The sequence below is a fragment of the Microcystis protocystis FBCC-A270 genome (assembly GCF_050500235.1).
GTDB classification, from domain to species: Bacteria; Cyanobacteriota; Cyanobacteriia; order Cyanobacteriales; family Microcystaceae; genus Microcystis; species Microcystis ichthyoblabe_A.
The window spans coordinates 973466-1028502 of sequence record NZ_CP191407.1; the positions used below are offsets into that span (position 1 = coordinate 973466).

Here is a 55037-nt window from a genome sequence, read left to right on the forward strand (position 1 = left end):
CGCCATCACCCCGGCAATTTGTCGGTCTAACTGTTCTAAATTTTCCGCCGGTTCAAGGCAGCATAACCCTTGACAAATTAACCCAAATGTGCTAGGGGGCAAACTGTCATCGACTCGATACACCGCAGTGGGCAAATAGCGACCTAACAGCGGCTCGATCGAGCTTTCCGGGGCGCGCAGACAGAAACCGTGACGATAGTGATCGAGGGCAACAAATAAACTGGGGCAAGCGGTGGGGGACTGTTCTAGGATGGTACTAAAAGATTGCAAGGCCTTTTCGGCCCGATCGAGATATTCTAGATTTTCCGTCAATCGCGACAGACGAACTAAATTAGCGATCGCAATTCCGTTGGCTGAAGGGGTGGCATTATCCGTATAACCTCGTTCCCGCACGATCAGATCGAGACTATGATCAGAAGCAGTATTAAAATATCCCCCCTCATCCTCGGACCAAAACCAGCGATCAAATTCCCCCTGTAGATCGATAGCCGCCTCTAACCAGCGAGTTTCTTGGGGTTTAGCGGTTTGCAGGTCCAGCAAAGCCTTAATAAAATAGGCAAAATCCTCCGATTGGGCTAAAACCGAGGCCTGACCCTGATAATTCAAGCGCTGAAAACGTCCATCTAACCACTGATGCTTGAGAATAAACTCGGCCGCTTGAGTAGCCATTTGCCAGTACAAAGGTTCGCTAAAGACGGCAAAGGCCCGGGCTAAACCGGAAATCATCAAACTATTCCAAGCGACGATCATTTTCGTATCCGTTACCGCCGGAATCCGTCCCGGCCAAGAGACGGTTTTCGCCTCTTGATTGTCTCTGGCCGGGGGAAAAAGAGCTAATTGGCCTTGAGAACTGCCATAACGCCGAATAAATAACTTATCGAGGATATTTTCTATCTCCTTCCCTAATTCTCCCCCTTGCCGACGTTGCAGCACATTACGACCCTCAAAATTCCCCTCGGCAGTGACGGTAAAATTAGCCTGCAGCAGCCCCAGTTCCTCAGTCGAGAGATAATCCCTTAACGACCGATCCGACCAGACATAAAAGGCCCCTTCCTCCGGTTCCCCATCCGTGGCCTTCTCAAAACTATCGGCATCTTGGGCCGCATAAAAATAACCTTCTGGGGCGGTCATTTCCCGTTTTAGCCAGTTAACCGTGCCTTTAATCCCTCTCTCAAAGGCCGCTTCTCGATCACCCGCACTCCACAAATTGGCTAAATATTCGACAATTTGCCCGTTATCGTAGAGCATTTTTTCAAAATGGGGAACTGTCCACGTCGAATCCACCGTATAACGATGGAATCCTCCCCCCACATGGTCATAGATTCCCCCTAGGGCCAGATCTTCCCCCCGTTGATAGGCTGCTTGCTGGAGGGAGTCCTCAAAATCGTCCCCAAAGCGACTGCCCTGCAAAGCCAGATGAGAATATGGAATCATCGGAAAACTGGGCCGACCGTAGTTATTGGGATTAACCCGAATCACCGCTGTATTTGTCTCGATTCCTGTGGCTAAAAGGGAAGGAGCGGCTAAATTGGTCTCTGCTCGCGGTAAAATAGCCAATTGACGCAGTGCGCCCAGCATTTCGGCCGTGAATTTGCTTAATTTCTCCTTTTCTTCGTCATAATAGCGACGTACCGATTGCAACACTTGCAGAAAACCGGGCCGGTTAAAGCGCGGTTGCACGGGAAAATAGGTGCCACCATAGAAGGGAATTAAACTATCCGGTGTTAGGAAGACATTCAAAGGCCAACCCCCTTGACCGACCATCATCTGCAATGCTTGCATATAGATACTATCGATGTCCGGTCTTTCCTCGCGATCAACTTTGATCGGCAAAAAATACTGATTGAGATAATCGGCAATGGCTCGATCGGAAAACGCTTCTCCTTCCATAACCGTACACCAATGACAGCTAGAATAACCGATCGAGAGAAAGATCGGTTTATCTTCCCTCCTGGCAATTTCTAGGGCGCTGTCACACCAATACCACCAATCGATCGGGTTTTCGGCGTGTTTTCGCAGGTAAAGACTTTCGGATGCAGCCAGATGATTAGCCATGGGAAAAGGGGATTTTTTGCTCTTGCTGCTTATTAGTTTAAGCTAATTAGAGACTAACCGGAATCAAGCTGGCTCTCCCAGGTTTGGTGGGTAAAATGTATTCTAAGATACATTCCTCCTAGCGAGGGGGTGGAACGAACCACAAAGACACAAAGGACACAAAGATCGATCATATAGTAAGTTAAACTTATCACACAGAACCTAGAAGAGCCTCAAGCTTCCTCTCATGCTGAAAACTTCGATCGCCCTAGGATTTTTTCTCACTCAATCTTTGCCCCTTAATCCGCAAGTGCAGGGGGTGGCTAATCATTTAATTGGGGTTATGGATACCAGGGAACAAGCGCAGACTAACCCCCGCATTGCTAAGGTGCAAATGACCACCTGTGCCGTGGATTTTTCCCCGAAACAGGATAGTATTTATCTTTATCAGGAACAGGCAATTATCGATCGCTTAAATCAACCCTATCGTCAAAGAATTTTAGTCATTCAACCTAGCGCTGATAATTCCACTGTGGAATCGAAAGCTTATAAGTTAAATAATGCCCCTAACTTTATTAATTTTTGTAACAAAGACTTGACAGAAAGAAAATTAAATGTATCAGATTTGGCCGAGTCGGTGTGTACTGTGTTTTTAAAACCGATAGCGGGGGGGTATCGGGGAGAAACTCCCCCCCAGGGTTGTCCCACTAATGCCAGAGGTGCGGTAAAAATAACTAATACAATTATTCTAAATTCCCAGGGCATGGATACCAGCGATCGAGGTTATGATAGCCTTGGCCGGCAGGTATGGGGAGCGCAGGATAATGTCTATCAATTTCGCTGGCAAAAACCCTAAAATCGGCTTTCTTGTTTCATTAATGCCACATCGGCAGCAAAATAGGTCAAAATCAAATCGGCCCCCGCTCGTTTCATACTGATTAAAGTTTCCAAAATCAGGCTTTTTTCGTCAATCCAGCCCTGTTTTGCCGCCGCTTTAATCATTGCGTATTCACCACTGACGTTGTAAGCGGCGACGGGAAGATGACTACTATCGCGCAGACGACGGATAATATCGAGGTAGGCCAGAGCGGGCTTAACCATAATAATATCTGCCCCTTCTGTTATGTCTAAACTGGCTTCCCGTAACGCTTCCCGACTATTAGCCCCATCCATTTGATAGGTTTTCTTATCACCAAATTTTGGGGCTGATTCTAAGGCATCTCGGAAGGGACCATAATAAGCAGAGGCATATTTAGCCGTATAAGCGAGAATTCCCACATCCAAATAGCCAGCCGCATCTAAAGCTCGACGGATCGCCCCAACCCTACCATCCATCATATCGGAAGGGGCGACGAAATTAGCCCCGGCTGCCGCTTGCGAGAGCGACATTTTCACTAAAACTTCTAGGGTTTCATCGTTGAGAATTTTACCGTCCTCCACAATACCATCATGACCATAAATCGAAAAAGGATCGAGGGCAACATCGGTAATAATAATTATTTCAGGGACTTCTTTTTTGATCGCTTTCACTGCCCTTGGCACTAAACCATCGGGATTATAACTTTCTCTACCGAAATTATCTTTTTTATCTTCGGCAATCAGGGGGAAAAGAGCGATGGCATTAATGCCTAAATTATAAGCATTAACTACTTCTTTGAGCAATAAATCGAGGGAATAACGATAACAATCGGGCATAGAAGGAATAGCCACCTTTTGATTTTCTCCCTCCATGATAAAGAGGGGATAAATCAAGTCATTAACGGTTAATTCAGTTTCACGAACAAGACGGCGAATCGCTGGAGTATAACGAAGACGACGGGGACGAATCAGCATGATAACAGCGAGTTAAAAATAAAAAGTAAACAGTAAATAGCTGGTTTTGCTCTGGTTTTTTGCTTAGGAAAAAACTGGGGATAGGACGATCAAATAATCCCGATCCCCCTGACTAATTAGTGAAAATCGGGACTATGACGAATCAAACTCATAAACTCTTGACGAGTCTTAGCAGAATCGGCAAAAATACCGCGCACGGCACTCGTAGAAGTCCAAGAACCGGGTTTTTCAACCCCGCGCATTACCATACACATATGAGTCGCTTCAATCACCACAGCTACCCCTTGAGGTTGTAGTAATCCTTGCAAAGCATCGGCAATTTGTGCGGTTAAACGTTCCTGTACTTGCAGTCGTCTGGCGTACATTTCACAGATGCGGGCAATTTTCGATAAACCGATCACTTTCCCGTTAGGAATATAGGCAACATGAGCGCGGCCGATAATCGGTAAAATATGGTGTTCACAGGAGCTAAAAATATCGATGTCTCGGATTAAAACCATCTCGTTAGCATCCTCGTGAAAAACTGCCCCATTCAGCAATTCATCCAGGGATTGCTGATAACCAGAAGTGAGAAATTTTAGGGCTTTTACTACTCGTTTGGGAGTGTCTCGTAAACCTTCGCGATCGGGATCTTCTCCTAATCCTAACAGCAGTGTTCTTACCGCTTGCATCATCTCGGCTTCTGATACCGGCGATTTAGGTTCGGTAATCACTTCGGGAAAGTGATTGTAGTCATCATTGTCAAAAATTGCTTTGGACTTAGCTAAGGTCATAGATATTTTTATGGACTCCAATAGTTAATTGATCGGCCGAGTTTTCTGATTTTACCAATGTTAATAAATACCCTTTGCTAGAGTATTTATTTTTCTGGGCATCTAGACGATAACTAATGAAAGCTATCGGGTTATTCCCTCGTCTTTGGGTTTATCTCCGGGGCGGAAATCTGGAAAAATTGATTTTCCTAGTCACCGAAAAAGTCTTGAGTATCTCCCTCGTTAATTGAGGGCAGAGTTCCACTGCACAATTAGTTTATTTTGTCAAGTAGTTCGTTTGTTTGGTATTTTAGCTTTCCTAGAATGATAATCGTTATCATTTTAACAAAAAATTTAGATTTACGAACAAAAACTTTGTCGTCAGATAAATATAGTCCTGTTAAGCTGTTTAAACTATTTTGAAGAGATAAGCATATTTTGGGATTTTATCGCTTATATTCAGCAATATTACTGATTTTTTGCTATTCTTCCTCCGAGTATAAATCCGCCGGAGAAGCAAGGCGATCGAGAAAGAGTATTCCTTCCAGATAATCCTATTCGTGTTGAAAGATAGTTAGTAAAAGTATAGTCAAATGATGAATCGGCAAAAAATGATGGCCAGTTCCGGTCTAATCCTCTTAAAACTTGTTGGGAAACTTTAGCGGGTAAAGCTTGATACTGTTCTGTCTTTTTCATCAGAGAGGCCATCTGATTATAGGTCAAATAGCCATGACCATAAATGAAGTTTTGTCGGATTAAATAATTGGCTGAGTTGTAGAGATTTTTAGACTGCCAAGATAAATTATCTATCTCAGCCCAAAATCGATGTCCTTTCTTGATAATGTGTCTTTCGGCTACTAACATTATTATCCGTTGTCTTTTAACTCAGCGTCGGGTTTTGAAGGGTTGTCATCCGTTGTGATAATTGTACCAGAAGGCAATTGATAGCCTGTTAAATTCCCTTGTTTCCACCACCTCCAAGCCGTTCGATAACTTATTCCTGTTTTTTTTGCCTAGTCCGATAGTTTTGTCTGCACATATTACCATGAATGACTATATATGACCATATTTGTATTGAAACTTTACAATACTCGGCATTTTTCATCTGATCTTGCTGGTCAACTTTGACATAAATGCCGTTAACGGCCTTACCACTTAAAGAATTATTGCCCACCAGACGAGAAGACATATTGCTCAGAGGAATAAAGACCTGATCGTCGCGATCAATCGAACCTTCGGCACCTTTTGGCTCAAATACGCCAATAATTTCGTAACTATTTTTTCTTTCAATCCAAAGCTTTTTACCGATCGCATTGGTATCATCGCCAAAGAGTTCTGTTAACAGAGTCGAGCCTAAAATCGCCACTGGTGTCGTCTGTGCCATTTCTTCCTCGGTAAAAAATCGACCTTGGCTGAGTTCTGTATTTCTCGCTTTCATCGAAAATTTGGGTCTGAAACCCCGCCGTTTTAGGTTGGCTTTGCTGTTAAATATGAGCATCGTTTACGAAATATATGCTAAAATATGAGACATGGAAAAAGCCTATTCTTACCGATTTTACCCAACACCCGAACAAGAGTCGCTATTGCGGCGCACTTTGGGCTGTGTAAGATTAGTTTACAATAAAGCTCTCCATCTCAGAACACAAGCTTGGTATGAAAGACAAGAAAGAGTAGGATATGCTGAAACGTCTTCAATGCTAACCGAGTGGAAAAAACAAGAAGAATTAAACTTTCTCAATGAAGTTAGCTGTGTACCTTTACAACAAGGGTTAAGACATTTACAAACAGCTTTCACTAATTTCTTTGCTGGTCGTACTAAGTATCCCAACTTTAAGAAAAAACATCAGGGAGGAAGTGCCGAATTTACCAAATCTGCTTTTAAATTTAAAGACAAACAAATCTATTTAGCCAAATGCACAGAACCTTTACCTATTCGATGGTCAAGACAAATCCCAGAAAGCTGTGAACCAAGCACAGTAACAGTCAGATTACATCCTTCTGGACGTTGGCATATCTCAATTAGATTTGATGACCCAACAATTAAGCCTTTACCAGTAACAGATAAAGCCATTGGAATTGACTTAGGAATTAGTAGCCTAGTAATTACCAGCGATGGCGATAAAGTGTCTAATCCCAAGCATTTTAAAAAGCATTATCGGAGACTGCGAAAGGCACAAAAAAGCCTTTCTAGAAAACAGAAAGGCTCAAAAAATCGGGAAAAAGCGAGAATCGAAGTAGCAAGGATTCACGCCCAAATTACTGATAACAGAAAAGACCATTTACATAAGCTAACCACTCAATTAGTTCGTGAAAACCAAACGATTGTGGTTGAGAACTTAGCCGTCAAGAATATGGTCAAAAACCCCAAGTTATCTCAGGCAATATCTGATGTAAGCTGGGGAGAAATCACTCGACAATTAGCCTATAAATGCCGTTGGTATGGGAGAAATTACATCGAAATAGATAGATGGTTTCCTAGTTCTAAAAGATGTAGTAATTGCGGGTATATTGCTGAGAAAATGCCGTTAAATATTCGAGAGTGGGATTGTCCAGACTGTGGGACTCACCATGACCGAGATATTAACGCAAGTAAAAATATTTTGGCCGCAGGGCTTGCGGTGTCAGTCTGTCGAGCGACCATAAGACCAGAACAGAGTAAATCTGTTAAGGCAGGTGCGGAACCCCGCAAGGGAAAGAAGCAGAAACCTAAATCGTGAGGTTTGGGGATCGCCGTCCGTTTTACGGCGGCGAGGATGTCAAGTAGTTAAGATCGATGCCCACCACATTAGTGGCATGATTGACCTCGCCCGCCACCATCGGTGCCGGACGCTGCAGATAGGCGGAGACCACCTGTACACCGGGAACTTGATTTTGAATAACTTTGGCATCTTCCCAGATTAAGGTACTACTGGAACCGCGGCCGAGACTAATACCGCCAGTTCTGGCTTCTCCTGGTAAAATTTGTAAAACATTAGTACCTAGAGATTGAATTTTTTGTTCGGTGGCTTTTTGTACTCCTTGGCCTACGGAGGTGAGAGCAATCACGGAGGCAATGCCAATAATCACCCCTAACATGGTTAACAAAGTCCGCAGTTTATTGCTCCAGAGGGCTTCGAGCGCTATCGAGACAATTTCGCTGATCGCCACGGGATGAGGATGATTAGTCTGAAGTATTTGTTTAGGTAAATAAACAGTCATTGATTTCGATGTAATCTGGCTAAATATAGAGTTATGAGCGGATAAAACAGATATTTGGGACTTATTTGTCTTTTTTTATGTATAAATCACCTTATTTACTGTTTCTAGAAGAGATTAGGCTGTATTGACTGCGGCTTTCCCGTCCGATAGCATTGCCGATAAAAACCCTCACTTAGGGAAATCAATCGCTTCGCCATACTTTCCCAATAGGATTTTAGCGAGATTTTCCTTGACCTGTGCGTCAATTTCCGAAAAGATGGGGAGTAGGGCCTCTTCTGCCCTGTGGAATAGAGAGGGGATATCCATCAAACAATAGACTGTGATATTTGTTACTATTTATTAAGCGTCAAAGTTCCCCCTGTGTCAAATCGAGACAGATAAGACAATGATGCTCTGTCTCCTGTTGTTTCCCTTTGGGTTATTCAATGACTGTTGCGACTTCCGAAAAACTTCCCATTGACTGGGTGACTCTCATCTACATGGCTTTTATCCACTTAGTGGCTCTTTTAGCCTTCTTGCCTGGCAATTTTAGCTGGGGTGCTGTGGGAGTGACATTGATTCTTTATTGGATTACCGGGGGTTTAGGAATTACCCTCGGTTTCCATCGTTTGGTTTCCCATCGGAGTTTTAAGACTCCCAAATGGTTAGAATACTTTCTGGTTTTGTGCGGGACTCTCGCTTGTCAGGGGGGTGCGATCGCATGGATAGGTTTACATCGTCTTCATCATAAATATTCTGATACTGCTCCCGATCCCCACGATTCTAATAAAGGTTTCTGGTGGAGTCACATGGGTTGGATGCTGCACGAAATTCCTGCTGATGAAGAAATTGCTCGTTTTACCCAGGATATCGCCGACGATCCTTTCTATAAATTCTGTCAAAATTATTTTGTTCCTATCCAAATTGTTCTAGGCTTAATTCTCTATGCTATGGGTGGTTGGCCGTTTGTAATTTGGGGAATTTTTGTTCGCTTGGTCTTAGTTTTCCACTCCACTTGGTTTGTCAACAGCGCCACCCACAAATTCGGTTATGTTAGCCATGAATCCCACGATAATTCTAAAAATTGTTGGTGGGTTGCTCTCTTAACTTTCGGTGAAGGTTGGCACAATAATCACCATGCCTATCAGTATTCTGCCCGTCATGGCCTACAATGGTGGGAAGTTGATCTGACTTGGATGACCATTCGTCTGCTGCAAATTCTGGGATTAGCTACTAATATTAAGTTGCCTCCCACCACAGCAGTCACGACAGAAAGTTAGTTTTATCCAGTTGTTAAATTAAATCTAGCCGAACTTATGTTTAAGTTCGGTTATTTTTTCTGCGACTTAACCCAAATCTAACGGCTTTTCCCACGGCACAACTGAGGAATATAGGTACGGCGAATCCTCCCCCAAAAAACGAAATCATTGATAGGATAAACTTGATTATTTCCTCCTCTGTCGAACATTGACTGGGGAAAGCACAACTCATCCCAAGAGCGAAGGATAACCAACCAAAAAAGAAAAAACACAGGGGAAATAAGAGGCAAAAAACCAGACCCCCCGCTAGACAGCCTAATCCATTGGCCTTTCTATTCGATTTCTTCTCTGTCACCATCTCTATCGCTAACTTTTTCTAAGCCGTAGCATAAAAAGGTCAAACTATCAACTTTTTTAACAAATGTTTAATATTTACGCTGATGTGCCGGAAAGACCCCAGAGAACGTATATTTAAAGCTAATCCCCAAATTATATTAAGTTTCTAATGAAAAAAATCTCGATTTTAGGCTCTACTGGCTCGATCGGCACTCAAACTCTCGATATTGTCACCGATCATCCCGATAAGTTTCAAGTGGTGGGATTAGCCACGGGTAATAATATTCAACTACTATCGGAGCAAATTCGGCAATTTCGCCCGCAAATCGTGGCGATTAATAACGAAAGTCAACTAGAAGACCTGAAAAGCCTAATTTCCGACCTTGACTATACCCCGATTATCCTAGCAGGAAAGGAAGGAGTAATCGAAGTGGCCCGTTATGGCGATTCCGAAAGCGTCGTCACGGGAATTGTTGGTTGTGCGGGATTGCTGCCCACGATTGCCGCTATTACTGCCGGTAAAGATATCGCTCTTGCTAATAAAGAAACCCTGATTGCTGGCGGTCCGGTGGTGCTGCCTTTAGTGGAAAAACACGGAGTTAAATTATTACCTGCTGACTCGGAACATTCAGCTATTTTTCAATGTTTACAGGGAGTTCCCACTGGGGGATTAAAAAAGATTATTCTCACCGCTTCTGGGGGTGCTTTTCGGGATTTACCGGTGGAAAAATTGCCGCAAGTAACCGTAGCTGATGCCCTCAAACATCCCAACTGGTCTATGGGCAGAAAAATCACCATCGATTCGGCTACTTTAATGAATAAAGGTCTAGAAGTTATCGAAGCTCATTATTTATTTGGTGTCGATTATAATGCGATCGATATTGTTATTCATCCTCAAAGTATTATTCACTCTTTAATTGAGTTACAGGATACCTCCGTTTTAGCCCAATTAGGCTGGCCCGATATGCGTTTACCCCTGTTATATGCTTTGTCTTGGCCCGAAAGAATTTATACTGATTGGGAACCTTTAAATTTAGTTAAAGCCGGCAGTTTAACCTTCAAAGAACCCGATCATCAAAAATATCCCTGTATGGGATTAGCCTACGCAGCTGGCCGTGCGGGTGGGGCAATGCCGGCAGTATTAAACGCGGCCAATGAACAAGCGGTAGCATTATTTTTAGAAGAAAAGATTAGCTTCTTAGATATTCCCCGGGTGATCGAAAAAGTTTGCGATCGCTTTGCAATTCATAACAGTTCTACCCCTAGCCTAGATGACATTTTAGCCGCCGATGATTGGGCGCGTCAAGAAGTATCTAACTGTCTGATTGCCAATCCGGTCTAGATAGTCTAGATTCTGTAGGGATGTTAACTCTAATGTCTCTACAGATATAGGATAGAAAAATCACTAATTTCGGCTATTTTTTCTAGTTAACTAGATTTATGATGATCATGACAAGAGTTGATAACCTTCAATAAACCTCGAAAATAAAGATTAAATTGCCTAAAATCAGGGTTTTCTTATTCTTTGTGTGATAAGTTTAACTTATATAGGATCGATCTTTGTGTCCTTTGTGTCTTTGTGGTTCGTTCTAGTCGCTCGCTGGCAGGACTGTATCTTAGAGTACATTTTACCCACCAAACTCAAGAGAGCCAAATCTGTAAATAGACCATTTAATTGACTATTATTCATCCTTAATTCTCCTGGCTACTGAATCCTAACCCTAACAACAATTTTTGATTTTTACAAGAGGTCTAATGACCCTGAAACTTGATCAAAAATAAGATAAAATAAACAAGATAGCGGTTATTACGTTTAATTTTCTATGGTTACAACTTCTCTATCCCTCCCCGAAATCGCCAGAGAAACCCGTCAAGCGAGTCGTCAACTGGCTATTCTGACTAACGAAGAAAGGAATGAAGCTTTAGAGGCTATTGCTGAGGCTTTAACTGCTAATGCTGATAAGATACTAGACGCTAATATGGTCGATGTTCAAACTGCCAAAGCGATGGAATTATCCCCCGCTTTATGTGCGCGATTAGAGTTAAGTTCCAGCAAATTAAAAGCCGCTATTGCAGGGGTGCGAGATGTGGCTAAATTAGCGGATCCTTTGGCTACGATGCAAATTAACCGGGAATTAGATCAAGGTTTAATTCTGCGGAGAATAACCTGTCCTTTAGGGGTTTTAGGGGTTATTTTTGAAGCTCGTCCCGATGCTTTAATTCAAATTACCAGTTTAGCGATAAAATCCGGCAATGGCGTTATTTTAAAAGGGGGGAAAGAGGCGCTCCGTTCTTGTCAAGCTTTAGTAACAATTATTCATCAGGCATTGAGTCAAACTAAAGTTAATTCGGCGGCGGTGCAATTGTTAACAACAAGAGAAGAAATTCAGGAACTCTTAAAACTTGATCAATACATCGATTTAATTATTCCTAGAGGTTCTAACGAATTTGTGCGTTATATCCAAAATAATACCCGCATTCCTGTCCTCGGCCATGCCGATGGTATCTGTCATCTCTACATCGACAAAGAAGCCGATTTAAGCAAAGCAATTAGGATTACCGTTGATGGCAAAACCCAATATCCTGCCGCTTGTAATACCATTGAAACTTTATTAGTTCATCAAGACATCGCTAGACAATTTTTACCCGCATTGGCCCAGGCATTAGAGGAAAAAAAGGTTAAATTATTGGGAGATGAAACAACTCGTCAGATTATTAACGTACCATCGGCCACAGAAGAAGACTGGCAAACCGAATATAGTGATTTAATCCTGTCAATTAAAATTGTTGATAGTCTAGAATCGGCAATCGAACATATTAATTATTACGGTTCTCGACACACGGAAGCCATTGTCAGCGAAAATTTTAACACGGCCAAAACCTTTAGCGATCGAGTCGATGCCGCCGGAGTTTTTCATAATTGTTCCACGCGATTTGCCGATGGTTTCCGTTACGGTTTTGGGGCCGAAGTGGGTATCAGTACCCAAAAAATGCCCCCCCGTGGTCCGGTGGGATTAGAGGGATTAGTGACCTACAAATATCAATTAGTGGGAGATGGTCATATTGTCGCCGATTATTCTGGGGAAAATGCCCAATCTTTCACTCATAAGGATTTATAGTCGAGAAAAAAGCCGATGTTTACAGGATTAATTCAAGCCTTGGGAAAAATTCGGGTCGTGAATACTGATATACTATATTTGTCTGTATCCTCTGATACAATTCTCCAAGATTTAATGATTGGTGATAGTGTGGCTGTGGATGGAGTTTGTTTGACAGTCGAGGAAATTCTCTCAGAGGGTTTTGTGGCCACCGCTTCCCCAGAAACCCTACAGCGCACTACTTTAGGACGAAGGATTAAAACAGAAACCAACGTTAACCTAGAAACCTCTTTGCGGGTGGGTAGTAAAATCGGCGGTCATTTTGTCACCGGTCATGTGGACGGAATTGGCTGTTTAGTCGAATCGATAATCGTGGCTAATTCGTGGGAAATGACCTTTGCTGCCCCTAGTTCCCTAGAAGAGCAGTGGAATAACTACATAGCTCGTTATATCGTCGGTAAGGGCAGTATAGCTGTTAATGGCATCAGTTTAACCGTGGCCGATTGTGATGCCTCCAGCAGCTGGTTTAAAGTGGCAGTCATCCCCCACACCTACGCTGAAACCAATCTTTCCCATTTAAAATTAGGCGATTGGGTGAATCTAGAAGGGGATATTTTAGGCAAATATGTGGAAAAATTGCTAGGAATGCGCTCTTATCACCCTCCTACCGAGATTAGCCTAGAATTTCTGGCTGAACATGGTTATTAGTTTTCCAGAAAAAGCCTTTTCAACATATAAATTTATTGGCAATTTATCCATTAATTTTAGTTTTAAAATTGCCAACCTTCCCGCTCCATTAAACCCTGAACATTGGTACAATCGATAGAAAAGTGTTGACAGACTGTGGGGATTTTGGGAGCATTAGGCTTCAAGGCTTCTTCGGTAATTACGCAACCGTCTTTTATCTTGGCACAGGCAATAATAAATGGGTCTGCCACTGGTTTTCCTTGTAATCTTGCTTTTTGACTCACTAAATCCTTAAAGTTACTTATAGAAAAAGTTTCAGCAATAAATAAAGTTTCCTGAGCAGTGGGTGGTAAAAATATTTGTTTATTGAAGTCTATCCAATCTAAAACAAATTGTTTATTATTGCCATATTCTACTTCTTTAAGCACTTCGCGTACTGATTTTAGTTTACCTTCTGACACAAGCAAATCGATTTTTTGCCAAACGGTAGGAAAACTTTTGGGAAAATAGTTTCCTAAAACCTTAAAACTACTTGTGTCAAAAATGTAAACCATCAAAACAGTCCTTTGTCTAATAAATATTGTTCAAGTTTTTCCACCGTAGCAACTTTTTTAATGTTTAGATAATCAGCAACACGCTCGATATCGTATTGGCCTTGATAGTATTTATTGAACACAAGTTTTAGGTAATTTTCTCCCAAATATGTCGCCTGATTAGCATAGGGATTACCTCCAGATTTTTTATTTTTGTCCTGACTTTTTCCCACCTGCTCACTGTACCACTCGCTTACTTTAAGAGTATATTCTTTCTGGGAGATTAAGTTATTATCTAATAGTTTTCGTAAAACTACTTCTCGACTAACCTTATAATCACTGGAAATTTTCGAGATAATTTTATCGTTATCGTTAACGTTAACTATTGTTTCTCTGATTATCTCATAAAAAACATGATTAGGAAGCAGAAACTCCGCAGCAAATTTATTACAAAATATCTCGATATATTTATTTTCTCCTTGCAAACTATTAATATATCTATCGTCAGATTTAGTAATTCCATTAGTCTGCAAAAGAATATGTGCTAATTCATGAAAAATGGTAAATATTTGTCTAGATTTTTCAGTGCTATTATTAAGATAGATGATCGGAAATTCAATATCTATAAAGCAAAATCCCGAAATTTCTCGCTGCTTAAAAGAACGCTTAAAAATAAAAATACCGGCTTCTTCCACGGCACTCCGCCATTTTTTTAAGGCAGTTTCCTGATCATTCCAGGTCAGTTGTTCTTCTAGAGTAACGTTTAAATAATTTCTGATCTGTTCGGCTAATATCCTTAAATCATCACTAGAGCTAACCGAAATATCCTGAAAGATTTTCTTGGTACTAGGATTAATACCATTATTAATTTCCTGTAGCGACAATTGCATCGCTTTTGCTTGTCGTAAAGCATAGATAGTATCGGCGGCCAAATTTTCGATTTCAAAGTCTGGCAAAGTTCTAAATTCTTGTTTTTCCTCCGCTTCTAGGGGAGGTTCTGGGAAAAAGAATAAAGCGAGAGGACGTTTATATATTTCTGCCAACTTTTCCAATTGACTATAAGTAGGAAAGTCCTCTCCTGACTCCCATTTTTCGATAACAGAAACATCTTTTTTAAACTTGACCGCCACAGACTCAAGAGAATATCTTGCCCTTTCTCTTGCCCATTGGATTATCTTGGGATTAACGCCTGTCAGTTTCTCGCCCATTAGTCGATCTTATCATCACGAGATAGAGATTTCTAGCTTAATTTAGATCATACAGTAGTTTTATTGTACTATATAATTACCCAAAATAGAGACAATATACTGAGTTCTGGATAGGTCAGTGAGGGATTGATAACTTTTTCCTATATAAAAAACCGGTGGAAAGCTTGACATTAGCCAAAATCCCCAGACAATGTTAAGTTAAATTAACCAATAGCCTAGGCTTGTATTTAAGGAAAACCCCTTATGGTAGCAACACCAGTTCAACAGAAATACGACATCAAAGATATTAGTTTAGCCCCCATCGGCAAACAGCGCATCGAATGGGCCGGTCGGGAAATGCCCGTTTTGCGTCAATTAGCCGAACGTTACGCCATCGAAAAACCCTTTGCTGGACTGCGTTTAGTCGCTTGCTGCCACGTTACCACCGAGACCGCTAATTTGGCCATCGCACTCAAAGCCGGTGGAGCTGATGCGTTACTGATTGCCAGTAATCCCCTTTCCACCCAAGATGATGTGGCCGCTTGTTTGGTCGCTGATTACGGCATCCCCGTTTATGCAATCAAAGGGGAAGATAACGACACCTATCACCGTCACGTTCAAATCGCCCTCGATCATAAACCCCAGATTATCATCGATGATGGTTGTGATGTAGTGGCCACCCTAGTTAAAGAAAGAAGTCACCAATTACCCGACATTATCGGTACTACCGAAGAAACTACCACCGGTATCGTCCGTTTGCAAGCCATGCTCAAAGCCGGGGTGTTATCCTTCCCCGCAATGAACGTTAACGACGCAGAAACCAAGCATTTCTTTGATAATCGCTACGGTACAGGTCAATCTACCCTTGATGGTATCATTCGCGCCACCAATATCCTTCTTGCCGGTAAAACCGTGGTTGTGGCTGGTTATGGTTGGTGTGGTAAAGGTGTGGCTATGCGGGCCAAAGGTTTAGGTGCTAATCTAATTGTCACCGAAATTAACGCCGTGCGGGCCATTGAAGCGGCGATGGACGGTTTCCGGGTTATGCCCATGGATGAAGCCGCTAAGGAAGGCGATATCTTTATCACTGTCACTGGTAACAAGCACGTTATCCGGGCTGAACATTTTGACCTGATGAAAGATGGGGCGATTGTTTCCAACTCCGGTCACTTTGATATTGAAATCGACCTGCAAGCTTTAGGCGCAAAAGCCGATAATGTTAAGGAAGTTCGCAACTTTACCCAACAATATAGACTAAAAAGCGGTAAATCCGTCGTTGTTATCGGTGAAGGTCGCCTAGTTAACCTGGCAGCCGCCGAAGGTCATCCTAGCGCCGTTATGGATATGAGTTTCGCTAACCAGGCGATCGGTGTAGAATACTTGGTTAAAAATAAAGGTAAATTAGCCCCCGGCATCTACTCAATTCCCTACGAATTAGACCAAGAAATCGCCCGCTTGAAACTGCAAGCCATGGGGATTGAAATCGATACCCTCACCGAAGCCCAATTAGAATATATCAACTCCTGGACTTCCGGAACCTAATATCAGTTATCAGTTATCAGTTATCAGTTATCAGTTATTAGTTATTAGTTATTAGTTATTGGTTGTCAGTTCACTGAAAATACTCTACTTTAAAACTGTTTTCTAAATCCTCAAAAATATGACTGAATGGATTACAAATACAATGACTTCTATGGGCTATTTAGGCATAGCCCTATTGATGTTTTTAGAGAATCTTTTTCCTCCCATTCCCTCGGAATTAATTATGCCTCTAGCGGGTTTTACCGTCCATGAGGGACAAATGCAATTTATTCCGGCAGTGGTAGCGGGGATTGTCGGAACCGTAGTCGGAGCGCTACCTTGGTATTATCTCGGTCGGGTTGTGGATGAGGAAAAAATCGAAAAACTAGCCGATAAATACGGCAAATGGATTACCGTTTCCGCTAAAGATATTCAAAAAGCTAATCAATGGTTTAACCGTCACGGTAGTAAAGCGGTTTTACTCTGTCGTTTGGTCCCCGGAGTACGAACTTTGATTTCCCTACCCGCCGGGATGAATCACATGGCGATGATTCCCTTTTTAGTTTACTCCACCATCGGCACGACTCTCTGGGTCGTTTTTTTAACGGCAGCAGGTTACTTTTTAGGGAAGAATTACCCCCTTGTGGAAGAATATCTGGCTCCCGTGTCAAAAATAGCCCTACTTGTCCTGGTTATCTGGTTTATCCTCTGGATTATCCGCAAACGTAACCGCCGGTATGAGTAGGTGTTGATGAGAGGTGGTGCGTTACGACGGATTGTCACCTTCCAGTCACAGCAGCAATTTTTGCCGTCTAACGCACCCTACGTTTTACTGCTTACCTTCTCGGCGAATATTTTCTAATAAAGGAGTATCTTTACATAAAAAGTCTTCTTCAGATATGGGCAAAACTGAGATGAGTTGATCGTATTTAAGGTTAATTTGATTTTTCACTTCTCCCATACGGAAAATTTCATCTCCAGGAGAAGCTGGACTTTTTAAAATTACCATGATGTCAATATCAGAGTCTTCTGTTGCATCCCCTCTTGCTTGAGAACCGTACAGAACTAAGTTTATTAATTTATCGCCATAGATTTTTTCTAGTGCTTGGCGAAATTCTGTGATGATTTTTTCAAGTTTTTTCATAATTTATCAATTTTAGACCTTCAAGCTATTTTCCCCAAACTTTAGCCCCATCTTCTTGCGGTTTGTCATTAGCTATTTTTTAACAAAGCCTCCCCTTTTGAAGTCAATTCCCAACGATCACGCGGCGATTCTTTTTCCACATAACGTTTGACTAAGCCTCGCTGGCAAAGATTTTTTAAGACTGTCATCATATCAGGTTCTCTAGGAACATCTCGGCGGGAAAGTGCGTTAGCTAATTCGTACCAACTCCATTTTCCTTTTCCTTTTTCAACTAATTGGAGAAGCACCAATTCAAGTTGGGTTAACTGTACGGTATCTTTCATGATTAATCCTCTATACTTGGGTGAAATAAAACGCCAAATCCTTCTTTTAAACCATAATCTTCAAGGGTTGCTGTGTGAGCATTATTCCACAATTTGTAAGCCAGATCGGGATCGGGTGGCTGTCCAGTGGGATAGCCTAGTTTTTTACTTCTTGATAGGATAATTTAAGAATTTTACCTCCCGCTTTAGATGGTTCAAATAGCCTGCCGCTAATAGCTTCTTTCTCTTGCATTATAGATTAATTCATCAGTCCTTTATTTTGATTTTTTAATTTCAGTAACAACCATTTTTTATGAGAACAATCTTCCCCAAAATCCTTTTTCAAGATTTTTGATCCTGTCGAGAGCCTTACGATACTCTTCCATATTGCCTTGCTGCGAGTAAAGTTGTGCTGCTTGATTGTAGTCAGCGATCGCACCTTGGTAGTCTCCTAAGTTTTTCTTGGCCGACCCGCGATTGTTGTAGGCAGCAGCATAGTCGGGTTTGATATTAGTGGCTTGATTGTAGTCAGCGATCGCACCTTGTTATCAAGGTTCTGGTATCTCCAACTGACGAAAAATTCTCACAGCAGTAAACTCTACAATTTCTCTATGTCGAGGGATGGCTGTGCGCCGACCATTGAGTGGATTTTCCCAGATGGAATGTTCACTTCCTTCTCGTACCAATTGACAACCCTGTTGACTGAGATAACGCAACAAATCTCGACGCTTCATGAGGCTATCAAAGTCGGTACAATTTGGACATGGGTTGATGCAGAAAATATTAGATAAATTGGTTCTTCTAAATCCGCTTCTGGGTCTGTTAACAACTCATTAGGCAAGGGTAAGGATTCCCCCCTAGATATATTAACTTCTGCCATGTCCACCAGCGCACTGGCTAAGGAACGGCGTACTGCTGCTAGATCATTTCCCCAGGAAATCACGCCAGGGAAATCCAAGACTTCTCCATGGACTCCCTGTTCCAGAAATTTATACATTGCTTTGTAGGTAAGCATCCAATTTATACTCCTTTCTTTCACCGAATTTTTTGATTAATAGATTAAGAACTGAACAAATTGGGAAAAAGCCTATGTTTTCGTTCTAGAAATCTCCAAAACTAAGCTTGACAAATTGCCTGAAGTTGTTATATCTTACAGGTTACAAGTCTTTGCGCGAGAGAAGAAAAAACGAGAATCGACCAAAGACCCCCTGTTCCCTTCTCAGATCCACACGCTACGGCTAGTAACATCTCGGCGGGAAAGTGCGTTAGCTAATTCGTACCAACTCCATTTTCCTTTTCCTTTTTCAACTAATTGGAGAAGCACCAATTCAAGTTGGGTTAACTGTACGGTATCTTTCATGATTAATCCTCTATACTTGGGTGAAATAAAACGCCAAATCCTTCTTTTAAACCATAATCTTCAAGGGTTGCTGTGTGAGCATTATTCCACAACTTGTAAGCCAGATCTGGATCGGGTGGCTGTCCAGTGGGATAGCCTAGTTTTTTATTTCTTGATAGGATAATTTAAGAATTTTACCTCCCGCTTTAGATGGTTCAAATAGCCTGCCGCTAATAGCTCCTGTCTCTTGCATTATAGATTAATTCATCAGTCCTTTATTTTGATTTTTTAATTTTAGTAACAACCATTTTTTATGAGAACAACCTTCCTCAAAATCATTTTTCAAGATTTTTCACCTGATTAAGGGCATCTTGGTAATCAACCATCTTGTTCTGTTGCGAGTAAAGTTGTGCCGCTTGATTGTAGTCAGCGATCGCACCTTGCTTGTCTCCTAAGTTAGACTTGGCATTCCCGCGATTGTAGTAGGCAATAGCATAGTCAGGTTTGATATTAATGGCTTGATTGTAGTCTGCGATCGCACCTTGGTAGTCTCCTAAGTCATCCTTGGCCGACCCGCGATTGTTGTAGGCAATAGCATAGTCAGGTTTGATATTAATGGCTTGATTGTAGTCTGCGATCGCACCTTGCTTGTCTCCTAAGTTAGACTTGGCATTCCCGCGATTGTAGTAGGCAATAGCATAGTCAGGTTTGATATTAATGGCTTGATTGTAGTCTGCGATCGCACCTTGCTTGTCTCCTAAGTTAGACTTGGCAATCCCGCGATTGTAGTAGGCAATAGCATAGTCAGGTTTGATATTAATGGCTTGATTGTAGTCAGCGATCGCACCTTGGTAGTCTCCTAAGTCATCCTTGGCCGACCCGCGATTGTTGTAGGCATCAGCATAGTCGGGTTTGATATTAATGGCTTGATTGTAGTCTGCGATCGCACCTTGCTTGTCTCCTAAGTCAGACTTGGCTATCCCGCGATTGTTGTAGGCATAAGCATAGTCAGGTTTGATTTTAATGGCTTGATTGTAGTCAGCGATCGCACCTTGGTAGTCTCCTAAGTTATACTTGGCATTCCCGCGATTGTTGTAGGCATCAGCATAGTCGGGTTTGATATTAATGGCTTGATTGTAGTCTGCGATCGCACCTTGCTTGTCTCCTAAGTCAGACTTGGCTAACCCGCGATTGTTGTAGGCATAAGCATAGTCAGGTTTGATTTTAATGGCTTGATTGTAGTCAGCGATCGCACCTTGCTTGTCTCCTGATTCACCTTTGTTATAGGCACTGTTAAACCACTCCTCGGCGGTCAATTGTACGGTTTTGGGGTGTAACTCTGGCTTAACTTGGGTAATGCCCCACTGTAGCCGATAAAAAGCCGTAGCATCATCAATCTGCTCAAACTTAACCCAATTAAGTTCTTGTAGGAATAGTAAATCACTAGGAATATTATTAACCCCTGGTAACAAAACAGGAATAACAGGAATTTTTTGATTAACAAATTTAGTAATAAGCGATCGCAGTTCCATGACCTGCCACGTTCCTAATCCCTTAGTACCAATAATAATAGCTGCCGATTTAATCAGGGGAATAGCTTTTTGAATTTCATCCTGAAATGACATCCCTGGTGGGATTTGTTCCTCATCTAGCCAAGGTTTTAACCCTCGTTCCCTCAGTTTTTTAGCGATCACCCTTACTTGCGGTTTATCCACACTATTATGAGCCAGGAAAACATCAAACTGCTGAGACATTTAAAGAACCTCCTCCCCTAATTTTCAACCCCAGCAATCTCTGCTAGAGCCAGTGCATACCGACTTAAATCCTGCCTGAGAGCCTCTAACTCCCTTCGCAATTCAGGTTCTTCTATCCATTGCTGCTCGTATTCCTTGGGACTGACATCAGCAGGGCGCTTCGCTTCCCAAACCTGTAAGCGAGGATGCCACTTGGCTAGAAAACGGCGCAACCCCCGATTCAGGACAGCGATCGCAATACCGCCCACTGAATTGCGAGAAGCCCCCACATCGGGACCCGCTTCCTTGAGAATCTCGCGGGTTGTCCCAAATAAACTATACAGCGAGTTCAAAGCCTCACGCAGCAGCCCTTCTTCCCCCTCTAATGGCTCTACAGCAATGCGCGTCACCAATTCCACATAAAGTGACCATGCAGCCCTTCTCTCAGTCGGATCTGCCTCCCATTCGGCTGAACCAATACCAAAAGGAAGACTGACAGACACTTTCTTCAATACAGCCGGATCGCCCTTCATCTGTTTCCCCTCGCCTCAGCCTCTAATGTTGCCATTCTCCTTTCCAATTATATGACGGGATTTAGCTTATTACTCCCAATATTGGGCTGGGTGGAGAGTGGCGATTGTCCTGAAAAAAACGGCTCCGACTAGATGCAGAAATCGTTAGAATAATCAAAGAATGACTTCTCCTGAACGATAGTCATTTCCGAAACACAACAGGCTCTTTTCTTCTCTCTGTCTCTAGTTAAATTTGTCCCCACTGGGCAAAAATTAGCCAAAATGAGCCAAATAACCTCTCGAAAAGTTCCTCTGGGAAGTTCGATTTTTCCTCATCAACATCGCCTTTCTGCTGAAGAAATAGCGAAAATTGAGGCTGAGGATAAAGCTTTAGCTCGGCGTTGTCGAGAGATTTTTGACCGCGTTTATCCACAATTAGCAGGGGAATATTATGACTGGTTTATTGTCATTGAGCCTGAGAGTGGGGACTATCGCTGGAGCAAATTCTTGATGAAGATTTTCTGCCTTTTTAAATATGATTGTTCCAAACTTACCGTACAAAATCAAAAAAAGAAGACAATTATTGCCGACCAATAAAAAACAATTTTGAGGCAGAATGATAAAGTAGCTCATGTTATCAGAGCGATCGCCGCTTGGGATCAAGGTTCTGGTCGGTAATGCGTTATCCTCAGAAAAGGGAAACTCAACTTTACTAGGCATGAGCAGATGCCCCTTGGTCATCCTGAATCATCTGCATCAGAATGTTTGCAGCTGCCGTTGCGTCCTAGGGCGACCAAATTGGGTACTCTGATGCGGAGAAGATGAATTGTAGTTCAGCGTCTGGGATTTGTGTGGCTAGGAGTTTAAAGAGTGTTGACATCCTCACCGCCGGGGCTGGGCGGTGAGGATGTCAAAATTTTTCATAATTGACAGGGTGGGCATAGCCTACCCTATTTTGTTGAAACTTTTAGCACTCTAGTTCACAATAAAGGTAAAGATCGTAAGAGCTACCTTGTAATGGCGGAATTGCTTTCAAGAATTACAGTTAATCCTCGGCAGTGCGGTGGTCGTGCCTGTATTCGAGGAATGAGAATCCGGGTGTCAGATGTGTTAGATCTATTCGCGGCAGGTTTAAGCGCGAGAGAAATTCTAGATGAAATGCCTGATCTTGAGGCAGATGATTTGAAAGCAGCGCTTTTATATGCCTCGCGGAAGCTTAATCACCCGGTTTTACTGGCATGACAATTTGGGTTGACGCACATTTGTCTCCTGCAATTGCAACCTGGATTAGCACTACACTTGAGATTGAAACTGTGGCTTTGCGTGATCTTGGACTGAGAGATGCTGAAGATACTGAAATCTTTCAGGTTGCAAAAGCTCAAAGAGCTATCCTAATGACCAAAGACAGCGATTTTGTAGATTTAGTTGAGCGACTTGGTTCGCCCCCACAAATTATTTGGCTGACTTGTGGCAATACCTCTAATGCCCGGTTGCGTGAAATCTTGAGTGAGACTTTACCCAGGGCTTTAGAACTTTTAGCTGCTGGTGAGACATTGGTAGAAATTAGCGGAGACTAGCTGTACAGGCTAATGAATCCAAGAGCTACCCAATACAAGAGGTCAAATGGCTATTTTCCAATATCAGATTCTTGTGGGGAAGAATTAACCTAATGCTGTGGTCTGGTATGTCGCTTAAGTACAATATGAAACGATGAAATCAACACAATATCAGAGTAAGAGCCTCGAAAAATCTGGCAAATTATCGCAGTTATCTCGGCCGTCGGCTTTTTTTGATCACTCCCACCTTATCCCCCAAACTAACGCCGTCTCAACAAATTTTTTATCTCTACCCAGATAGACAGTTGACCACCTAGACTAGCGGGATGAGTGAAAATTCCTTGACGGGGACTGAATAAAAAGGCCAACATAAATAGGGTAAAAGCGACAAGCACGATCGCCGGTCCAGAGGGTAAATTCCAGTAATAACTTAAATACATCCCACTGATACTAGAAATAATACCCACACCCACACCTAAACCCATGACTTGATGAAGACGGGTAACTAAAAGATAAGCAGTGGCTGCCGGGGTAATCAAAAGGGACAAAACGAGGATTACTCCCACCGCTTGGAGACTAGCAACGATTGTCAAACCAATCAGGAGCATTAAGCCTAAATCTAATAAATTTACTGGTAAACCCGCCGCTTGCGCCCCGATTTTGTCGAAAGTGTAGAATAATAGTTCTTTATACAGGAGCAAAACGGTTAATAAAACGATAACGGCAATAATTAGGGTATCGCGGATGTCGGCAGCAGTAACACCGAGAATATTGCCGAAGAGAAAGTGATTAAGGTCGATTTTGTTGTTTTTTTGGATGAGAGTGATCAGGGTGATGCCAAGGGCGAAAAAAGCCGAGAAAACGATACCCATGGCCGCATCTTCTTTGATTGGGGAACGATTACGGATTAAGTTAATCAGTAGGGTACTGACCATTGAGGCTAGTAAAGCACCCAGTAAAAGATTAAAATTACCAATAAAAGCGATCGCTAATCCGGGTAAGACCGAGTGACTGATGGCATCGCCCAAGAGGGCCAAACGTTGTACCATCAGGTAGGTTCCCACCACCGCACAGATGATCCCGACGATGATAGCTTCAATTAGGGATCTCTGCATGAAACTATACTGTAAGGGTTCGATTAATCCTGTTAATAGATTGTTGCCCATGAATCTGCCTTGGGGTTAAATTTTTCTGATTCTCGATCGAGGTTTTGCTCCTAGGATCTATCTTCTAAATCGGGGGAGAAGATAGGTTAGGATAATTAGGATTAATTGTAAGTTTTTTCGCTCCTAACTGCCGCCATGGATACCCCCGTTCTTTCCTCAACTTTTTTTCTGACTCTCCTGCTCATGGTAGGATTATTCTTTTTTATTCGCGGTTCCGTCAAAGAGCGTATCGAACAGCGTGTCTATCTTACCAGTACCAGTGACGACCAACTATTAGAACAACTGCGAGACTATTTTGACCGACGTTCCTATCAAGTCAAGGCGATCGAACCCGAACAGAATATTGTCAGATTACAGGGTTTTGTGCCGCCTAGCCCCTTCCTAGCGATATTTTTGACAATTTTGGCGGCCTTGGGTTTATTTTGCTTCTCACTGGTGTTATCGGTGTTATTTCCCGATACTAATCCCTATATTTTTGCTCTTGTGGGTTTATCTCCCCTCGCCGGTGTTTTCTATTGGCAAAAAGTCGGCCGTTTAGAAGAAGTGGCTTTTAAAGTAGAAAGCAAATCTCAGCAAACGGAATTAACTGTCAAAGCCCATCGGGACGAGTTAAGACAACTACAAGATAGTTTAACCTTTCTGGAAAGACAATAAGCTTTTTATGTCCTACGAGCGCCTAATTTATCTGGCCGATACCGATGCGGCCGGTGTGGTTTACTTTGCCCATCTTCTCTCGATCTGTCATGAAGCCTACGAGTTTTCCTTAGCACAATTTGGCATCAATATCAAGGATTTTTTGAAAGATTCTCCGGTTGCCCTACCGATTACTCAAGCGGAAATCCAGTTTTTTCGTCCTCTTTTTTGTGGCGATCAAATACAGATTAATTTCACTGTCCGATCCCTAAGCGAAAACGAGTTTGAATTGCATTATAAAATTTATTTGGCTGAAATCATGGTCGGAAAAGCGAAAACTCGCCATGTGTGCATCGCTCCCACCGATAGACAAAGAATCCCTTTCCCGGAATCTTTAAAAAATTGGTTAGGATATTTATCAACCCTAGAGGATACTGATATTTAAGAGATGATTTTGGCAGATTTAACGATGATTTTAAATAGGGATTGGTGGCATAATGCTTGGCAATTATTTAACCTCAGTACCGGGAGGATTATCTGGAATTCTTTTCTGGCTTTTATCCCCTTTATCCTCAGTTTTTGGCTATTTCGGATCACCCTCGATCGTTCCCTACTCTGGTGGTTAATTCTCTTAGTTTTTGTGCTTTTTTTACCCAATGCTCCCTACATTCTCACCGATAGCATTCATTTAATCTCTTATGTTCAGCAGGATTACGCCAAAAGTTTATTTTTTTTAGTTTTAATTCCCCAGTATAGTATCTTTATTTTTATTGGCTTTCAGCTATACGTTATCTCCTTACTTAATTTAAAAAGTTATTGTCAGCAAAGTCAGCTAAATTCAGCAGTTTTACCCCTAGAAATAACTCTCCATTTTTTAAGTGCGATCGGTATCTATTTAGGAAGGTTTCTCCGACTGAATAGTTGGTATCTAGTCACTCAACCGCAGCAACTATTCTGGAGTTTGCAGAATTTACTGACTCAAAAACCTTTGATATTCATCTCTGTCTGTTTTTTAATTATTTGGCTACTATACGAAATCAATAAAAGGCTTTACAATCGATTTTTTGGCTACAATTAACGCCTATCGGAGATTTCCACCCTCTCCTATAGCGGTAAGCGCTTGAGTGAGATACAGACCAAGCCTTGCCTAGCATGGTTTATAGCTCGTGACACTGTACCTCATACGACTGCACACCGCTATAGTCCCTTTCCGATTAATTAAAAGATAGTAGGAAGACAGAGATCAATTTGCCGCACCGATATTATGATGATGATCAATATTTTTTCTCTCTCATCGCCATGACGAGCGCAGATCAATCTCAACCCCTGCCTAGGGATGACTGTTTTCACTACCAAAATTGTTGGTATCCTGTGTTATTCGTGCAGGATTGGCAAAAAAATCCCTACTCTTTCTGTCTTTATGGGCAACCATTGCTAATATTTCGCGATCAACAGGGAAAATGGGGCTGTTTGCTTGATCGCTGTCCCCATCGCTTGGCTAAACTCTCCACAGGACAGATGATCGCTGGGCGTTTAGAATGTTTATACCATGGTTGGCAGTTCGAGACGGATGGAAAATGTTCCCATATTCCCCAACTGCCAGTTAATACCCCGATTCCCCGCAATGCCAAGGTTAAATCCTATGGGGTGGTGGAACGTCAGGGAGTCCTCTGGGTTTGGTTAGGAGAAGAGGAAACAGCGAAAGAAAGCGATATTCCTATCATCAAAGACCTAGAAGACCCCAATTGTGTCCATACCGATTATCTCATTGATTTTCCCTACGAACAGGGCTATTTACTCGAAAATCTCCTCGATCCCGCCCATGTTAATATTAGCCATGATCGCAGCGAATTCGGGGCAAAACGGGAAAATGCTCAACCTTTAGCCTTCCAAATCCTCGAAATCTCGGCGCGGGGAATTCGCAGTCAGTGGCGCAATAGCCGCAATCCGCAAGAAAGCTGGAAATATCTGGATTTTATAGCCCCTAATCTCGTTCATTATCGTTTTTCTCTGCCTAATCCCCATTGGTGTGCTGGATTGGCTTTATACGGGATTTCTCTGGGTCAAGGTCGTTCTCGCTTACTGGTGCGACGTTACCAAAATTTTGCCGTTAACTCCCGTCAATACCGTTGGCGCTGGTTGGAACATCTGCGTCAAAGTCGCATCCTCGAAGATGATCTACCTTTAATTCAAAGTCAGCAGCAAATGGTGGAAAAGTCAAGAGATAGTTTACAAAAATTATACTTGCCCTTAAAAAGTTCCGATGCCTTGGTGATTGAGTTACGTCAATGGTTCGATCGCTATGGGGACTCTTTCCCCTACTATCAAGGCTACACCAGCCAGCGGACAACGGCGATCGATTTATTCGATCCTTTACCCCTCGATCGCTATTCTCGTCACACTGTCCACTGTCGCACCTGTAGCGCTGCCCATGAAAACATGGTAAAAACTAAACAAATCGCAATTTTAATGGGGATATTATTAGCTTTACTGGCAATTTTATCCCCAAATCAGTCTATCTATCAAATTACTGCCCTTATTTTCGCAATTTTGGCTTTAGCAATAGCGATCGCTGCCAATTACACCCGCACAAAATTTGAACGCACCTATGAGAAAAAAGCCCATACCAAACTACAGTAATAATACTAAATCCGTTGAGTATAGGCTACATATCAGGACAGGTAAAAGGCAGCAGGCACTAATGCAAAAGGGTGAATAAATAATCAGTTTTTAATAAACAGATTTAGTATGACTCTTAAATGATGACAAATGTATCAGCAGCTGCCTGTAAGCATCCCACCGAAAAGCTAATGCGCGGGGGGTTTGGGGGGTTCTACCACCCAAAAGCTTGGATTGAGTGATAAAATCGGAAGTAATGCCAGATTTTATCAGAGAGTTTTCGCGTAAAAATCCCAACTTGCTAGATTTACAAAAATGAGATGCACCCGAAGTCAGGAGTTAGCGAGATGTGGAATTAATTTTACTTAGGTACTTAACTAAGATTGGCCAATTCAAGTCTGAATTGCATCACTGTCTGATCTACCTTTATAGAATACCTCATTCGGGGTACGATAGTCAAGACATTTTCGAGGACGATTGTTAATCAAGTTTACGGCTCTTTCCACCTCCTCTGGCTTAACGATTTTAAAATTCGTTCCCTTGGGGAAAAATTGTCTTAACAGTCCATTGGTATGCTCGTTTAATCCCCTCTCCCACGAATGATAAGGAGTAGCAAAATAAAAATCTGCTCCTAGTTTCTGACTCAACTCTTGATGTCCACAAAATTCTTTGCCGTTGTCACAAGTAAAGGTTTTTCTTTTGTCAGGGTGAATCTCTTGAAAAAGTTTTTCTGTGACTCTATTGATTTCCAGCAATTCTCATTTTGAAACGATTTTGCGTTGTTTCAGCGATCTAGAGATTCGTTAAGAATTATTAACCCCTCTAGGTGCAGGGGTTTTAATGTCATGAAACCTTAAAATGAGAATTGCTGACCTGATGAGCCTTTCTTTGTCAACTCTTGAGGTTGATGCGTTTCATTTTTGAATTGGCGTACTTTTTAAATCTTTAAGATCCTTGATAAAAGTAGGAAGATAGTTGATTTTCATTCTTTTTCTAATTCAATTAAAGCTTCCTCCAAAGTTAAGGGAGTTTCATCTTTAACGTCTATCATGGCCCGATAGAGTCCAGTATCTTCATAGGTTTCTATTATTTGTTGATAGTCTTCAAAATTAATGATAACTTGCTGTATCTGACCTTGATTATCCGTAATCAAGTCTTGAGCAAAGGGATAATCTTTAGATGTTCATAATTAATTGTTCCTCATTTTGTGGACGGTTTGCATTATTCACACTCCTTTGTTTCCAATTCTAATAGGATGGGAATTAAGTCTTTGGCAATATCAATGACGGCATCTATTGTATCAGCTTCAGTGACAAGTCCTTGTATATCGGGACTGGTGGCGACATAGTAATCTTGTCCGTTTTCTTGAAAGCGCTCAATAGTGAGGTTAATTGGGTTTTGCATGGGGAATCCATAGAGTTTATAGAATAATTTTATTATGACAACTCTTATAAACTTGAAGCTAATTGAGGCGCGACAATAGTTTCTAGGGAAAAAGCATTCAGATCCGTTAAGCTTTTGGCGTGTTCCAAGGTGATTGCACAAATATTCCCCTGCTGATCAAGATCGACCAAGGTATTTTCATTGATTTCTTGAGTCTCGACAATGGGATTGTTATTGAACTCTAGGTATAGAGTATCCGTATCTTGAAAGTAGGTGATTTTCATGGCTGACTTGGGTTATCAAGAGTTTCTAATCTTCTTCTAATAGTGATTCATTTGGTGGGTGATTGCGGTTTTGAGAATTGTCCATCATATTTGAACGTTAAGCGACAGCGAAGCCTGTATAGGGTCTAATTTCAGGGGATTTAAAGGCTAAAATAATCTGGTTTTGAGGGATTCCCGCAGCTACTAATTCATCGGCAATACCATCCTCAGTTCCGTCGTGTTGAATCCAAATTTTTTGATCAATAATATCAATATGTAATAGGGTTCCGTAGATTCGATAACCATTTTGCCAACCTGTTTCAACCAATAAATAGCGATCGCGGGTTTGATCTAGGACTAATTCGATTTGGATTTGGTGATCAGTGTCGAGGAAGTCGGCATAATCTTGGAATGTTTTTTCAATAATTTGCCGATATTGGGCAATTAAGGAAGCCATCGTACAATTACCTCCTGGTTGGGATCAAAACTAAATAACTCAATAATACCATCTTCAATTAAGGTTTGACCTGCTTCTTCTTCAAATACTGTTTTGCAGGTGTTTTCGCTAACAGCCAAAAATAGTTTATATTCGGGATAATAACGCCTTAAAAGATGGGTATAAACGACAAATTGACCAACTGCCTCTTCAAGGTCTTTCATATCAGAGGGACGAGTAAAGCTCTTAATTTCAACGGCTATTTTTTCTGTTCCCTTTTCTGCGGCTAATAGTCTTTCTGCTCCCAAATCAACAAACAGGTTTTTACCTCTTGCTAAACGAATCCGTAGGGGGTCATGGGTAATTGTCCAGCCGTCTTTGATTAGGGCGTGTTTTACACAGTCATGGAAAATATCTTTGGCAGGCATTGTTTTTTATAGATAAAAACTGAAATTTTCTCAGGTTTACTTTAAGTTATTGTCTGAATCTCCTAAGTTTCCCTGAATTTGCCCTAACAGTTCCTCACAATCTTTAACCAAGGGAATCCCCAATTCTTGGGATAATGCTAGGGCTTGTTGACAATGGGTATATGCGATTTGAATGTCACTTATCCGATACGCAATATTTGCAAGAGCAAAATGACAACGCATTACTATTTCCTGTAAAACAGTTCCTTGAGCAATAGCTAAGGATTTATTAATATAGTCTTTCGCTTGAATATATTTTTTAAGCTCAAAATAAGTTTTTCCAAGGTTATGTAAGCTTACTGCTATACCTCTCTGATAATTATTTTTTTGACTTAGCTCTAATGATTTCTCAAAGAATGCTAATGCTGTTTCATGTTGTTCTAAATGAGCATAGCAAGCCCCAAGAGAAATTAATTCAAGTGCAATTCCTCTTTGATCCCCCATTTCCTCTTTTAAGACTAAAGATTCTTGATGTTTAACGATTGCTTCTTGATATTTTCCCACGTCGGCATAACAATTCCCTATATTACCAAGTGACTCTGATATCCTTTGTTTGTTACCAATTTCTTCTCCTATTTTTAGAGATTTCTGATTATAAAAGATTGCCTCCTTATATTGACCTAAGCTTCGGAAGCAACACGCAAGATTATTATAAGCAAGTGCTAATCCCTGTTGATCGCCAAGAATCTCCTTGACGATTAAGCCTGCTTGATGATAGAGAATCGCCTGTAAATATCTGCCAGAATAGCTGTAACAATTTCCTATATTCAAAAATGCGGAAGCCATTCCTCCAAGATCATCAATCTTTTGTGAAATTTCAAAATGCCTTTTATGATTGTCTATAGCTTCATTCAATTTTCCTATAGAACTATAACAAATACCTAAATTACCAAAGGTCCCTGCCATACCTAGATAATTGCCAATTTTATCTTGAATTGCTAGACATTGCTCATGATACTTGATGGCTTGCTGATAATCGCCTTGCGAAAAGTAACAAATCCCTAAATTACCCAGTGCAGAAGAAACTCCTGCCCAATTTTTATTTTTTTCCGATAGGGCATAATGTTGCTTATGGATAGTAATTGCTTTTGAATATTCTCCTAAATTTTTATAACTTATTCCCAACAAAGACAACACAATGCCGAACTCTTGTTTTTGTTTTTGTTTTTGATCCTCTATCCAATTATTAATTAAAATCTCATATAATTCTATTGATTTTCGACTTAAGCCTGTGAAGTACAAAAAACTATTAACCGATTTATTTTTCCCTTCTCCGCCTCGATCCTCATCCAAAATATCATAAGCTAATTGCCATTCTCCCAATTCCCCCGCATGGTGAAACGCCTCTAAATATTCCTTCAAATCTTTCAAGGATTCCCAGGGAGGGACAGGTAAATGAGCTAAATAATAATTTAAGGCTAATTGATGGGCAGATCGCAATATTTCAGGATTTGCTTGATCTTGCACCACCATGGAAATTAAAGGCAAAAACTGAAACTGTCGCCGTTTTACATTGTATTCGGGTGGAAATTCTTGTAATAAAGATAAACGAGCTAAATAGCGTAAATCTTCCTCAGTTATTGCTGGAATTAACCCCTGGGCTAACCTGTCATCAAAACTCTCGCGCAATACCGATAACCGCGTTAAACTCTCCCTAAACTCTTTCGATAATCGCGCTAAACTGGCGGTAATCACTTCTCTGACACAGGTTTCCGTGTCGCGGTGATAGCCCTCCACATCAAACATATTTAAGCCCAAATTTTGCGACTCGGTGACAGAAACCCCTTTCCCAAACTTATCTTTCATCAAACTACAAACCAGTTCCATTAAGAGGGGATGACCTCCCATTTTATCGACAAATTGGGCTAATTCTTCATCGCTTCCCGTTAAGCCGTGATCTTCGGTGACATAACGCATCGCATCCGCTTCTTTTAACCCTTTTAAAGGCCAAGAATAATAATAATCTTGCAAATTGACGGGGAATTTTAGCTGTTCTCGACTGGTGACTAATAGCTTACTGCTGCTTTCTGTGTTTAACCATTTTTGCAAGAATTGCTGATAAACCAAATTTACTGGGGCAGTTAGTACCGTTTCCAAATTATTCAACACTAATAAACAGGGTTTAGCGGTTAACCCTTTGCTGATTGCGTCTATTAATTGCCCATCATTCCATTTTTCATCATAATTTTGTTTTAACTCCTCTAATAACCACCGTCCGAACTGTGCCAAAGGGTAAGGCTGGTTAAAATTAACCCATAATACTGGCCAATCAGCAGTTAATTGATCTGTAAACTTTCTCGCCAGGGCAGTTTTACCATAACCTCCGGCGGCGGTAATCTCGATTAACCTTAGATGGTCATTCCCTAACGCTGTTTGGAGTTCTTGCAATTCTTCCCGTCGTCCTTGCCATCTACGCACGGGTGGGAGTTGCGTATCCACTAACCCAGAGGTGGTCAGGGGTTGGACCGCTTTTTTAGAGGGTTCAGACTGTTTTTTTTTAGATTCTTCAATCAGCGATCGCAATTTATCCTCAACGGATACGAAAACTTTTTCATATTCTGATTTCTTTAGATCACAGAGAGGATTGCTGGGAGAATTATTGCTAGGAGACTGAAATTGATGTAAGTAAAATCTTTGTTCTATTCCCTCTTCATTAGTGTATTTAAAAGAAACACTTTTCACAGTAGAATGTCTAAGAAATATAGGAATTATAACGACTCCTTCTTCTTCACGTCTTTTCAAAATACGGGGTAATTCTTCATTCTTCACATAACGAGAATTAAGCAGATCTTGGCTAACCAAGACCATCGCAATTGTTACTTGTGATAAACTGTCTTTAATTTTTTCATCCCAAATATCCCCCGGTTGTATGTCGAGATCTGACCAGACTATTTTTTCCTCATCATTCAGAGGTTCGAGAAATTTTAACAGTCTGTCTCTCCATCCTTTGTCTTGGTGGGAATAACAAATAAAAATTGATGGCATATCTCTTTCCTCTGACATAACCACTTTTCTGTTATACCACATCTAACCCAGAAAACGGGTTTCTCTAAGAAACCCGTTTTCTAACTTAAGATTGGTCGATTTCAATCCCCGCTACTTCTTTCAAACATTTTGTAAATGGCACTGTTTGAAGCCTATCACGTTCCGCTCTATTTAAAAGCAGAACAGATCCTGATCATCGATAATTATACTTGTCTCCATTCTCGCCAATCTTACATTGACCCCAATCGCTGTCTTGAAAGGGTAATGTTCGATGTTCCCTAACGGGAAATCGGGGTTAACTACCGGCTTTATCAGTAATGGCGGGAAGCGGATTTGAACCACTGACCTTCGGGTTATGAGCCCGACGAGCTACCAGACTGCTCTATCCCGCGTTGCTTTATTTAGTATAGAACTAAATCTCGGTAAATGCCAAGGAGTTTGTAATATTCCTTTACATTTACCGTCCGACCAGAGGTTAATACTTACGTTCCACGGGGGTGAAATCCTGAATCACCACGGGCATATAGTCGATATCGATGCCCGAGGGGGAATAATAGGCGAGGGTATGCTGAAGGAAATTTTGGTCATCCCGTTGGGGAAAATCCTCGCGGGAGTGGGCCCCTCGGCTTTCTTGACGATTGAGGGCAGAGGTGAGGATAATTTCCCCCACCACCATGAGACTTTGTAATTCCCAGGCCTCGATTAGTTCCGTATTCCAGCAATCCCCCCTATCATCCAGGTAAATCTGCTCGTATTGGCGCTTTAATTCGCCGATTTGTTTAATTCCCTCGCGCATGGTCGCTTCGGTGCGAAAAACGCCGCAATGTTGGGTCATACAGTCTTGGAATTGCTGACGTAGTTGACCGATGCGAATCGTGCCTTTTTTGGTCAATAAAGCGGTGATTTCCTCTTTAGCATCCTGAAGGTAAATATCGGGATTAAATACGGGAAAAGCGCGTTTTTCGACGTATTTAGCGATCGATTTGCCGGTTCTTCTCCCATAGACCACACATTCTAACAGGGAATTACTGCCCAAACGATTGGCCCCGTGGACAGAGACACAGGAACATTCCCCGGCGGAGAAAAAGCCTTCGCTGAGGGTATCGGCACTTAAGCGAACGCGACCATCGGTATTAACGGGAATGCCGCCCATACAATAGTGAACTGTAGGACGGACGGGCATCGGTTCCTCTACCGCATCGACACCGACGAGACGGTGGGCCTCCTCCCAACAGAAGGGAATGCGACTCATAATTTTTTCCCGGCCTAAATGGCGTAAATCCAGATAGACAAAGGGACCCCCGGCGCTACCGTCCAGATTTACCCCCCGGCCGGCGCGAATTTCTAGGGTAATGGCCCGGGAAGTGATGTCCCGGGGTGCCAATTCCATGCGCGAGGGGGCGTAGTCTTCCATAAAACGACGACCTTCGCTATTGATTAAATAAGCGCCTTCACCCCGGACCGCTTCTGAGATTAAAACACCGACGGGATAGAGTCCCGTGGGGTGAAATTGGACAAATTCCATGTCTTCTAGGGGAATACCCGCTTTGGCCGATAAAGCTAAACCGTCTCCCGTACAGGCGAAATCGTTGGAGGTGGTGTTATAAACGCGACCATAGCCCCCCGTCCCGAACATAATTGCTTTTGCCCGGAGGATTTCTAACTGTCCGGTGGCGATTTGGTACATTACTACCCCTTTGGCCGTACTTTCTTCGAGGATAAGACGCAAAACGTACCATTCATCGTAGATTTTTACCTGATTACGGCCTAAATTGCTGACTAATTCGTGCAGCATGGCGTGACCGGTTTTATCGGCGGCGTAACAGGCCCGGTTATGGCTGTGACCGCCAAAGGCTCTTTGGGCAATGCGTCCATCTTCGAGACGGGAGAATAACACGCCTAGATGTTCCAATTCGATGATAACTTCGGGGGCTTCTCGGGTGAGGATATCCACCGCATCCTGGTCAGCCAGAAAATCGGAACCTTTGACAGTATCGTAGGCGTGGGCCTTGGGATTATCTTTGGGGTCAACGTTTTGCAGGGCGGCGGCGATACCTCCCTGGGCGGCGACGGAGTGGGAACGAATTGGGTGGGTTTTGGCAACGACAGCAACATCGATGGTCGGGTTGAGGCGTTTGATTTCTAAGGCGGCGCGGCATCCTGCTAACCCACCACCCACTATAACGACATCGTGTTCTTTCATGGCTGATTTTCCTACGGGCTTCTGTTTCTATGGTGGGGTGAGAATTGCTCAGAAGTCAGTTTTGTAACCGAGACTTTATATTTCAGGAGACAGCCCTTTCAGTTATCAGTTATCAGTTATCAGTTATCAGATGCGAGTTTTCAGTTCACTGATTACTGTTTACTGATTACTGAACTTGGTATGGTTCGCTCGGGGGGCATAAATCGACTAAATCCTTATCTGGCAAAAAACTTAATTGATGAGTTCGTTCTAGTTCAAAAACAATTGACAAAAATCGCCAAATGTCTTTCTCTATAAGAGTTTCATTCCTTATAACCCTGTCCGTTGCATAAGACAAACTGAAGAACCTCACTGATTACTGATTACTGTTTACTGATAACTGAAAAGTCTTCATAATTCCCAAAAAAACAACCCGCGGCAGTTAACCGCGAGTTATTTTTGGTTAAAATCGGATAATTACTGAACGGTAATCGTTCCGACCATACCGGCGCCGCGATGGGGTTCGCAGTAGTAGGTGTAAGTACCCGGTTCGCTGAAAGTGCTTTCAAAGGACTCACCGGCGGAAAAAGCCAGACCTTTATGGGATAATTTAGCAGCCTGGGCTTCGGGAACTTTGGTGCTATCGAAAACTATGTTATGGGGAGAAAGTTTGTTATTGACCCATTTCACCGTATCTCCTGCTTTAATAGTGAGGGCGGGGGGATCAAATTGTAGTGTACCCGCATCACCGCCCATCTTAACCGTGAAGGTTTCCGCAGCAGCGGAGGCAGTGTTGAAGAAGAAGCTAGAGACGACTAGCACCACGGTAGCGACCAATAAACCTAATTTTTTCATGCTTGTTAATCCTTTACACGAGGGAAGATGACAAGTTTGACAGCCTGTCTTTTGACAAAAAAGTAAAAGTTTGCTTTTAACTGTCCCATTGATTCATTCTACACGAAGTTTGACAGCTTGTCTTTTGACAAGAAAACCGGTTTTTTCTGACGATGGTTGGGGAATTTCTTAAGAAATAGAGGAGAACCAATCGTGAAAAGACTATTAATTTCCCTGTGCTTGCTCTTGGCTGTGGTTACATTCGGTATGGCTCGTCCCGCTTTAGCTGATGGGGCTTCGATTTTCAGTGCTAACTGCGCTTCCTGCCACATGGGCGGTAAAAACGTGGTTAATGCCGCTAAAACCCTGAAAAAAGAAGATTTAGTTAAATACGGCAAAGATTCCGTTGAAGCTATCGTTACCCAAGTTACCAAAGGTATGGGGGCGATGCCCGCTTTCGGTGGTCGTCTCAGCGCCGAAGATATCGAAGCTGTAGCTAATTATGTCCTCGCTCAAGCGGAAAAAGGCTGGTAAAAATTAGTTATCGGTGGCGAGTTATCGGTTATCAGTCTGGTAAGAATTGTAGCGATCGAAATTCTTGGGTCAATTGCTGGCTTAAAATAGCTAATGGTTCATCTCGGGACAAGGTTGTGAAATTGCGATCGTTTTTCTATATTTTAGGTGCGACGGTAATCATTCTCCTAGGAGTCGCTACAGCCAGTTTTGCTTGGATTCTCGCCGATAGTCCTCTGTCTTTGCTCAAAGGTGGGGTGCTGCGGGAACCGATGGCGGCGATTTTTGTGCCGAAACAGGCCCCGGTTATGGTATCCTTGTTGGTCAATCCCGAACGTTTAGAGTCTTTTGGTCAATTAATCGCTACACCGGCTAATCGACGACGTTCCCACCAAGAAATTAAGGATTTAGAAAAAACTCTGCTCGGTAAAACGGGATTAAATTATCAAAAGGAAATCAAACCTTGGTTAGGGGAAGAAATTACCCTCGCTGTTACTTCCCTAGATTTCGATCGCGATACCGATAATGGTATCCAACCGGGTTATCTTTTGGCAATTCAAAGTAAAGATGGCGAACGCGCTAAGGAATTTCTGCAAGCTTCCTACTCAAAACAGGCGGTTTCGGGCAAATTTGACCTTGTTTTTGAACTCTACAAGGGAGTTAACCTGATTTATCAACGTCCCTTGACCGCAGGAGATAATAATCGTTTTCTCGCTAGTGCCGTCGTCGGTGATACGGTGCTTTTTGCCAATAATATCAAGGTTTTGCGCGAGTCCCTTAATAACGTGCAAGTACCGGATTTAAACCTAAAAAATAGCCCTGATTACCGAGAAGCCCTCAAAAATATCACCGAACCGCGTATAGCTATAGTTTACGGCAATTTACCCCCGTTATCGGCTTGGATCGCTAATCAACCCGTCCCGGAGAGTCCCGAAGCAAAACAACGATTAGCCACGGCTTTTTCCCTCAAATCCGGCGGAATAGTCGCTCAAACCGCCTTAATTGGAGTCTTAGGACAGGATGACCAAGCACCAATTTTATCTAGTCCCGTGGGAGCATTATCTTTTATCGGCGAAAATAGCCTTTTAGTTGCCGCTAGTCGCGATTTAAATCGTTTTTGGACTCAGGTAGAGGAGGGGTTAGAAGCAGATAGTCCCCTACAGGAATTAATAACACAGGTCTTAAACCGCTTCCAGTCGCCTTTAGGTTTAAATTTGCCTGAAGACGTTTTTAGCTGGGTTAGAGGCGAATATAGTCTCGCTCTCGTGCCTAGTTCAAAGGGGATGGAACCCGATAGTGTTTTTCTAGGGGAACGGGTGATGGGGGTAGAGGTGGACAGTGCGATCGAACATTTGGATGAGTTGGCCCGCAGTCGCGGCTATAATGTGGTTAATCTGCCTTTACTCGATCGAACGGTGACAGCTTGGACAAAGTTAACCACGGCGGTCCCGGGAGGAAAAGCGCAACTAGAGACGCTCGTGACGGGAGTGCATACTAGGGTCGATAATTATGAAATTATCGCTAGTTCTGTGGAAGCGATGGGTTTAGCTTTATCTGCACAGAAAAACCCCATCTTAGGTAGTGGTAAGTTTCGACAGGCAATTACTGCTTTACCCGCAGAAAATGATGGTTATTTTTACGCCGATTGGCGACAATTGCAACCAGTAATCGAGGCAAAATTCCCGATCGTGCGGGTGTTAGAATTATCGATTAAGCCTTTATTTAATAATCTGCGTTCTCTTACTATTAGCAGCCAAGGTAGTGAAAATTCTGTGCGTCGGGGAACGATTTTCTTTAATCTGGGAGTGAAGTCTTAATCAGTTATCAGTTATCAGTTATCAGATAGAAGCTTGTAGGTTTGGTTGAGCGATTTAATACTTAGGAGAAAACTGCTCGATTCAATGGTTTGAGGTAAACCCAACATTCTTGACGACATTGGTGTGGTTGGGTTTCCCTCAAGCGTCGCTAATAACCGTTCTGGATCCGTTATCAAGTAGCCAGTGGTATTGATTCTGTGGAAGGACTCTCTTGGGGTAGTATAAATGTAGAGGGAGAAACATTACCTCTCCAGACGCGAATCGCTGAGGGTCATCAATTCCCAGATTAGATTACAAGGTAGCAAGCCCTAGCTTGAAAAATTCGCTAAGATATATATAATCAACTTAAAAGGAGCAATTTATCAAACTATGAATATTACTGACGTTCAAGTAAATCTCTCGACCTCAGAAGATTTTTTAGATTCTGAAACATTAGCACAGATTGATTTAATGCAGCAAAAAATTCAACAATATCTCCAAACCTTGTCATTAGAAAATTTAAAGACTATTCTAGAATTTGCTGCTTATTTATCAGATAAAGAGAGTGAGCAAGCAACCCAAGAAATTAGAGAAATTCCCAATATCATAGAAAAATTAAAAGAAGCTGAGATGGATTTACAATCAGGTCGTCTCATTGATTGGAAAAACTCAGATGATTTATAAAGTCTGTTTAACAGCTAAAGCTAATAAAGTTTATTCTGAAGCTGATTCAGTCTTGAGAAAGAAGATTGCTAAGTGTTTAAAGATTCTTCAAGAAACGCCCAAAAATCACCCTCAAATTAAAGCATTAAAGGGAGAATTTGCTGGGAAGTATCGCTTCCGAGTCGGGGACTATCGGGTTATTTATATCGTTGATGATAGTCAATCTCAAGTTATTGTCTTACTCATTGAACATCGCAGTCAAGCTTACCGCTAATAAAACGCGATGAATGCAACAGCGGTCTAGTCCTTTTTCTTGGGTTGAGCGAATCAATAGGTTAAAGAAAACCTCTCAATTCTAAGGGAAAACGAAACCCAACAGCCAACACCTCAATCCGTCTGAATGAGCGATCGCTATTCTCCTCCTCCCATGGCTTTTTGTGGGGTTTCCTTGGGTCAATCCAACCGACGGTAATTGCTATGATTACTATAGGATTTGAAAAGGGTGCGCGTTCGGCCTTAATTGGGGTCTTAGGACAGGATGACCAAGCACCAATTTTATCTAGTCCCGTGGGAGCATTATCTTTTATCGGCGAAAATAGCCTTTTAGTCGCCGCTAGTCGCGATTTAAATCGTTTTTGGACTCAGGTAGAGGAGGGGTTAGAAGCAGATAGTCCCCTACAGGAATTAATAACACAGGTCTTAAACCGCTTCCAGTCGCCTTTAGGTTTAAAGTCAAAACTTTAGTATTCTTAGTCCATAGTAATACCAAATTTCTAAATCCATGACAGACATCCACGCTCGAATGCTTGCCAAGCTTGCATTCGTTGTGACGCAAATAAAGAAAAATGGTATAAGCTGTCAGTGTATCTAAGTTACTCGTCAAGACTGTCTATGAGAAGAGAGCGTGGAGAGGGATCCAGAACATTTATACTAAAAAGCTTAGTACATCTGGCTTGCTGAATAAATCTGAAATATCGACGAATTAAGGGTTTTAGGGTCTTGTTTCGCGAAACAGGTGCGAGATTTTGAGTCCTGTAGGGGCAGCGATAACCGATAATCAGCGCGGAGACAGAAGAAGGCTCCGATTCCCGCTTAATATTCATTGACGAACAGTCTCTAACGGTGTTACCGGTAACAGCAGCTACCCAATTTTTCTTGATATTTGCTATGCTGATTCTTAACAATTTGTAATCTTTGGGAAAGTTCCTCAATACTGCATGGTCGTTTCTGCTACAATCCCACCCCTAGCTCAAGATACCCTCGCCCTGAAAGCGGTGTGGGCAAATATTGGCTATGATAGTTGTCCCCACCATTACAATTTCCATCTTCACACCCATTGTTCCGATGGTCAAATGAGTCCCCAAGGCTTGATGAGACAAGCGTTAGATATCGGACTAAAAGGATTAGCAATTACCGATCATCACTCGATCGAAGGTTATCGACAAGCCCAAATTTGGCTAGAAAATCAGCATTTAAAGAGTTCTCTACCCCATCTCTGGACAGGGGTAGAAATTACGGCGAATCTCTTAGAGACAGAAGTGCATATTCTTGGCTATGGTTTCGATCCCGCTCATGCCGTCTTGACTCCCTATCTGCAAAGAACCAAACCGGAAGGAGATCTGGCTTTAGCCTCTAGAGTCATTAAAAGTTTACAGCAAGCGGGGGCTTTAGTAGTTCTCGCCCATCCCTTTCGTTACCATCGCCCCGCAGCCGATTTAGTGGCGGCGGCAGTAGAATTGGGTATTGATGGTATTGAGGCTTTTTATGCCTATGGCAATCCCAAACCTTGGCTACCCAGTCAACCGGAAACCGAACAAGCGCTCGCTCTGAGTCGTCAATATCAATTATTTGCCACCTGTAGCACCGATTCCCACGGTAAATCTTTATTACAGCGCATTTAGCCTGATCGCAGGATTAAAGGTAAAATACCTAAATTGACTAAACTCGATCGAGAAAGGATCGAGTGTTGGTTTTTTATGGCCGTTGATCAGTGATCAGTAATCAGTAACCAGTAACCGGTGAAAGAGCCTAAATTTGTTGAAAATTGAAAACCTAAACCTGATAACTTAAAACTTAAACCTGATCACTGATAACTGATAACTGATAACTGATAACTGAATAACCCCCTGAATGAAAGATTTATTCCTATACACTTGCTGGTTAATTCCCATTTATGGCTTAATTGGTTCGATTTTAACCTTGCCTTGGTCTTTAGGCATTATTAGTCGCACCGGTCCGCGGCCGGCCGCTTATATTAACCTATTGATGACCGTCTTAGGATTAATACACGGATCGATCGCCTTTAACCAAATTTGGCATCGAGAGACGATTAAACTGGCTTTTGAATGGGTAAAAGTGGCCGATCTTAGTTTATCTCTTTCGATCGAACTTTCTCCCGTCAGTTTGGGGACGCTGGAACTAATTACCCTCATCAGTCTCTTGGCCCAAATCTATGCCCTTGGCTACATGGAAAAGGATTGGTCTTTGGCGAGATTTTATGGCTTAATGGGCTTTTTTGAGGCAGCTTTGGGGGGAATTGCCCTCAGTGACTCCCTACTATTCAGTTACGCTTTCCTAGAGATGTTAACGGTCTCTACCTATCTCCTCGTCGGTTTTTGGTATGCTCAACCTTTGGTCGTAACCGCGGCCCGAGATGCCTTTTTAACCAAGCGCGTCGGCGATATTATTTTATTGATGGGTTTGGTGGCTCTGTCCAGTTACGGAGAGGGATTAAGTTTTTCTCAGTTAGAAAATTGGGCAGTAAATAACCCTGTACCACCTCTGACGGCGACTTTGTTAGGATTAGCCCTTATTGCTGGTCCAACGGGTAAATGCGCCCAATTTCCCCTGAATTTGTGGCTAGATGAGGCGATGGAGGGACCAAATCCAGCCGGAATCATGCGGAATTCGATCGTGGTTTCAGCCGGGGCCTATGTTTTAATTAAGCTGCAGCCAGTATTTACCCTATCTCCGATCGCGGCCAATGTTTTAATAGTGTTGGGGACAATGACGGCAATTGGTACTTCTCTGATGGCCTTATCCCAAATTGATATTAAACGGGTTTTATGTCACTCTACCAGTGCCTATCTCGGTTTGGTCTTTATTGCGGTGGGATTAGGTCATGTGGATATCGCCTTACTAATTTTATTCTCCCATGCGGTGGCAAAAGCTTTATTGTTTATGAGCGCAGGAGCCTTAATTCTCACCACCAGTAACCAAAATATCACGGAAATGGGCGGAATTTGGGCAAGAATGCCCGCCACGACCACGGCTTTTTTAGGAGGTTCCGCGGGGATGACGGTTTTAATGCCCCTGGGGATGTTTTGGACGTTAAAACGGTGGTTAGGTGGCGAATGGGCGATTCCTTGGTGGTTATTAGCGGTTTTAATCTTTGTTAATTGTCTTAGCATTATCAATCTTACTCGGGTCTTTCGTTTAGTCTTTTTGGGACAAACCCAAAGTAAAACCCATCGCACCCCGGAAGTGGCTTGGCCGATGGCTTTGCCCATGGTAGCATTGATTTTAATCGTTTTATTGGCCCCGATTATTCCCCTACGTTGGGATTTTTGGCTATCTTTCACCAATCCTCTCGTTAATAACCAGAGTTTCACCATTGTCTGGGGTTTTCCCTTATTGATGGCCTCTGGAGTAATTGGCCTAGTCATCGGGTTAATGGTAGAGTTAAGACGAGCTTGGGCGAGACCAACCGGGTTAATCCTGCGATTCCTGCAAGATTTGTTCGCTTATGACTTCTATCTCGATCGCATCTATCAGTTTACCGTGGTTTTAGCGGTGGGGAGCTTGTCCAAAATTACCGCTTGGCTCGATCGTTATATTATTGATGGTCTGGTTAATTTAGTCAGTTTAGCGACGATTTTTAGCGGCAGTGCCTTAAAATATAATGTTTCCGGTCAATCGCAATTTTATGTCTTGACTATTCTTTTCGGAATAGGGGGATTAATCTGGCTCTTATTAAACGGTCAATGGTCACTGATAACTAATTATTGGTCATCCCTTTTGACTCATTGAACCTCTGTGTATTGGTCCCTAGTCTCCCGGCAGCTGACTAGGGAAGGAAAGCAGGGTGATGAACTTGACATCCTCGCCGCCCTAAAAGTGCGGCGATTCCTAAACCTCACGATTTAAGTTTCTGCTTCCACCACCGTCGCATACCACAGTTAAAAAACCATGTACTGTCTTACACAGAGTCCACAGACTTTCGCCCCATTTCAGAAGCCCGATTCCGTTTGTCCCACGGTACGTTGACCGCCTATAGCTTCTTGTACTTGTTGCGCGCGACTTTTTACCCGGCCAAGCTTTTCTGGTCGGAACCCCCTAAGCCGAGTTTTCAAGGTGCTGCGCCGTCCACTTGGTTTTCGAGACTGGCCTTTTAATTCTAACGTAAAGCCAACCTAGAACGGCGGGGTTTCAGACCCAAAATTTCCGATGATCGACGAGGAAAAAATCTCCACTTGGTCTATTTGTGTTATAATGGGTTGGTTAAAAATGCTGGTGTAGCTCAGTGGTAGAGCAGCTGATTTGTAATCAGCCGGTCGCGGGTTCAAATCCCATCACCAGCTTCTGGGAAAACCAAATGTTTTCAGTCCCGACAAAGCTTTGGTGGCTTGTTTCGCAGCAAGGTTTACTGATTCTGTCGGTCTTTTTTGGTCATTGTTGGGTCAGTTGGTAATGATTCGGTAGTAGTGGCGTAGCCCTCTTGCCTACCTGGTATGAATTGTGTAAAATATTTATTAATAAAAATAATTGGAACCCGATCAGTCTTTAAACCTCTAGCTTGATCATGACTTTTCTGATAAATATCTTTTTCTGGCTCCTGTCTAGCTTACTCAAATATCAGTCTAGCACCGAAAAAATACCCCCCTAGTTCACCTCTATTCCCCTGTTCTAATTGTGGTTCTCACCATACTATCAAGAATGGTTCTATTCATAATGGAAAACCCAAACGTCAATGTAAAGAATGTGGTCGTCAGTTTGTGATCAATCCCACTAATAAAACTGTCTCTGACGAAACCAAACAATTAATTGATAAACTCTTACTCGAACGAATTTCCTTACGAGTAATTGCTAGAGTAACAGGGGTAAGTTGGTCATTTTTACAAAATTATGTCAACAGTAGTGCGATCGCACTATCCATAACTTGTCCCCTCATCGCTGAAAACCCATGCTATCCTTGAGGTATTGCCCCAAAATCCTCAAATCAAATCGTTATGAACGATGCTGACCTAGATACCAATTCTCCTTTATTGCAAACCCTTCAGACATTACCTGTCCAACAACAACAAGAAATTCTCGATTTTTTGGAATCTATAGTCAATCAACACCATCAAACCCAAATAACCCAAACAGGTAGAATTGCAGGATTATATCAAGGTCAAGGCTGGATCAGCGATGACTTTAACGAACCCCTAACCGATGAACTCTTGCCGCCAACTTAACCCATGCAACTTTTATTAGATACCCATAGCTTTATTTGGTGGTCAATTAACTCATAAAAACTATCACTAACCGGGCAAGATTTGTTATTTGATCGAAATAATCGCTTGTTTTTAATCGTTGCTAGTGTCTGGGAAATGCAAATAAAACTGCAACTGGGAAAATTACAACTTAACCCATCTTTACAGGAATTAATTAAAAATCAAATAACCATTAATAATCTAGAAATACTTTCTATTGATCTAGCTCATATCTGGACACTAGCAACCCTTATCCACTATCATAAAGACCCCTTTGATCGACTTTTAATATCCCAATCAATAACCGAAATTATGCCTATTCTGAGCATTGATGAGATATTTGACCTTTACCCCGTTCAAAGAATTTGGTAAATTTCCCAAAATGTTAGGCGATCGCTCACCTCGCAGCTAGGTCAAGCAACACCCCCACCCAACGTCAAAGGCAGACAACAGAAGGATACACATCCCAAAAAAACAACTGTGTCAAAAGCTACAATTTAATAAATCTTTACATTCCTCTCCCTAGCTTAGCGATTCACAGAGCAAGGATTCTCAGGTGTTTTCCCCTGTTTTACTGCTTCTCAGACGAACTATTTTTTTTCCGTGAGGGATTGTGGCGCAGTGTGTCGGATTCGCCTTTGCCTTCTCTCTTGACTGATCCTCAACTCGATCGCAAACTAAATTAAACAGGATTACCTCGCACCAGCCAGATGATAGAAATAATTGAATATGGCTAAATTACCAGAGGAAACCCTAACTAGCATTTTTGATCTACTGCGTCAACTGGCAGAGCAGATAGAATCAGAAGAATTAAGCCTAAACAGTAGCTCTCTTTCATTGTAGGCAAAAGGGGAAAGGTTTAAGAAAAAATTATCATCTTCCCCTTGCCAGACTTCTGCAAGCAGTCTATTAATTACGGGCTGCTGAAAAAGTTTTTCGTGGGGTGTGGGGTGTGGGGTGTAGGGTTTTACCGATTTTGAGGGGGTCAATTACCTAATTTTCAGGGAAAAAGTCCAGGAATTTTACCCCCGATCACTCCCAGATATGGTACTTTTTGATTGACAAAAAGTCTAAAAGTCTTACCCAACAAGGTTTTTAGATTTATTCAGCAAACCCTAATTACTATTTTCTTCAGGAGGAGAAGGTGATAAAACAGGAGGAGCAATCGGTTCAATTTTATCCTCATTAACCGGGGGATTAATCACCTCTGGAACAGGAGAAGGCGAAGGCGAAGGCGAAGGCGAAGGCGAAGGAAGGGGAGAAACTTGAGGACTCGGATCTGTTTCAGGAAGAGGAACAGGAATAGGAATTACTTCTTCTGGGGTGGGACTAGGAGTTAATTCTGGAGTCACTTCTGGACTAGGAATCACCTCTGGGGTAGGAGTGGGGGATGGGGTAGGAGTTGGGGAATAAATGGGAGTCCGTCGGCGAGAAGGTCGTCGGATAGGGGGAAAATCTTGGGAGGGAGGAGGAATGATTTCAGGACTAGGAGAAGGTTCGAGGGTTGGTGATGGTTTGATTTCCTCATTTTTGGGTAAAAGAGCCATAAATCCCCGATATCCCAGGGCAAAAGCTCCAATTGTCACCGCAAAAATCAGCAAAATCCGCAGCCAAGGATTCTTTTTTTCCCCGGAATTGGGTTGAATAACCACAGTGGGGGAGACGGTTGGTTTTTGGGGTGTAGAGGACTTTAATCGGGGACTATGGGGAGAAACCGCGATAGTTGGTTGGGTGGACAAATCCGGGGATATTTCTGCCAAAGCTGCCAACATTTCCCTAGCAGTAGCAAATCGATCCCGGGGATGAAAACGGATCGCTTGATCGATTACCATAGCTAAATTAGGATTAACATTTTCTGCCTCCTGTCGCCAGAGAATTTCCCCCGTGCGCGAGTCAGTTTCTAGATATTGGGGAGTTTTTCCCGTTAATAAAAAAATCGCCGTTAAGCCTAGGCTGTAAAGGTCACTAGAAAAGACCGGTCTCCCGGCAGCCTGTTCCGAAGCCATATAACCGGGGGTGCCAAGGGCGATCGAATAGGCACTTTTTCCCGTAGGATCGAGTAAGGTGGCGACTGCTTCTTTCATTACCCCAAAATCGATTAAAACGGGCAAATTATCACTATTTCTTAAGATAATATTATCGGGTTTCACATCCCGGTGAATAATGCGGCGACTGTGAATAAAATCAAGAACAGGCAGTAAATTCTCCAAAATCGTCCGCACTGCTGAGGAAGATAAATTTCCCTGTCGTTGCTGTTTTTGGGTTAGTGTCTCCCCTTCAATCCACTCCTGCACCAGATAGAAGTGATTATCTTGGGCAAAATAACCGTATAAACGGGGTATTTGGCGATTTTGTTCCCCCAATTCCTCTAAAACGCTTGCTTCTTTCTGAAAACGTTCTTTTAACCATTCTGGCATCTCCTCACTTTGAATAGCCGGCTGCAATTTTTTAATCACACAGCGCCGTTGAGAAGGCATATTCGTATCGATAGCGATATAAGTTTCCCCAAATCCCCCCCTAGCAAGGGTGCTAACAATTTGGTAGCGATTGTTTAAAAGCACTAGATTCATTACCCTGAGAGTGCAAGCGTGGTCATAAATTGTTCCTAGACTAACATTCTTTCGTTAAGGAAAAAGTCAAGGGAAAAACTAGAGTCAAGTCTAAGGAATCCAGCGACGGATTTTCGTCCACAAAGGTGCATTATCTTGACTACTCATCTCCTGAAAACCTTGATAACAATCGTAGGCGCGATTAAGATGGGCAGTGATTTCTGTCGCATTGGGATGGGAATTGCGATCGGGATGCCAATAACACAAGAGAGTTTTATAATTGTTCTCAATCCGGCTAGTCGTGGTAAAAGGAGTAATCCCCAAAACTCGCCACCAAACGGGATTAGCCGACTCTATAATCATCACGGCCAAGGAACGGGGCGAAGGATAGAGAATTTGGGCGATTAATGACCAATCTGACCCATAACACCGCCGATAAACCGCTTTAACCCGCTCTTTTCCCAACTGTTCACAAGCTTGTAAATGCCATTGACGAAAATCCCTCCGCATCTGCTGATGAGTTCGCAAATCTCGCTGGGCAAATCTGCCCTCAGCTAGTTTATTAGCCCCGATAGTGTTAAAGTTACCATTAGCGATCGCTTTTAGATCCCAGTAGAGATGATAAAAAGGATCTTGACCCAAGGCGAGACTTTCCAGAATTTCCTTAGCGTAACCTCTAGCTGGATTTAATCGCAATAATTCCCGTAATTCCCGACAAAACTGCTCATTTTCGGGCATACCACGCCATTGCCAATAATTAACATCCGGTTTTGCCAGAGACTGCCTATATATACTACGCCAAACTTGCGGAACAGTACAAGCGATCGGGGTAGCCAAGGGAGTAGCCAGGGGACAAAATTGACCCTTTAAAGAGCTTTCAGGAGCATCTTCTAGTAAACAGGCAAGATGATAGGCGGGATGACTACGGGGCTTTTTTTGGGGGCTAATAAACCAAAAAGCCGTTAAAATAAGAATTAGGTACAAGAGTAGAGAAAGAATTTGCTCCGCCATCGCCACTTTTAGTTAGTCTGCTCAGTTACCTCAAGAATTATAATTGGTGCTATGGTCGCTGAAAAGTTCTTTGTATCTCGGCTGATTGTCAGAAATCTACAAAACGGGGTGATATGCCGAAAGTTTCCATATATTCTTACTCTAAGGATTGTTGTTGGCAAATTTTCTTTATAGTTAATAGTTAGCTTGCCATCTTTACGCTCAAAAATCGGAGTTCATAGACTTATATAGTCTCCAGAGTAAAATTAACCAAAGGGTGATTTCATGAAATTGCTAATAAAAATACTAAAAAACTTTCGGAAATTATTCAAGTCAGAAGTTACTTCTCAAGAGTTAAATATCAGAGAAGGTTTGGAGTACCTAAAAGAAACCTCTGAATCCGCCAATAAAACATGGGAATTGTTTCAATATTTTCGTAGTGAAATTCAACATGAACATAGCTTATTAATGGGTCGTGTAACTTGGTATATTACTTGCCAATCTTTTTTACTTACTGTATATGCTATTACTTACAGCAATAGCAAAGGACCAAACTGGTTTTCTAATCTTTTGCTACCGAGCCTAGCAATTATTGTATCTTTTTTGTCTTATTTTATGATTCAGGGTGCTACAAAAACTATTGATATGTGGGGGAAATTACGTTTAAAATTAGTTAGTGAGAATTCAAAATTAGACCCTGTTCTTATTCCTCGATGGCGTTCAAATGCTCCTAAAGATGACCCTATTCATTTGAGAGCACTTTGGTTTCCTCAGTTTATTTCAATTCTTTTTGTAGTCATTTGGGTGCTGATTGCATATTTTTCTTGGAGGTTTCCTTGGCTATAACTACCAGCGATCGCCGCTATGGTAGATATGGTAAAGTGCGTTCCTTAATGCGAGTCCTACCGCTACAGCGATCGATTTTGGGGAACACACCATGGTCATTGATTCAAGTAAATGATAATAAGCTAAAAACGTCTAGGCACAGGGACGGACGGGAGTGCGATCGGATATAGACAAATATGGGGGCATTTTACCTTACTTTTTGGAGCCGTGATCTGTGGGCAATATGACATGATTAATAGAAGAAACAGGGAGTAAAGAGTATGGCTACCTATCAAGATGTTCGCCGGCAAGTGGAGAATCTCACCCCAGACGAGCAACTTCGCTTGTTAAAAGAGTTAGCTGTAATGGTACGTCGCCCTATGCTTGTTAAGCCCAAGCATAGCATTATGGAACTAGAAGGACTAGGAAAAGAAATCTGGAATGGACTTGATGCTCAAGAGTACGTTAATCAGGAACGAGCCTCATGGAATGGCTAATGCAACTACAAGGTCAAGTTGTGGGTTTGGATACCGCGCCACTCATTTACCTGATCGAGCAAAATCAGGTATATTTAGGGCTTGTTCGTGCCTTTTTTGGGGCGCTAAGTCGAGGCGAGTTTCAAGTTGTTACCTCTACGTTGACGCTGACGGAAGTTTTGGTGCATCCATTACGCTCAGGCAATGTAGAACTTGCCTGCCAGTATCGTGATATTCTTCTCGATCAAGAAAACTTAATTACAGTACCTATTTCTGTTGAGATTGCCGAAGTTGCCGCCCAGTTAAGAGCAAGACAAAACTTGCGAACTCCAGACGCAATCCAGATTGCCACTGCTATGGGAGAAGGTGCTATGTTTTTCTTGACCAATGATGCCCGTTTAGCTGCTGTCCCAGATTTAAAAGTTTTGGTTTTGGATGCTCTGTAACAGTACGCCAATCTGGTAGAGTTCGTTCCTTGAACATTGATTAAAGTAAATGATAATAATCTAAAAACGTCTAGGCACAGCGACGGACGGGAGTGCGATCGCTTATGATGGGGTTGTAAATTTTTGTTACGAAGTGCAGATATGGTAGGGTGCGTTCCCTAATGCGAGTCCTACCGCTGCAGCGATCGATTTTCAGGAACCCCAACATCCTCACCTATTACCATGAAAGGGTATAATAAGTTTACTTAAGGTCATCAAAGAGGTAACAAAACCTTAATGGAAAGTCGTATCCATATCCATCCAGATATTTGTAATGGAAGACCTGTTATAGCTGGAACCCGAATTCCGGTGCAAACAGTTATGGAATTTTTAGGATCAGGGGATTCTATTGAAGAAGTAATTGAAGAATATCCTTCTCTGAATCGAGAAGATATTTATGCCTGTATGCAATTTGCAGCAAGATTGATGGCGAATCACTATGAAGTCAGAAAAATTGCATGAATGGTTTTTTCTTTGATGAAAATTTACCAGCTAAAATCCTGTTCACTCCATCTTTACCGATCATTTTTAGGGAGAAGTCCAAGGGATACGGAAATTTGGCAATATGCAAAGGATAAAAAACTGGTTATTGTTACGAAAGATACAGACTTTTTCGATCAACTAATGCTTAATTTTTTTGCACCCAAAGTAGTACATCTCCGTTTTGGCAATATACGAAAACGAGAATTTCATCAGTTTTTAGCTCGTATTTGGCCAGAAGTTGAAGCTTTGGTTATTGAACATAAATTAGTTAATGTCTATTTAGATAGAATTGAAGCATTTAGATAATTTTTCCTAACATTCATTGCGATATCGCTAAGGTGGGTAATGCCTGCCTTACTCTAGGGAAAGTCCAGTAATAATATCTTCTGGGGGAATCCCAGCTTGAATTAAAGTGGTTGTTAATCCTTCTTCAAGATTATCATCTTCAATGACAATTTTATTTTTCAATAAACGAGCGTGAAATAAAATTGTATTAATCCATGCTTCTTTTTCCCAACCAGTCATAATTATTAAAAAGTTGCCTGATTCTGGATCACAAACTGGGGTAATTTTAAGGGTTTGTAATCGAGGTTGCATCGCCGACTCTTTTCTGATAACTTGAGTCAGAATATCGGCATAATTTACTGTGTTATCCATTCGCAAATTATCTCCTTTTGAGGATTATAAATAATTAAATTGATTCTATTACGTTTAATAACCAGTTGGAAAATAGCTTTTTTGAAGTGTTTTAAATAAACCGCTTGACTAATGCCCAAAAAAAGTTTTCTTTCAGGTTCTTGTGAATCTAAAGCCCATTGGTATAATTGAAGTTGTCCTATTGTTTTTTCTAATTCACTGATAACTGAAGGCGTATCAAAGTCTTTGATTTCTACGGCAATTTTACGTTCTTCTTTTTCCGCAGCAAAAAACTTTTCTGCTCCTAAATCAGCTTTAAGCAAGGTTTTTTCTAAGGTTAGAATTAAAGGATCATCAGTGATTTTCCAACCTTCTTTTTCTAAAGTATGACGTAATGATAAATGTAGATCGTCTCGTCTGGACATCCTTATAAACCCTGCTTAAGAGGTTCGGTTTCTATTCTACTACAGTTCGCCCTAATTCGGATTTATTATGACCGAAAAAGCGGTAAGGTGGGCAATGCTCACCCTACTATTTCTATTTTCGCTTGGTCAGGCTAGAGACTAACCCTAATCCTCCTAATCCTAACAAGGCAACAACGGAACTCAGTGCAGATATGGTAGGGTGTGTTCCTTAAACATTGATTTAAGCAAATGATAATAAACTAAAAACATCTATGCACAGCGACGGACGGGAGTGCGAGTGCCGTCGAATAATTGTAAATTTTTGTTACGAAGTGCAGTCAGATTGAAGAATTAGTGATATGGTCGCTGAAAAGTTCTTTGTATCTCAGCTGATTGTCAGTAATCCACAAAACGGGGTGATATGCCGAAAGTTTCCCCATATCCTTACTCTGGTTATTCGGAAAGTTTCTGTATAATTAATGGTTAGCTGGCCTCGTAATATCACGATGTATCTGATTAGGAGCGATATTATGCGACTTAGTGAAAATTTTTTACAGCCAGCATTGTCAGATGATTTTTACTGGCTCAACGAGCCGACGCATTATCGTTTGGGTAATGGCTTGGAAATTTCTACAGATGAAAAAACTGATTTTTGGCAAAACACACACTATGGTTTTCAAAGAGACGATGGGCATTGCTTATTGATGCGACAAGTTGGCGATTTTTCCCTAATGACCCAAGTAGAATTTCAGCCTCGGGAAAAATATGATCAATGTGGCCTAATGGTGCGGATTAACAGTCAGAATTGGATAAAAGTTTCCACCGAATATGAAAGCGAACAAGCTAGTCGGCTTGGTTCTGTGGTGACCAATTTGGGATATTCTGATTGGGCAACGCAAGACATTTCTTCACGATACCGCGAAATGTGGTATCGCATCAGTAAACGGGGGAGCGATTTTCTGCTAGAGAATTCTTATGATGGGCAGGCTTGGCTGCAAATGCGGATCACACACTTACACAAGATAGCCGACGATTGCCAAATCGGAGTGTATGCCTGCAGCCCGATAGGCAAAGCGTTTCGCTGTTGTTTCAAAACCTTGGAAATCTCAGACAATCAGTGGCTGGTAATACCAGAAGCCAGCTAATAACTGTATGCACCTGACTGGCACTTATGCGCCTTAACGCCTGGCTTGTTATGGTTCACGGCTTGTCTGTCTTATGCTAGAGTTTCATAATTACCCAAAGCTAATGAGGCAAAAAATAATGACGGACAAAAATAAGCCAGAAGAATTTCAAGAAGCAATGATTTCAGTGGGAGTGGGTACAGCGATTGGAGCTAGTGCATCGGCAGTAGTTGGCGGTATGGGACTTGCTGTAGGAGGAACTGCTCTAGGAGTCGGTATGGCTCCAGTAGCAGCAGCAGGAGCAGTGGTCGGCACAGCAGTTTACGGAACCAAAAAAGCAATAGAAGAACAAGACGCAACGGCAATTGGAGCAGCGGCAATTGGTGCGGGTGCTGGAGCCGGCATATCAGCATTGGTTGGGGGTATGGGATTAGCAGTAGGAGGGACGGCAGTTGCAGTGACGATGGCTCCCGTAGCGGCAGTAGGAGCAGTAATTGGTTTGGCTGGGTATGGGATCTCTAAATTATTCACTGAGTAAGTAATGGCTAAACGGAAAAGACATTCCCCCAATGCTGCTCAAAAATTAGTAAGAGGAGCAATTCGGGACTTTATTAATCAGGTTAATGGCATAGTTATTGAGCCGGAGATAAATACTCCTGTAAAGGGGACAGAGGCTTGGTATCGGGACAAACTGGCTAGAGAATTAGGAGGAAAAACCGAGGTTTACATTGATAAGGTAGGTAGAATAGATGTCTTAACTAATACGGAAATAATTGAAGTTAAAAATACAAAAGGCTGGAAATCAGCGATCGGGCAAATCAAGAGTTATGGACAGTATTATCCCAAGCATAAAATGAGAGTTCACCTATTTGGGAAATTGACTGAGAGTAAACTAGAAACTATTCAGAGAGTATGTAACCTAGAAGGTATAACTCTAACTTGGGAATAGTATGATCGCCGATTTAGTAAGATTCGTTCCCTGATGCGAGTCCTACCGCTGCAGCGATCGATTTTGGGGAACACACCATGGTCATTGATTCAAGTCAATGATTATAAGCTAAGTAGCTGGTTATAATTAAATTAAAAATGGATTTTAGGTTCGATCCCCCCTGCCCCCCTTGATCTATCCATTAGTCACATCTTTCTTAACATAAAATTTGACAAAAAGAGAAAAGTGTGCAAGATGGCTCAAGGGGGTTCTATGGGGGGACTAATTTGATGAGATAGTTTCCAAGTCTGGCTGATATCATGTAACCTTCGCAGTCCCAACCAAATAGTTTTAACACCTGGTTCACCGTCACCTTTTCTACCTAAAAACCCCCCAAGAGAAGCAATCATTCTGACCGCTTCTCGAAAGGAGGGCGGCTTTTCAGGTGGCGGACTCTTTTTATGAATAGTGGCACACAAAGATTGCCATTCATGTTCTTCCAAAAAACTTTCACAACTCTCCTCTCCGTGTAAGCGTGCTTGATAGGTTAACCAGAGTAATCTCCAAGCTACAATTGAATAGGTAGCTAAGGCCATCTCAATTCTACGACCCGTTTCTAATTGCAGTTTTTCTAATCCACAACCACTTTTTAAAACAAAATGATAGCGTTCTATCAACCAGCGATAACTGTACCAGCGCACACAGGTTATCGCTGATTCAAAGCTACTAATGTCTAGGCTAGTTAAGAGGAGCCAACTGATAGGATTAACTCCAGGACGCGGATTTTCTTCTTCAGCTAAAATTACCTGTAATTTGACCGGTTGACGAGGGTTCGCTTTCGAGTGATGCTTAGGTACTTGTATTTCAAAACTGGCAAATCTAACTGTTAGTTTAGCTAGTCTAGCCTCGTGATTAGGATTGCGTTTTACTTGCACATCTAGGCTACCACAGGCTTTTATTTCTCTGATGGATTGATGTAAATATTTAGGTTCTGGATGCCCTGACCTTTGCTTGTCTTCGAGATAGTTAACTTTTCGGTTATGAGTTCCTCGGATTAATAAATGAGAGTTAGGACTTCTTGATTGGGCAAATAAATCAAATATGTCTGCCTCACAATCTCCGATTGTTACTACTTGAATATCTTCGGGTATTTGTTGTTGTGTTTCTGATACAGACTCTAACCATCTTTGACTTTCTTTTTCTTCGGTTTCTCTTTTTTTTCTTTGCTTGGCAATCCCTAAATTCTTTTCTTCTCTTGCCCAGACATATTGATTAATCAGTCCTAAAGGTATTCCTTGCGCTGACACTCCTAAGGTGGTATGAACTTTGAGACCAAAGGATTTTTTATAATCTAGATAACCCATTCCTTTTTTTGCTTTTTGCGTCGTAAAGTCTAAACTTGTTGTGTCTTGCACTGCCAAAACTATTGGATGTTCTTTGATTCTTTCTACTGTACTTTTGGCTTGGGCGGCAATTATATCTGAGGGGTGAAAATAGGGGGAATTCCAAAAGTCGTAGGTGGCACTCGCTGCGGCTAGATTTCCCGAAGCTTGTGGCACACTTGTACTAGGTTGGCTGGCCAAGTTTTCTACGATACTGATTAACCTTTTCTTTCTTCTGGTGTCCCCCAGGTCTGCATATTGTAATTCTTGGGCTGCCCATTTCTCCATTTTTTTGCTTACCTCCACCTTAATTCCTTCTTTCAAAACTATACCTATCA

The 55037-nt window shown here is 42.1% G+C and carries 61 protein-coding genes, 2 tRNA genes and 6 pseudogenes (1 of these 69 cut by a window edge); 35 read left to right on the plus strand and 34 right to left on the minus strand.

From position 1 onward, the window contains the following. Positions 1-2055: the 5' portion of a thioredoxin domain-containing protein gene (locus ACQY1X_RS04715; protein WP_430014079.1), read on the minus strand. It extends 24 nt beyond the left edge of the window; the window shows 2055 of its 2079 coding nt (coding positions 1-2055); the start codon lies at positions 2053-2055; the stop codon falls past the left edge of the window. Between the two features lie 226 nt (positions 2056-2281). Between ACQY1X_RS04715 and ACQY1X_RS04720 the strand changes: the two genes are divergently transcribed. After that, the gene (locus tag ACQY1X_RS04720; RefSeq protein ID WP_002734040.1) at positions 2282-2890 is read left to right on the plus strand and encodes a chromophore lyase CpcT/CpeT; all 609 of its coding nucleotides are present in this window, start codon (positions 2282-2284) and stop codon (positions 2888-2890) included. On the opposite strand, the gene hemB is transcribed toward ACQY1X_RS04720, so the two are convergent. The 5 genes and pseudogenes from hemB to ACQY1X_RS04745 all read right to left on the minus strand — a co-directional run bounded on the left by hemB (position 2887) and on the right by ACQY1X_RS04745 (position 6057). Then, positions 2887-3867, minus strand: coding sequence for a porphobilinogen synthase (gene hemB / locus ACQY1X_RS04725; protein ID WP_002733412.1), 981 nt, complete (start codon positions 3865-3867; stop codon positions 2887-2889). The genes ACQY1X_RS04720 and hemB overlap by 4 nt on opposite strands. 116 nt (positions 3868-3983) lie before the next feature. Continuing rightward, the gene (folE, locus tag ACQY1X_RS04730) at positions 3984-4640 is read right to left on the minus strand and encodes a GTP cyclohydrolase I FolE (RefSeq protein WP_002752393.1); all 657 of its coding nucleotides are present in this window, start codon (positions 4638-4640) and stop codon (positions 3984-3986) included. Between the two features lie 461 nt (positions 4641-5101). Continuing rightward, a pseudogene (locus ACQY1X_RS04735) lies at positions 5102-5191 on the minus strand (peptide deformylase); the annotation flags it as partial. Between the two features lie 22 nt (positions 5192-5213). After that, positions 5214-5483, minus strand: a pseudogene (locus tag ACQY1X_RS04740) (transposase); the annotation flags it as partial. Between the two features lie 130 nt (positions 5484-5613). Further along, positions 5614-6057, minus strand: coding sequence for an ABC transporter permease (locus ACQY1X_RS04745; RefSeq protein ID WP_430015442.1), 444 nt, complete (start codon positions 6055-6057; stop codon positions 5614-5616). A gap of 91 nt (positions 6058-6148) precedes the next feature. Here ACQY1X_RS04745 and ACQY1X_RS04750 point away from each other — a divergent pair, with 91 nt between their 5' ends. Next, a complete protein-coding gene (locus tag ACQY1X_RS04750; RefSeq protein ID WP_430015443.1) occupies positions 6149-7336 on the plus strand; it encodes an RNA-guided endonuclease InsQ/TnpB family protein in 1188 nt (395 codons plus the stop codon). A 22-nt stretch (positions 7337-7358) separates the two neighbouring features. On the opposite strand, the gene ACQY1X_RS04755 is transcribed toward ACQY1X_RS04750, so the two are convergent. Then, positions 7359-7817 (minus strand): ABC transporter permease, encoded by a 459-nt coding sequence (locus ACQY1X_RS04755; RefSeq protein ID WP_069474532.1) that lies wholly within the window; start codon positions 7815-7817, stop codon positions 7359-7361. 207 nt (positions 7818-8024) lie between these two features. After that, positions 8025-8123 (minus strand): annotated as a pseudogene (locus tag ACQY1X_RS04760) (aluminum resistance protein); the annotation flags it as partial. A gap of 119 nt (positions 8124-8242) precedes the next feature. Here ACQY1X_RS04760 and ACQY1X_RS04765 point away from each other — a divergent pair. The 4 genes from ACQY1X_RS04765 (at position 8243) to ACQY1X_RS04780 (ending at position 13197) form a co-directional block, all read left to right on the plus strand. After that, positions 8243-9076: an acyl-CoA desaturase gene (locus ACQY1X_RS04765; protein ID WP_002733282.1), complete on the plus strand. Its 834-nt coding sequence runs from the start codon at positions 8243-8245 to the stop codon at positions 9074-9076. A gap of 484 nt (positions 9077-9560) precedes the next feature. Next, complete coding sequence (dxr, locus tag ACQY1X_RS04770) at positions 9561-10733, plus strand: 1-deoxy-D-xylulose-5-phosphate reductoisomerase (RefSeq protein WP_002784854.1); 1173 nt, start codon at positions 9561-9563, stop codon at positions 10731-10733. Between the two features lie 481 nt (positions 10734-11214). Beyond that, on the plus strand, positions 11215-12510 hold the full coding sequence (gene proA / locus ACQY1X_RS04775) for a glutamate-5-semialdehyde dehydrogenase (RefSeq protein ID WP_069474530.1): 1296 nt from the start codon (positions 11215-11217) through the stop codon (positions 12508-12510). A 15-nt stretch (positions 12511-12525) separates the two neighbouring features. Continuing rightward, positions 12526-13197, plus strand: a complete 672-nt coding sequence (locus ACQY1X_RS04780; protein WP_430014084.1) for a riboflavin synthase — start codon at positions 12526-12528, stop codon at positions 13195-13197. Between the two features lie 62 nt (positions 13198-13259). Here ACQY1X_RS04780 and ACQY1X_RS04785 read toward each other — a convergent pair whose 3' ends face one another. Beyond that, positions 13260-13730 carry a PIN domain-containing protein gene (locus ACQY1X_RS04785; protein ID WP_130757257.1) on the minus strand — a complete coding sequence of 157 codons (471 nt, stop codon included), beginning with the start codon at positions 13728-13730 and terminating at the stop codon, positions 13260-13262. Next, positions 13730-14917, minus strand: a complete 1188-nt coding sequence (locus tag ACQY1X_RS04790) for an ImmA/IrrE family metallo-endopeptidase (protein ID WP_430015444.1) — start codon at positions 14915-14917, stop codon at positions 13730-13732. The genes ACQY1X_RS04785 and ACQY1X_RS04790 overlap by 1 nt, the downstream gene beginning before the upstream one ends. Before the next feature lie 243 nt (positions 14918-15160). Between ACQY1X_RS04790 and ahcY the strand changes: the two genes are divergently transcribed. Continuing rightward, positions 15161-16438 (plus strand): adenosylhomocysteinase, encoded by a 1278-nt coding sequence (gene ahcY, locus ACQY1X_RS04795; RefSeq protein WP_002755549.1) that lies wholly within the window; start codon positions 15161-15163, stop codon positions 16436-16438. 118 nt (positions 16439-16556) lie between these two features. Continuing rightward, the gene (locus tag ACQY1X_RS04800) at positions 16557-17162 is read left to right on the plus strand and encodes a DedA family protein (protein WP_002769621.1); all 606 of its coding nucleotides are present in this window, start codon (positions 16557-16559) and stop codon (positions 17160-17162) included. Positions 17163-17246: 84 nt separating this feature from the next. Here ACQY1X_RS04800 and ACQY1X_RS04805 read toward each other — a convergent pair whose 3' ends face one another. From ACQY1X_RS04805 to ACQY1X_RS04840, 8 genes are all read right to left on the minus strand, one after another. Continuing rightward, a complete protein-coding gene (locus ACQY1X_RS04805; protein ID WP_002733723.1) occupies positions 17247-17561 on the minus strand; it encodes a nucleotidyltransferase domain-containing protein in 315 nt (104 codons plus the stop codon). 68 nt (positions 17562-17629) lie between these two features. Beyond that, complete coding sequence (locus ACQY1X_RS04810) at positions 17630-17884, minus strand: hypothetical protein (RefSeq protein ID WP_002732184.1); 255 nt, start codon at positions 17882-17884, stop codon at positions 17630-17632. A 290-nt stretch (positions 17885-18174) separates the two neighbouring features. Further along, positions 18175-18399 (minus strand): tetratricopeptide repeat protein, encoded by a 225-nt coding sequence (locus ACQY1X_RS04815; protein ID WP_430014644.1) that lies wholly within the window; start codon positions 18397-18399, stop codon positions 18175-18177. A gap of 12 nt (positions 18400-18411) precedes the next feature. Then, positions 18412-18597 carry a type II toxin-antitoxin system HicA family toxin gene (locus tag ACQY1X_RS04820; protein WP_002734683.1) on the minus strand — a complete coding sequence of 62 codons (186 nt, stop codon included), beginning with the start codon at positions 18595-18597 and terminating at the stop codon, positions 18412-18414. Next, complete coding sequence (locus ACQY1X_RS04825) at positions 18594-18878, minus strand: type II toxin-antitoxin system HicB family antitoxin (protein ID WP_002734253.1); 285 nt, start codon at positions 18876-18878, stop codon at positions 18594-18596. The genes ACQY1X_RS04820 and ACQY1X_RS04825 overlap by 4 nt, the downstream gene beginning before the upstream one ends. 204 nt (positions 18879-19082) lie before the next feature. Continuing rightward, a complete protein-coding gene (locus ACQY1X_RS04830) occupies positions 19083-19223 on the minus strand; it encodes a hypothetical protein (protein WP_002735012.1) in 141 nt (46 codons plus the stop codon). A gap of 314 nt (positions 19224-19537) precedes the next feature. Further along, the gene (locus tag ACQY1X_RS04835; RefSeq protein WP_430014086.1) at positions 19538-20956 is read right to left on the minus strand and encodes a tetratricopeptide repeat protein; all 1419 of its coding nucleotides are present in this window, start codon (positions 20954-20956) and stop codon (positions 19538-19540) included. A 17-nt stretch (positions 20957-20973) separates the two neighbouring features. After that, the gene (locus tag ACQY1X_RS04840; protein WP_150975493.1) at positions 20974-21468 is read right to left on the minus strand and encodes a hypothetical protein; all 495 of its coding nucleotides are present in this window, start codon (positions 21466-21468) and stop codon (positions 20974-20976) included. A gap of 261 nt (positions 21469-21729) precedes the next feature. Between ACQY1X_RS04840 and ACQY1X_RS04845 the strand changes: the two genes are divergently transcribed. The 3 genes from ACQY1X_RS04845 to ACQY1X_RS04855 all read left to right on the plus strand — a co-directional run bounded on the left by ACQY1X_RS04845 (position 21730) and on the right by ACQY1X_RS04855 (position 23024). After that, a complete protein-coding gene (locus ACQY1X_RS04845) occupies positions 21730-22044 on the plus strand; it encodes a hypothetical protein (protein WP_002755562.1) in 315 nt (104 codons plus the stop codon). 420 nt (positions 22045-22464) lie between these two features. After that, positions 22465-22689: a DUF433 domain-containing protein gene (locus ACQY1X_RS04850; protein WP_002740734.1), complete on the plus strand. Its 225-nt coding sequence runs from the start codon at positions 22465-22467 to the stop codon at positions 22687-22689. Continuing rightward, positions 22686-23024, plus strand: coding sequence for a DUF5615 family PIN-like protein (locus ACQY1X_RS04855; RefSeq protein ID WP_430014087.1), 339 nt, complete (start codon positions 22686-22688; stop codon positions 23022-23024). Before ACQY1X_RS04850 ends, ACQY1X_RS04855 begins: the two co-directional genes overlap by 4 nt. Positions 23025-23263: 239 nt before the next feature. On the opposite strand, the gene ACQY1X_RS04860 is transcribed toward ACQY1X_RS04855, so the two are convergent. Further along, complete coding sequence (locus ACQY1X_RS04860) at positions 23264-24169, minus strand: metal ABC transporter permease (RefSeq protein WP_069474524.1); 906 nt, start codon at positions 24167-24169, stop codon at positions 23264-23266. Positions 24170-24304: 135 nt separating this feature from the next. Here ACQY1X_RS04860 and ACQY1X_RS04865 point away from each other — a divergent pair, with 135 nt between their 5' ends. The 4 genes from ACQY1X_RS04865 (at position 24305) to ACQY1X_RS04880 (ending at position 27442) form a co-directional block, all read left to right on the plus strand. Further along, positions 24305-24823: a cofactor assembly of complex C subunit B gene (locus ACQY1X_RS04865; protein ID WP_002734244.1), complete on the plus strand. Its 519-nt coding sequence runs from the start codon at positions 24305-24307 to the stop codon at positions 24821-24823. Between the two features lie 7 nt (positions 24824-24830). After that, the gene (locus ACQY1X_RS04870) at positions 24831-25247 is read left to right on the plus strand and encodes an acyl-CoA thioesterase (protein ID WP_430014088.1); all 417 of its coding nucleotides are present in this window, start codon (positions 24831-24833) and stop codon (positions 25245-25247) included. Positions 25248-25250: 3 nt separating this feature from the next. Further along, entirely contained in the window at positions 25251-25880 is a 630-nt protein-coding gene (locus ACQY1X_RS04875) for a DUF1361 domain-containing protein (protein WP_430014089.1), read from the plus strand. Between the two features lie 221 nt (positions 25881-26101). After that, complete coding sequence (locus ACQY1X_RS04880) at positions 26102-27442, plus strand: Rieske 2Fe-2S domain-containing protein (RefSeq protein ID WP_430014645.1); 1341 nt, start codon at positions 26102-26104, stop codon at positions 27440-27442. A gap of 371 nt (positions 27443-27813) precedes the next feature. On the opposite strand, the pseudogene ACQY1X_RS04885 reads toward ACQY1X_RS04880, so the two are convergent. The 7 genes and pseudogenes from ACQY1X_RS04885 to ACQY1X_RS04915 form a co-directional block, all read right to left on the minus strand. Further along, positions 27814-28170: pseudogene (locus ACQY1X_RS04885) on the minus strand (IS30 family transposase); the annotation flags it as partial. Between the two features lie 233 nt (positions 28171-28403). Further along, positions 28404-28574 carry a hypothetical protein gene (locus ACQY1X_RS04890; RefSeq protein ID WP_409939386.1) on the minus strand — a complete coding sequence of 57 codons (171 nt, stop codon included), beginning with the start codon at positions 28572-28574 and terminating at the stop codon, positions 28404-28406. Between the two features lie 68 nt (positions 28575-28642). Next, positions 28643-28825: a DUF1902 domain-containing protein gene (locus ACQY1X_RS04895; RefSeq protein WP_002733867.1), complete on the minus strand. Its 183-nt coding sequence runs from the start codon at positions 28823-28825 to the stop codon at positions 28643-28645. 44 nt (positions 28826-28869) lie between these two features. Beyond that, on the minus strand, positions 28870-29088 hold the full coding sequence (locus tag ACQY1X_RS04900; protein ID WP_002734335.1) for a DUF2283 domain-containing protein: 219 nt from the start codon (positions 29086-29088) through the stop codon (positions 28870-28872). A 97-nt stretch (positions 29089-29185) separates the two neighbouring features. Further along, complete coding sequence (locus ACQY1X_RS04905) at positions 29186-29524, minus strand: XisI protein (RefSeq protein WP_002732833.1); 339 nt, start codon at positions 29522-29524, stop codon at positions 29186-29188. After that, positions 29512-29931 (minus strand): XisH family protein, encoded by a 420-nt coding sequence (locus ACQY1X_RS04910; RefSeq protein ID WP_002734551.1) that lies wholly within the window; start codon positions 29929-29931, stop codon positions 29512-29514. The genes ACQY1X_RS04905 and ACQY1X_RS04910 overlap by 13 nt, the downstream gene beginning before the upstream one ends. A 36-nt stretch (positions 29932-29967) precedes the next feature. Then, a complete protein-coding gene (locus tag ACQY1X_RS04915) occupies positions 29968-32997 on the minus strand; it encodes a tetratricopeptide repeat protein (RefSeq protein WP_430015445.1) in 3030 nt (1009 codons plus the stop codon). 93 nt (positions 32998-33090) lie between these two features. Here ACQY1X_RS04915 and ACQY1X_RS04920 point away from each other — a divergent pair, with 93 nt between their 5' ends. Next, positions 33091-33237: a TauD/TfdA family dioxygenase gene (locus tag ACQY1X_RS04920; RefSeq protein WP_271992670.1), complete on the plus strand. Its 147-nt coding sequence runs from the start codon at positions 33091-33093 to the stop codon at positions 33235-33237. Positions 33238-33273: 36 nt separating this feature from the next. Here the strand turns inward: ACQY1X_RS04920 and ACQY1X_RS04925 are convergent. From ACQY1X_RS04925 to petE, 3 genes are all read right to left on the minus strand, one after another. Then, positions 33274-33347: transfer RNA gene (locus ACQY1X_RS04925), tRNA-Met, on the minus strand. Between the two features lie 83 nt (positions 33348-33430). After that, entirely contained in the window at positions 33431-35158 is a 1728-nt protein-coding gene (locus ACQY1X_RS04930; protein ID WP_430015446.1) for a succinate dehydrogenase/fumarate reductase flavoprotein subunit, read from the minus strand. A 456-nt stretch (positions 35159-35614) separates the two neighbouring features. Beyond that, positions 35615-35992, minus strand: coding sequence for a plastocyanin (gene petE, locus ACQY1X_RS04935; RefSeq protein WP_288001854.1), 378 nt, complete (start codon positions 35990-35992; stop codon positions 35615-35617). Positions 35993-36184: 192 nt separating this feature from the next. On the opposite strand from petE, the gene petJ reads away from it, so the two are divergent. The 11 genes and pseudogenes from petJ to ACQY1X_RS04990 all read left to right on the plus strand — a co-directional run bounded on the left by petJ (position 36185) and on the right by ACQY1X_RS04990 (position 44789). Then, positions 36185-36505, plus strand: a complete 321-nt coding sequence (petJ, locus tag ACQY1X_RS04940) for a cytochrome c6 PetJ (RefSeq protein WP_002732729.1) — start codon at positions 36185-36187, stop codon at positions 36503-36505. Between the two features lie 116 nt (positions 36506-36621). Beyond that, the gene (locus tag ACQY1X_RS04945; RefSeq protein ID WP_430015447.1) at positions 36622-38301 is read left to right on the plus strand and encodes a DUF3352 domain-containing protein; all 1680 of its coding nucleotides are present in this window, start codon (positions 36622-36624) and stop codon (positions 38299-38301) included. A 369-nt stretch (positions 38302-38670) separates the two neighbouring features. Continuing rightward, positions 38671-38964 carry a hypothetical protein gene (locus ACQY1X_RS04950; protein WP_002795247.1) on the plus strand — a complete coding sequence of 98 codons (294 nt, stop codon included), beginning with the start codon at positions 38671-38673 and terminating at the stop codon, positions 38962-38964. Next, complete coding sequence (locus ACQY1X_RS04955; protein WP_002733470.1) at positions 38954-39217, plus strand: type II toxin-antitoxin system RelE family toxin; 264 nt, start codon at positions 38954-38956, stop codon at positions 39215-39217. Before ACQY1X_RS04950 ends, ACQY1X_RS04955 begins: the two co-directional genes overlap by 11 nt. Positions 39218-39447: 230 nt before the next feature. Beyond that, positions 39448-39672, plus strand: a pseudogene (locus ACQY1X_RS04960) (DUF3352 domain-containing protein); the annotation flags it as partial. A gap of 488 nt (positions 39673-40160) precedes the next feature. After that, the gene (locus tag ACQY1X_RS04965) at positions 40161-40844 is read left to right on the plus strand and encodes a PHP domain-containing protein (RefSeq protein WP_002734587.1); all 684 of its coding nucleotides are present in this window, start codon (positions 40161-40163) and stop codon (positions 40842-40844) included. Between the two features lie 229 nt (positions 40845-41073). Then, the gene (locus tag ACQY1X_RS04970) at positions 41074-42972 is read left to right on the plus strand and encodes an NAD(P)H-quinone oxidoreductase subunit F (RefSeq protein WP_002734668.1); all 1899 of its coding nucleotides are present in this window, start codon (positions 41074-41076) and stop codon (positions 42970-42972) included. A gap of 479 nt (positions 42973-43451) precedes the next feature. Beyond that, positions 43452-43523, plus strand: a tRNA-Thr gene (locus ACQY1X_RS04975). Positions 43524-43796: 273 nt separating this feature from the next. Beyond that, positions 43797-44075: pseudogene (locus tag ACQY1X_RS04980) on the plus strand (IS1/IS1595 family N-terminal zinc-binding domain-containing protein); the annotation flags it as partial. Between the two features lie 96 nt (positions 44076-44171). Next, the gene (locus ACQY1X_RS04985) at positions 44172-44399 is read left to right on the plus strand and encodes a DUF2281 domain-containing protein (RefSeq protein ID WP_002731731.1); all 228 of its coding nucleotides are present in this window, start codon (positions 44172-44174) and stop codon (positions 44397-44399) included. A gap of 81 nt (positions 44400-44480) precedes the next feature. After that, the gene (locus tag ACQY1X_RS04990; protein WP_002734782.1) at positions 44481-44789 is read left to right on the plus strand and encodes a type II toxin-antitoxin system VapC family toxin; all 309 of its coding nucleotides are present in this window, start codon (positions 44481-44483) and stop codon (positions 44787-44789) included. Between the two features lie 743 nt (positions 44790-45532). Here ACQY1X_RS04990 and ACQY1X_RS04995 read toward each other — a convergent pair. Then, entirely contained in the window at positions 45533-46987 is a 1455-nt protein-coding gene (locus tag ACQY1X_RS04995; RefSeq protein ID WP_430015448.1) for a protein kinase domain-containing protein, read from the minus strand. Between the two features lie 90 nt (positions 46988-47077). Continuing rightward, positions 47078-47977, minus strand: a complete 900-nt coding sequence (locus tag ACQY1X_RS05000) for a J domain-containing protein (RefSeq protein ID WP_430014094.1) — start codon at positions 47975-47977, stop codon at positions 47078-47080. A gap of 264 nt (positions 47978-48241) precedes the next feature. Here ACQY1X_RS05000 and ACQY1X_RS05005 point away from each other — a divergent pair, with 264 nt between their 5' ends. From ACQY1X_RS05005 to ACQY1X_RS05025, 5 genes are all read left to right on the plus strand, one after another. Then, positions 48242-48802 (plus strand): hypothetical protein, encoded by a 561-nt coding sequence (locus ACQY1X_RS05005; RefSeq protein WP_069474518.1) that lies wholly within the window; start codon positions 48242-48244, stop codon positions 48800-48802. A gap of 260 nt (positions 48803-49062) precedes the next feature. Further along, a complete protein-coding gene (locus ACQY1X_RS05010) occupies positions 49063-49278 on the plus strand; it encodes a hypothetical protein (RefSeq protein WP_002732614.1) in 216 nt (71 codons plus the stop codon). Further along, positions 49266-49703 (plus strand): type II toxin-antitoxin system VapC family toxin, encoded by a 438-nt coding sequence (locus ACQY1X_RS05015; protein ID WP_004161546.1) that lies wholly within the window; start codon positions 49266-49268, stop codon positions 49701-49703. The genes ACQY1X_RS05010 and ACQY1X_RS05015 overlap by 13 nt, the downstream gene beginning before the upstream one ends. A gap of 276 nt (positions 49704-49979) precedes the next feature. Beyond that, a complete protein-coding gene (locus tag ACQY1X_RS05020; RefSeq protein ID WP_287700677.1) occupies positions 49980-50204 on the plus strand; it encodes a DUF433 domain-containing protein in 225 nt (74 codons plus the stop codon). Further along, a complete protein-coding gene (locus ACQY1X_RS05025; protein ID WP_430014095.1) occupies positions 50205-50531 on the plus strand; it encodes a DUF5615 family PIN-like protein in 327 nt (108 codons plus the stop codon). It abuts the gene before it with no gap. Between the two features lie 48 nt (positions 50532-50579). Here the strand turns inward: ACQY1X_RS05025 and ACQY1X_RS05030 are convergent, their stop codons facing one another. Both ACQY1X_RS05030 and ACQY1X_RS05035 read right to left on the minus strand, forming a co-directional pair. Continuing rightward, entirely contained in the window at positions 50580-50882 is a 303-nt protein-coding gene (locus ACQY1X_RS05030) for an element excision factor XisI family protein (RefSeq protein ID WP_002734790.1), read from the minus strand. Then, positions 50867-51286: a XisH family protein gene (locus ACQY1X_RS05035; protein WP_002732677.1), complete on the minus strand. Its 420-nt coding sequence runs from the start codon at positions 51284-51286 to the stop codon at positions 50867-50869. The genes ACQY1X_RS05030 and ACQY1X_RS05035 overlap by 16 nt, the downstream gene beginning before the upstream one ends. 509 nt (positions 51287-51795) lie before the next feature. Here ACQY1X_RS05035 and ACQY1X_RS05040 point away from each other — a divergent pair. The 3 genes from ACQY1X_RS05040 (at position 51796) to ACQY1X_RS05050 (ending at position 53338) form a co-directional block, all read left to right on the plus strand. Then, entirely contained in the window at positions 51796-52410 is a 615-nt protein-coding gene (locus ACQY1X_RS05040) for a DUF1349 domain-containing protein (protein ID WP_430014096.1), read from the plus strand. A 118-nt stretch (positions 52411-52528) separates the two neighbouring features. After that, positions 52529-52927, plus strand: a complete 399-nt coding sequence (locus ACQY1X_RS05045; protein ID WP_430014097.1) for a hypothetical protein — start codon at positions 52529-52531, stop codon at positions 52925-52927. Positions 52928-52930: 3 nt separating this feature from the next. Beyond that, positions 52931-53338, plus strand: coding sequence for a hypothetical protein (locus tag ACQY1X_RS05050; RefSeq protein ID WP_130757902.1), 408 nt, complete (start codon positions 52931-52933; stop codon positions 53336-53338). A gap of 239 nt (positions 53339-53577) precedes the next feature. Here the strand turns inward: ACQY1X_RS05050 and ACQY1X_RS05055 are convergent, their stop codons facing one another. Beyond that, on the minus strand, positions 53578-54987 hold the full coding sequence (locus ACQY1X_RS05055; RefSeq protein WP_430014668.1) for an IS4-like element ISMae7 family transposase: 1410 nt from the start codon (positions 54985-54987) through the stop codon (positions 53578-53580). Positions 54988-55037: the final 50 nt, after the last annotated feature.

What these genes read in the sequence shown, in the direction of transcription:
- petE (WP_288001854.1), bottom strand. Translation starts at nt 35,992, where the DNA reads ATGAAAAAATTAGGTTTATTGGTCGCTACCGTGGTGCTAGTCGTCTCT.
- ACQY1X_RS04800 (WP_002769621.1), top strand. Translation starts at nt 16,557, where the DNA reads ATGACTGAATGGATTACAAATACAATGACTTCTATGGGCTATTTAGGC.
- ACQY1X_RS04985 (WP_002731731.1), top strand. Translation starts at nt 44,172, where the DNA reads ATGAACGATGCTGACCTAGATACCAATTCTCCTTTATTGCAAACCCTT.
- ACQY1X_RS05045 (WP_430014097.1), top strand. Translation starts at nt 52,529, where the DNA reads ATGACGGACAAAAATAAGCCAGAAGAATTTCAAGAAGCAATGATTTCA.
- ACQY1X_RS04790 (WP_430015444.1), bottom strand. Translation starts at nt 14,917, where the DNA reads ATGGGCGAGAAACTGACAGGCGTTAATCCCAAGATAATCCAATGGGCA.
- ACQY1X_RS04765 (WP_002733282.1), top strand. Translation starts at nt 8,243, where the DNA reads ATGACTGTTGCGACTTCCGAAAAACTTCCCATTGACTGGGTGACTCTC.
- ACQY1X_RS04810 (WP_002732184.1), bottom strand. Translation starts at nt 17,884, where the DNA reads ATGAAAGATACCGTACAGTTAACCCAACTTGAATTGGTGCTTCTCCAA.
- ACQY1X_RS04955 (WP_002733470.1), top strand. Translation starts at nt 38,954, where the DNA reads ATGATTTATAAAGTCTGTTTAACAGCTAAAGCTAATAAAGTTTATTCT.
- ACQY1X_RS04835 (WP_430014086.1), bottom strand. Translation starts at nt 20,956, where the DNA reads ATGTCTCAGCAGTTTGATGTTTTCCTGGCTCATAATAGTGTGGATAAA.
- ACQY1X_RS04995 (WP_430015448.1), bottom strand. Translation starts at nt 46,987, where the DNA reads ATGAATCTAGTGCTTTTAAACAATCGCTACCAAATTGTTAGCACCCTT.
- ACQY1X_RS04855 (WP_430014087.1), top strand. Translation starts at nt 22,686, where the DNA reads ATGACAATTTGGGTTGACGCACATTTGTCTCCTGCAATTGCAACCTGG.
- proA (WP_069474530.1), top strand. Translation starts at nt 11,215, where the DNA reads ATGGTTACAACTTCTCTATCCCTCCCCGAAATCGCCAGAGAAACCCGT.
- ACQY1X_RS05030 (WP_002734790.1), bottom strand. Translation starts at nt 50,882, where the DNA reads ATGGATAACACAGTAAATTATGCCGATATTCTGACTCAAGTTATCAGA.
- folE (WP_002752393.1), bottom strand. Translation starts at nt 4,640, where the DNA reads ATGACCTTAGCTAAGTCCAAAGCAATTTTTGACAATGATGACTACAAT.
- ACQY1X_RS04920 (WP_271992670.1), top strand. Translation starts at nt 33,091, where the DNA reads ATGGCACTGTTTGAAGCCTATCACGTTCCGCTCTATTTAAAAGCAGAA.
- ACQY1X_RS04915 (WP_430015445.1), bottom strand. Translation starts at nt 32,997, where the DNA reads ATGTGGTATAACAGAAAAGTGGTTATGTCAGAGGAAAGAGATATGCCA.
- ACQY1X_RS04805 (WP_002733723.1), bottom strand. Translation starts at nt 17,561, where the DNA reads ATGAAAAAACTTGAAAAAATCATCACAGAATTTCGCCAAGCACTAGAA.
- ACQY1X_RS05000 (WP_430014094.1), bottom strand. Translation starts at nt 47,977, where the DNA reads ATGGCGGAGCAAATTCTTTCTCTACTCTTGTACCTAATTCTTATTTTA.
- ACQY1X_RS05010 (WP_002732614.1), top strand. Translation starts at nt 49,063, where the DNA reads ATGGCTACCTATCAAGATGTTCGCCGGCAAGTGGAGAATCTCACCCCA.
- ACQY1X_RS05035 (WP_002732677.1), bottom strand. Translation starts at nt 51,286, where the DNA reads ATGTCCAGACGAGACGATCTACATTTATCATTACGTCATACTTTAGAA.
- ACQY1X_RS04785 (WP_130757257.1), bottom strand. Translation starts at nt 13,730, where the DNA reads ATGGTTTACATTTTTGACACAAGTAGTTTTAAGGTTTTAGGAAACTAT.
- ACQY1X_RS04825 (WP_002734253.1), bottom strand. Translation starts at nt 18,878, where the DNA reads ATGCTTACCTACAAAGCAATGTATAAATTTCTGGAACAGGGAGTCCAT.
- ACQY1X_RS04895 (WP_002733867.1), bottom strand. Translation starts at nt 28,825, where the DNA reads ATGCAAAACCCAATTAACCTCACTATTGAGCGCTTTCAAGAAAACGGA.
- ACQY1X_RS04840 (WP_150975493.1), bottom strand. Translation starts at nt 21,468, where the DNA reads ATGAAGGGCGATCCGGCTGTATTGAAGAAAGTGTCTGTCAGTCTTCCT.
- ACQY1X_RS04860 (WP_069474524.1), bottom strand. Translation starts at nt 24,169, where the DNA reads ATGGGCAACAATCTATTAACAGGATTAATCGAACCCTTACAGTATAGT.
- ACQY1X_RS04755 (WP_069474532.1), bottom strand. Translation starts at nt 7,817, where the DNA reads ATGACTGTTTATTTACCTAAACAAATACTTCAGACTAATCATCCTCAT.
- ACQY1X_RS04750 (WP_430015443.1), top strand. Translation starts at nt 6,149, where the DNA reads ATGGAAAAAGCCTATTCTTACCGATTTTACCCAACACCCGAACAAGAG.
- ACQY1X_RS04820 (WP_002734683.1), bottom strand. Translation starts at nt 18,597, where the DNA reads ATGAAGCGTCGAGATTTGTTGCGTTATCTCAGTCAACAGGGTTGTCAA.
- ACQY1X_RS04875 (WP_430014089.1), top strand. Translation starts at nt 25,251, where the DNA reads ATGATTTTGGCAGATTTAACGATGATTTTAAATAGGGATTGGTGGCAT.
- ACQY1X_RS04870 (WP_430014088.1), top strand. Translation starts at nt 24,831, where the DNA reads ATGTCCTACGAGCGCCTAATTTATCTGGCCGATACCGATGCGGCCGGT.
- ACQY1X_RS04900 (WP_002734335.1), bottom strand. Translation starts at nt 29,088, where the DNA reads ATGAAAATCACCTACTTTCAAGATACGGATACTCTATACCTAGAGTTC.
- ACQY1X_RS05015 (WP_004161546.1), top strand. Translation starts at nt 49,266, where the DNA reads ATGGAATGGCTAATGCAACTACAAGGTCAAGTTGTGGGTTTGGATACC.
- ACQY1X_RS04845 (WP_002755562.1), top strand. Translation starts at nt 21,730, where the DNA reads ATGAGCCAAATAACCTCTCGAAAAGTTCCTCTGGGAAGTTCGATTTTT.
- ACQY1X_RS04780 (WP_430014084.1), top strand. Translation starts at nt 12,526, where the DNA reads ATGTTTACAGGATTAATTCAAGCCTTGGGAAAAATTCGGGTCGTGAAT.
- ACQY1X_RS04745 (WP_430015442.1), bottom strand. Translation starts at nt 6,057, where the DNA reads ATGAAAGCGAGAAATACAGAACTCAGCCAAGGTCGATTTTTTACCGAG.
- ACQY1X_RS05055 (WP_430014668.1), bottom strand. Translation starts at nt 54,987, where the DNA reads ATGGAGAAATGGGCAGCCCAAGAATTACAATATGCAGACCTGGGGGAC.
- ACQY1X_RS04850 (WP_002740734.1), top strand. Translation starts at nt 22,465, where the DNA reads ATGGCGGAATTGCTTTCAAGAATTACAGTTAATCCTCGGCAGTGCGGT.
- ACQY1X_RS04905 (WP_002732833.1), bottom strand. Translation starts at nt 29,524, where the DNA reads ATGGCTTCCTTAATTGCCCAATATCGGCAAATTATTGAAAAAACATTC.
- ACQY1X_RS04720 (WP_002734040.1), top strand. Translation starts at nt 2,282, where the DNA reads ATGCTGAAAACTTCGATCGCCCTAGGATTTTTTCTCACTCAATCTTTG.
- ACQY1X_RS04865 (WP_002734244.1), top strand. Translation starts at nt 24,305, where the DNA reads ATGGATACCCCCGTTCTTTCCTCAACTTTTTTTCTGACTCTCCTGCTC.
- dxr (WP_002784854.1), top strand. Translation starts at nt 9,561, where the DNA reads ATGAAAAAAATCTCGATTTTAGGCTCTACTGGCTCGATCGGCACTCAA.
- ACQY1X_RS05040 (WP_430014096.1), top strand. Translation starts at nt 51,796, where the DNA reads ATGCGACTTAGTGAAAATTTTTTACAGCCAGCATTGTCAGATGATTTT.
- ACQY1X_RS05050 (WP_130757902.1), top strand. Translation starts at nt 52,931, where the DNA reads ATGGCTAAACGGAAAAGACATTCCCCCAATGCTGCTCAAAAATTAGTA.
- ACQY1X_RS05020 (WP_287700677.1), top strand. Translation starts at nt 49,980, where the DNA reads ATGGAAAGTCGTATCCATATCCATCCAGATATTTGTAATGGAAGACCT.
- ACQY1X_RS04970 (WP_002734668.1), top strand. Translation starts at nt 41,074, where the DNA reads ATGAAAGATTTATTCCTATACACTTGCTGGTTAATTCCCATTTATGGC.
- ACQY1X_RS04965 (WP_002734587.1), top strand. Translation starts at nt 40,161, where the DNA reads ATGGTCGTTTCTGCTACAATCCCACCCCTAGCTCAAGATACCCTCGCC.
- ACQY1X_RS04930 (WP_430015446.1), bottom strand. Translation starts at nt 35,158, where the DNA reads ATGAAAGAACACGATGTCGTTATAGTGGGTGGTGGGTTAGCAGGATGC.
- ACQY1X_RS04830 (WP_002735012.1), bottom strand. Translation starts at nt 19,223, where the DNA reads ATGAAAGATACCGTACAGTTAACCCAACTTGAATTGGTGCTTCTCCAA.
- hemB (WP_002733412.1), bottom strand. Translation starts at nt 3,867, where the DNA reads ATGCTGATTCGTCCCCGTCGTCTTCGTTATACTCCAGCGATTCGCCGT.
- ACQY1X_RS04910 (WP_002734551.1), bottom strand. Translation starts at nt 29,931, where the DNA reads ATGCCTGCCAAAGATATTTTCCATGACTGTGTAAAACACGCCCTAATC.
- ACQY1X_RS04950 (WP_002795247.1), top strand. Translation starts at nt 38,671, where the DNA reads ATGAATATTACTGACGTTCAAGTAAATCTCTCGACCTCAGAAGATTTT.
- ACQY1X_RS05025 (WP_430014095.1), top strand. Translation starts at nt 50,205, where the DNA reads ATGGTTTTTTCTTTGATGAAAATTTACCAGCTAAAATCCTGTTCACTC.
- ahcY (WP_002755549.1), top strand. Translation starts at nt 15,161, where the DNA reads ATGGTAGCAACACCAGTTCAACAGAAATACGACATCAAAGATATTAGT.
- ACQY1X_RS04880 (WP_430014645.1), top strand. Translation starts at nt 26,102, where the DNA reads ATGACGAGCGCAGATCAATCTCAACCCCTGCCTAGGGATGACTGTTTT.
- ACQY1X_RS05005 (WP_069474518.1), top strand. Translation starts at nt 48,242, where the DNA reads ATGAAATTGCTAATAAAAATACTAAAAAACTTTCGGAAATTATTCAAG.